We start from the raw sequence: 57671 nt of genomic DNA, 5'->3' as shown, positions 1-57671 counted from the left end.
TGAAGAACCAATACAAGAACAGCAGGCAGATCGGCGGCATCTACCGCATCCGCTGTGATGGGGCGGACGAGAGCTGGGTTCGCGCGAGCGCGGATTTACAGGGGGCCAAAAACCGTTTCGCGTTTCAGTGCGCTACCAATCTGTGCCCCGAAACGGCCATGTCGCCGGCCTGGAAGCGTTACGGAGCCGCCGGCTTCACTTTTGAAATACTGGAAGAAATCAAGAAGAAAGAAACGCAGACGCCGCGCGAATTTTCAGAGGATATATCGGCTCTGCTGGAGCTTTGGAACGAAAAGCAGGGCGAGGGGAGGGAAAGCGATGGAACAGAATAAAAAGATCGCCCCCTTTTTGAATCCCGAGGGAAAAATTACGCGGCTGCCCCAGAAAAGCAGTGTTCGGTTTGCGGTGCTGGAATATCTGGCACAGAAATTTGAGCCGGGGCGCCGCTATACCGAGCGGGAGATCAACGCCATCTGCGAAGCCTCGCATACGTTCGGGGACTATTTTCTGATCAGGAGAGAGCTGATCGACTGCGGCCTGTTGTGCCGTAAGGCGGACGGCTCCAGCTACTGGAGGGCAAAGTCCGAATAAAACACCGTCTTTCTGCTGCGGCTGCGGAAAGACGGTGTTTTAATATCCAGAAGAAGCCCTCCTTTTGCCGCCAATACGGCCTGCCTGCCGTTTGGCGGACAAAGGGAGGCGTTTTGCTTGTTACAGCGCACTGCGAAGGGGATCGTCCGCCGGAAGTCCCCTCCCCATAGCGGGGAATCCCTGTGTTTTTCGTTCGGCTTCCAGATAAGAAACCAGCTTGCGCCAGATTTCAATCGTCTGCCGGAACTGCCGGGCGTGAAGCTCTACGTTTTGGTGGTAGCGTTCCAGCTCGTCGGCAATGCTCAAAAATTCCTCGCGGCCCAGGTAGGCGGCCAGCTTCGGCAGGGTGGCCGCCAGCTGGCGGCGCATTTCTTCGATTCTGCTTTCGTAGTTCTCGCGCTGCGTGAGGTAGAGCAGCAGGGGCTTGTAGCGCACCCAGCCCACGCAGGCGCGGCAGAAGCGGTCCGTCACAAAGCTCAGGTCGGCGCAGACGGGCTTGAGCCGGATCGGCAGCACGCCGTCCATCAGGTGGTCGTACGCGGAAAAGCCGTCGTGGAAGGTATAGCAGGGGATGCGAAGCACTTTGCTGTCTTCCAGCAGGGTGCTCAAAAAGGTGTCTTCGCCTCTGGCCCCGGGCGGGTTGTAGAAAGGATGAACCCGGGCGCTGTCCGTTAAATTGATGCACAAATTCGAGCCGGAAATGAATTTGCAGTGATTGACTGACAAAACCTCCTGCGGCTCATCGCCGGTCAGTATGGCGGTATCCGCATAGGTGACGCCGCCCTGCCGCATCAGCGATTCCAGCGACTGCCAGTTGATGATGTCGTTGCTGATCGCCTCAATAAAGTTCCGAAAATCCTCTTTTGTCAGCGAACTGCTGAATTCGATGGACGGGATCGGTGAAATATAACCGCAGTGGTGCCCGTGGGTGATGTCGGCTCCCGTGTCCATCATCTGCCGCAGGTGAGAGAGCAGAACATGCTGCCCGCTCCAAATGGCCCAGTTGCGGGTATTGGTGACCGCCATGGGGTATTCGTCGTCGTCCAGGAACAGCAGGTAGTCCATTCGCTGCTTCATCGCCCAGTAAAGGACGGTGTTGCGCTGCCCGGCGTAGCCTGCGCAGAAGAAGAGGCGCGCCTCTTCCGGCGACAGAACGCCGCTGCGCACCAGGCTGCGGATTTCGCGGGCCTGCGCTGTTTTCCCCAGAAAAAAGGTTCCGTCAAGGTCCCCGAGCAGGTGCGGAGGAATGCCGGTGTAGTCCGTTACCTTGGTATTCGCATATTTCAGGTCATATGCCACAAACAGATTCAGGTTAAATTTCGGGTTCTGTGTCAGTCCGCATTCCCGCCAGCTCAGTATGTTGGTTTTCAAAACCTTCCGAAAGCTCCTTCGCCCCGTGGCGAATCCAATTCCTACGTTCACGGTATCTTGCTTCGACAATGTTCTCACTCCTTTTTCTGAAAGTAATCGTAAGCGTCTGCGAATGACCGGCGGAGAATTGGTCATTCCTGTCAAGTAACAACTTATATTATAAGCGTAAGTTGCCTATTTGTCAATTCCTTCTAAAATCAAAAACAAATTGCAGGCACATTTCCTTATTTCCGAAGAAAATCAATTCTTTAGGAAAAGAAACTTTACGCAAAATCAATCTCTTTTTCGTTTTTAACGACTTCTAAATCGCGTTTAACCTAAATTTAACAATTGTCCTTTAAGATAAGAATGCGCAAAAGAGAAATTAAAACAATCAGGAGGAAATAGGAATATGAAACAAAAAATGATGGCGTTGCTTGCAATGCTGTTGGTGGGAGCCACTGCGGCGACAGGTTGCTCTTCCACGGTTGAAGGAAAAAGTGATGCACCGTCCGCCGCACCCGCACAGTCTACCGCATCCGCAGCAGAGTCCACCGCGTCCCTGAGCGGCAAGCTGACACTGAACGGTTCCACTTCCATGGCGAAGGTATGCCAGGCGCTGGGCGAAGGATTTATGGAGAAATATCCCCAGGTAACGGTAGAAAAGGGCGGCACGGGCTCCGGCGACGCGGTAAAGGCAGTCAACAGCGGCACCGCACTGATCGGCGATCTTTCCCGCAACCTGAAGGATGAGGAAAAGCCTGCTGATTTTGAGATCGTACAGATCGCGATCGACGGTATTGCTGTTGCGGTCAATCCCCAGAACAAGGTTGACACCTTGACCAGCGAGCAGATCGCAAAGATTTACACCGGCGAGATCACCAACTGGAAGGATGTTGGCGGTGCGGATCAGAAGATCACCGTCATCGGCCGCGAGGCTACCTCCGGTACCCGCGACGGCTTCGAGTCCATCCTGAAAATCAAAGAGAAAACCAAGCTGGCTGCCGAGCTTTCCTCCACCGGCGAGGTGGTTTCCAAGGTAGGCAGTGACCCTGCGGCGATCGGCTACATTTCTCTGGATTCCGTGAACGAGTCCGTCAAGGCGGTTACTGTGGACAATGTAAAGCCTTCGGAGGATACGGTAAAAGACGGTACTTACAAGCTGCAGAGACCCTTTATTGAAATCTACAAAAAAGGCAGCGACAATGAGCTGGTAAAAGCATGGTTCGATTTCATCGCTTCGAGCGAAGGACAGAAGATCATCAAAGAAGCCGGTTTGGTAATCAAATAAATGACTGACCCTGATTGAAAACAAAAGCACCCGGTGTATCTAAAAGGATACCCCGGGCTGCTTTGGTATCGGGCGAAGGAGGGTGCAAATGGATCGTACGATGGACGGCCAGGAGGGCCGGGAGCGGGAAAAAAGGCGCAACGCGGCATACCGGTGGATCGCCGCCGGGCTGGGAGCGGTAATGATTTTATCGTTCTTTTTACCGTATATCACCTTTGTGTTCCGCGGATTAACCTATACCGTCAGCGGGATTCAGCTGGCGTTTGTAAAAGGCTTCTGGGTGGTGGGCCCGCAGCAGAGCGGCCTTGTTACCATTCCGCTGGCCGTGCGGGCCAGCATTGTGCTGGGGCTGCTCTGTGCGGTGGGCGGGTTTGTGCTGATCCTGCTGAAGAAGCCGGTCACAGCCGGCCTGCTGTTTTTGCTGTCCGGTATTTCTCCGCTGCTGGTCATGGCGGCTTCGGGGGCGATTCAGACTGCGGTGACGAGCCTGAATGTCAGCCAGATTGAATTGCAGTTTTTATGGCCGTTTTTCTGCACGCTGCTGGGCGGCCTTATATCGTCTGTTCTGGCGCTGCGCACGCAGGGCACGGAGCGGCTGGCGGAATCGGTGTTTCAGGTGTTCGCCTGCGTTTCCATCGGTTCCGTGATCTTGCTGACGGTGTACATTATTTCCGCCGGTCTGCCGGCGATTCTGCAAATCGGCTTGACACAGTTCCTGCTCGGGGAGAGCTGGCGGCCCGCGTCCGACATCTTCGGCATTCTGCCGATGATCCTCTCGTCGATCGTCGGTACGATCGGCGCGATCGTGCTCGGTGTGCCGGTCGGAATTCTGACGGCGGTGTTTTTGTCTGAAACGGCAAGCCCTCGGCTGGCCATGCTGGTGCGCCCCGCCGTGGAGCTGTTGGCGGGCATTCCGTCCGTCATCTACGGCTTTTTCGGAATGCTCGTGGTCGTGCCGGTGATTCGGAATATGTTCCCGGAGCATACGATCGGCGACAGCCTGCTCGCCGTGATTCTGATTCTGGCGATCATGATTCTGCCGACGATCGTCAGCGTGACGGAAACCTCTCTGCGGGCGGTGCCGGCCGCCTACCGCGAGGCGTCTCTGGCGCTGGGCGCCACGCAGACCGAAACCATCTTCAAGGTAACGCTGCCCGCGGCAAAGTCCGGAATTCTGGCGGGCGTGATTCTGGGCGTGGGACGCGCCATCGGCGAAACGATGGCGGTCATCATGGTGGCCGGCAACGTGGCCAACATGCCGACTTTGCTTGGCACGGTGCGCCTGCTCACCACCGGCATCGCGATGGAGATGTCCTATGCGTCGGGCCTGCACCGCGAGGCGCTGTTCGCCATCGGCTTGGTGCTGTTTGTGTTTATCATGATCGTCAACCTGCTGTTTAACTACATTTCAAAGAAAGGGGTGCAGATTCATGCCGAATAAATCCGGAGTATTGGAGCAAAACGCCCCGAACGCGAATTTTGTCATGGAAGGCAAATCCCTTTATAACCGCCGCGCCAAGCCCGTGGACGTTGTTTTAAAGCTGCTGATCAACGGCGCGGCCTTTCTGTGCGTGGTGGTGCTTGTCGGCATTTTGGGCTATATTCTCGTCAACGGCCTCGGGTATGTCAGCTGGAAGTTCCTTTCCACCCCGTACTCCGAAACCAAGGCGAATCTGAAGGGCATTCTGCCTATGATCATCAATACCATGTACATTGTCGTGATCACGCTGCTGATCGCGGCGCCGATCGGCATCTGCTCTGCGATTTACCTCACGCAGTACGCAAAGCAGGGCAGACTCGTAAAGGCGATTCGTTTTACCACCGAGATTCTTTCCGGCATTCCCTCGATTCTGTTCGGACTGTTCGGGTATACCGTATTCTGCATCCTGTTCCGGCTGCAGATTTCGATTCTGGCCGGCTGCCTGACCATGACGCTGTGCATTCTGCCCACGATCGTGCGCACCACGGAGGAATCCTTGATTTCGGTGCCGTCCTCTTATAAAGAGGGGGCGTTTGCGCTCGGCGCGGGCAAGCTGCGCGTGATTCTCGGCATTGTGCTGCCGTGCGCCATGCCGGGCGTATTGACGGCGATCATCCTCGCCATGGGCCGAATCGTCGGTGAATCCGCCGCTTTGCTGTTTACCTCCGGCCTTGCGTACCAAATGCCGAAGGGCTTCTTCCAGCAGATTTTCAGCAGCGGCCGCACGCTGACTTTGCACCTGTACCAGACGGCCCGCGAGGCAACCACTCCCGACGCCATGAACATTGCCTTTGCTACCGCGTCGGTTTTGCTGATTCTGGTATTTCTGCTCAATCGCTTGGCAGGAGCACTCTCGAGAAGCCTGCAGAAAGGAACCGAATAATTTATGGCAACCAAAATTTCGATTCAAAATCTGGATCTGTTTTATAACGAATTTCAGGCGCTGCACGGAATTTCCCTCGAGGTGCCGGAAAACCAGATCACGGCGTTTATCGGCCCGTCCGGCTGCGGAAAATCCACCTGCCTGAAAACGCTCAACCGCATGAACGATATGATCACCGGCTGCCGGATTGAGGGGAAGGTCACCATCGACGGAGAGGACATCTATGATCCGCGCACCGACGTCAATCTCCTGCGCCGGCGTGCCGGCATGGTGTTTCAAAAGCCGAATCCGTTCCCCATGAGCGTATACGACAATATCGCCTACGGCCCGCGCGTTCACGGGATCAAGAACAAGGGCCAGCTCGACCAAGTCGTTGAAAAGTCGCTTCGCAGCGCCGCTTTGTGGGATGAGGTGAAGGACCGCCTGAAAAAGTCGGCCCTCGGCCTTTCCGGCGGCCAGCAGCAGCGCCTTTGCATTGCCCGCGCGCTTGCGGTGGACCCCGACATTCTGCTGATGGATGAGCCCACCAGTGCGCTCGATCCGATCTCCACACAGAAGATCGAGGATTTGCTCGACGAACTCCGCGGCCAGTACACCGTGATCATTGTTACCCACAACATGCAGCAGGCCGCTCGTATTTCAGACCGAACAGCGTTTTTTCTGCTGGGTGAGGTGGTGGAGTTCACCGAAACCAAGTTGATGTTCGAGCAGCCGAAGGATGAGCGCACCGAGCGCTATATCACGGGCCGCTTCGGTTGATTTTTTCAGGCTGGTCTGATACTATGAAAAGAGACAAGCGCCGGCGGCCTGCGGCGGAAAGAGAGGAATAGATGGCGAGGAAAATGTTTGAGCGCGAGCTGCGGGAGCTTTCGCAGGAAATGATCTCTATGGGGAACGACGTGGACGGCCGCCTGCTGGAAACGATTGAGGCCCTGCGCACGCTGGATTTGGAAAAGGCCCATCAGGTGGCGCAGAGCGATGAACAGATCGATATTCAGGAGCATCAGATCGAAAAAATGTGCCTGAACCTGATCGCCCTGCAGCAGCCGATCGCGGGCGATCTGCGCATGATCGCGGCGTGCCTGAAAATCCTGACGGATATGGAGCGCGTGGCCGACCAGTGCGCCGATATCTGCGAGATTGTCGCGGGCGGCGATTTCAACGGCAACAGCCTGGCGCTGTCGCACGTGGTGCGCATGCTGGAAGAGGCGCGCGGCATGTTCCGCCGCTCGATCGATGTGTTTATTTCCCGCGATGTGGAAGAGGCCAAAGCGATCTGCCAGTACGACGACGTGGTGGATTCCATGTTTTCCAAAATCATTCTGGAGGTCTGCGACATCATCACGCAGAATCCCCGGAATGTGATGTGCGAGGTTGACCTGATTTTTATTACGAAATATATTGAGCGCACGGCGGATCACGCCACGAATATTGCCGAATGGGTCATCTACATCGAAAACGGCGTGCACCCCGAGCTCAACGAAAAAATATAACAGACAGAACTGCCCGCGGAACCGAAGCGGAGCTTCGGGCGGCTGAGAGAGCGTTCGATTCGGCCGCCCCGCTTCGGGGAACGAACGAAACCGTTATGAGTTTGTACCGCAATTTATCCTGACATTGAGAGGAGAACAAGGAATGGCGCTGGTTTATATCGCCGACGACGAACCGAATATCCGCAAGCTGGTGGCTTTTGGACTGAAAGACGCGGGGTACGAGAGCGCGGAATTTGCCGACGGAACCTCTCTTCTGGCTGCGGTGCGGCAAAAGAGGCCCGACGCCGTGATTCTGGACTGGATGATGCCGCCGCCGGACGGGCTGGCGGTGTGCCGCATTCTGCGCGAAAGCCCCGAGGGCAAGCATTTGCCGATTTTGATGCTGACCGCCAAGGGTGAGGAATTCGACCGTGTGCTGGGGCTGGAGATTGGCGCGGATGATTATGTGGTCAAGCCGTTCAGCATGAAAGAGCTGGCTGCCCGTGTGCGTGCCGTGCTGCGCCGCAGCGAGCGCGCTGCGCAGGACATGGAGGAAGAGGTGCTCACCGGCGGCGGGCTGACGGTGGATATCGCGCGCCATACGGTGACCAAAAGCGGCGAGCCGCGCGAGCTGACGGCCAAGGAATTTGACCTTCTCGTCATGCTGATGAAGCACCGGGGCCGGGTGATGACGCGTGACGCCCTGCTCGATAAGGTGTGGGGTGTGGAATATTACGGCGACACCCGAACGGTGGACGTTCATGTGCGCTATCTGCGGCAGAAAATTGAGGAAGACCCCGAGTCCCCCAGGCTGGTGCAGACGGTGCGCGGCGTCGGCTATAAATTCACGGAGCAGGAGTAATCCTTCGCCCAAATGAGAAACGCCCGGTAAATCCTTTGAAATCAGATTTACCGGGCGAGGTATTTTGTTTTGTCGATTTTGTGCTTTGAGATGTTGTGATCCTTACAGCGCCGCGCGCTTCTGAGAGGAGGCCATGGGGGCGCTCACGGGAATCTGAATTACTCGGCTTACGGGCTTCCACACAGCCAGCGCAATGCCGAAGTCGATCATGCTGTGTACGATCGTGCCCACGCCCACCATCAAAAGGACGGAGAACGCAAAGCCCTTGTTGTAAAAGCCGCTGTTCAGCATGCCGCCGAAATAGAACAGTGTGACGACCAGCGCTTCACAAATGGCGTGAACGACCGCCAGAACCGAGCTGAACAGTACGGTGGACGCGGGGCGCAGGAGGACGTCCGGGTGCTTTTTCAAAATCAGGCAGCCGACCGCTACAAAGCCAAGGTGGCTCAGCGCGCGCAGCGCGATTACCGGCGGCAGGCCTGCGAAAAAGAAGCCCGCGCTGGTGCCGAGTGTGACCGCCGCCGCTACCGGGGGCGAAATGAATATCGCAATAAAAATCGCCACGTGGCTGGCCAATGTAAAGGACATGGGCTCCAGTACGATTTTCGGCGCAAACATGGGGATCACAATGCCCACCGCGCAAAGCAGCGCCGCAATTACCATTGTCAGGACTTTTTGATTGGTTTGTTTCATTTTCATCACCTCAAGAATTTTTACAGAGCTGCCGTTTTTTAAAAGGCTATTGAATTTCTCCCGTATTGTCTACTTTAAGATATTGACTATACATATGTCTTGACAGCATTGTAGAACAAAAAAGCGAAGGTGTCAAGACACCTTCGCGAAAAATTTATTTTGGCACTCAGGAATCGGATTCCCTCTGCCCGAGCAAATACCCCTTTTCGGTCAGTGCTGCCAACGTGCGGTCGCGGTCCTGCCGGCTGGAAAACGCGACGGTGTGCAGGTGAATGCCCCCGGTCAAATCCGAGAGCGGGGCGGAGTTGCTGGCGCTCAGGCGGTTCAGAAAATCCTGTACGTCATGGCGCGAGCCAACGCGGAGCTGGCCGCTCAGCTGCCCGTAAACGGCGTGCTCCACCGTTACGTCCAGCACCCTGCCGCCGTTGTCCACAATCGTGGTCAGCTCGTCTTCCATCTCACTGCCGCTGTGGCGGCAGGCGATGATCACGCGGTATTCCCCGGCGGGAACGTCGGATTCCAATACATAGCCCCGAGGCGTGGCCGCGATTTTTTCGTTGGCGGCGCGCAGCAGGGCAATATCCCCGACAATGATCTGCCGGCTGACCTGAAACTGCCGGGCAATGGCCCCGGCGCTGACCGGCTGGCGGCTGTGCTGCAAAAGCTGGAGGATTTTTTCACGTCGTTCGGCTGAAGTCATCGGAGCACCCTTTCTCATTGTCATTCGCACATGGAACCATATCTGCTCTTTTGCCGCCTGCGGCAGGGAAAAGACAAATACGTTCGCCCTTTCTGCCGAATCAGAAGGACGGCGTATTCTCTGCAAGCGATATGCCGTTCCCAATGCATACAGGGCGGTATTTTCTCCGCCAAAGCGAAGAAAATACCACACGGGCTTTTCTTAATCATAGCATATTTTCGGGAAAAGTGATATGCTTTTCCCAATAGAAAAGGAGGGATTTGCGGGTGAAACAGAAAAACCGCATTCGTATCCATGTTTCAAACGGCTCTGTCAAGCAGCGGCTGATGCTGTCGAGCTCCATCATCCTGTGCGCGGGCTTTTGTCTGGCGTTTGCGCTCGTGGCGCTTCTGGTACAGAAGCAGTATCAGGAGGAGTTCACCAAGCGGCTCGACGCTTCCCTTGCGATTATGGAAACGCAGGGCAATAAAATCTGGGCGAATCCCCAAAAATATGCCAGGGAGGAAAGCGACCGTCTTTCCGCCGTGGGGCAGCAGGTTCGCATTACGGTGCTCGATTCCAACGGAGATGTGGTGGGGGACAGCGAGCAGCCGGGAGATGTGGACGACAATACCGTTAAGGGGAACCACCTGGGCCGTCCTGAAATCGTTCAGGCGGGCAAATCGGGGCGCGGGTACAACGTGCGTCTTTCTGAGAACGCCGGCGAGCGCTTTTATTATGCGGCGGTGCGCCTGCCGAATCAGGGGTATCTGCGCGCGGCGCTGTCGATTGCCGATTTGGACCGCGTGACGCGGAAATTCTGGGTCGGTTCCCTGATGAGCCTGCTGCTGGGCCTGATTTTGATCTGCACCGTCACCTGGTTTATGGCGGATCGCTTTACCCTGCCCATCCGCGATTTGACCAAGGTGGCGCGGCGAATTTCGGAGGGCGATCTTTCCGGACGTATGCAGGGGCAGTATACCGGCGAGATTGGCGATCTGACCCATTCGTTCAATATTATGGCGGAAAGCACCGAGCAGGCCGTGCTTCAGACACAGAAGAAGCAGGAGCAGCTGGAGGGGGTGCTTCAGGGAATGGACGACGGTGTGCTGTGCGTTGACCGCAATAACCGGATTGTATTCCTGAACCAGCGCGCGCGTGAGCTGCTCCATGCCCGCGACTTCAAGGAGGGCGGTATTCTTGATGGAAGCCTGCTCATCCGCCAGCTTGCCGACCGGATGCGCAGCGCCGGAGAAGCGGGAGAAGGGGAACCCGCGCGCCGCGAAACACTGACGACCGGAGGCCCCAAGGAGCGACAGTATAACGTGTACATCGCGCCGATCCCCGGCAAGCGGGAGGACGGCGAGGTGCTGGCCGTGATTGCCGATGTGACCCGTATGCGCCGCCTGGAGCAGCTGCGCAGCGAGTTTGTGGCCAATGTGACACACGAGCTCAAAACGCCGCTGACTTCGATTCGCGGGAGCATTGAGCTGCTGCGCAGCGGAGACCGAGATGAAGAAACCCGCCGGTATTTTTACGACGTGCTGGATATTGAGGCGGAGCGCCTGCACCATCTGATCGACGATATGCTTGTGCTTTCACAGATCGAAAACGCCAAGGAGGATCCCTCCGCCCGCCGCTGCAATTTGAAGGAGGAGCTGATGGCTACCATAGAACGGCTGCGTCCCGTTGCCGAAAAGGCTTCGGTTGCGCTGGAACTGGACGCAGACGCTTCGCTGTACTGCGACTGCTCCCCCACGCGCATTGGCCAGCTGTTCGGCAATTTAATCGAGAATGCGATCAAGTATAATGTTCCGCAGGGCAGAGTCACGGTGATTGCCCGGCAGCAGCGGCATATGGCGATTGTGCGCGTGCGCGATACGGGCATCGGTATCGCCCAGGAGCATCTGGATCGGCTGTTTGAGCGTTTCTACCGGGTCGATACCAGCCGCTCGCGCGAAATCGGCGGCACGGGCCTGGGGCTTTCGATTGTAAAACACCTGGCGGCGCTGTACCACGGCGAGGTGAGCGTAGAGAGCGAGGTTGGTAAGGGCAGCACATTTACGGTGCGCCTGCCGCTTTCCACGGAATAACAGGATTTTTTTCGCCGCCGCGTTTTGCGGTTTGCAGAGCTATTTTGCCTGCCGCTGTTGGTATCGTTTGTTTTTTGCAATTTGCCCGGCCAGGGATTGTGCAAATGATCGAAAAAATCAAAAACGAGTCCTGATTTTGTAAATTTTTGCAGGGAGCGGGTCAAGCTTCATGCAAAAAAATAACAGAAATCAAAATCGCTCCTGAACAGAAAATACAAGATGCAGTGCCTTTCCTTTGCGCGGGCGGCAGTGCGCGGGAAAATTTGGCGCAGGGCATGATAAAAAGGCTGAAACCGGTAAAAAGTTACCGGTTTCAGCCTTTTTGGGGAGGAGTTGTATTGAAAAAGGTACGGCATCCGCCGCGGTCTTATAAGCAAATTAGAATTGGAATATGCGAAAATCTTTTTTCTTTATCCCTAGTATAAACCACTAAATCCAGCAAAGTCAAGAAATTAACAAAAGGTTAATAATGAATCTGCTTTTTTCATAAATTGCATGGAGAAGCGATTTAATATTTATTATGATTGACACAATAGAGTGGAATATTCAAAAAGGAAGAAATTTTTACAGAATTTTCTTTTCTTGTATTCACACCGGGAAAATGCTAAACTCTTGAAAGAACAGATCCGTGATCGAAAGGGAAAAACGGCCCGCTCTTCCTGCTTTTGGCGGGCGGGATCATAAGAATGATCCGCTGTTTTTATGAGAGATCGGGATCAGAGCAAAAACGATCGGAGAGAAAACGATGCTTCTGAAAAAGAATGAGATAGTTGAAATAGAGATCACAGGCATGACCGCGGAGGGCAGCGGCGTGGGCCGGGCAGAGGGGATCGCCGTATTTGTTCCCGGTGCGGCGGCCGGCGACCGTTTGAGAGTCCGTATCCTGAAGACGGCCAAAACGTATGCCTTTGGGAGAATAGAAGAAATTCTGGAGCCGTCTCCCGAACGGATCGAGTCGGACTGTCCCTGTTCTGCACAGTGCGGCGGCTGCGCGTTCCGCCATATTACCTATGCCGGTGAGCTGCGGGCAAAGGAGAGCCGCGTGCGCGACGCCATCGAGCGGATCGGCGGGCTGCCGGATGCGGATATCCGCCCGATCTTGGGGGCGGAGCATGTCGACGGTTACCGCAATAAGGCGCAGATTCCCATCGGGCAGGACAAGCAGGGCAATCTGATCGCGGGGTTTTATGCGAGCCACAGCCACCGCATTGTTGGGTGTGACCGCTGCGCCCTGCAGCCAAAGCCGTTCGGACAGGCGCTGGACGCGTTTTTGGAGTGGGCGCGCCAGAGCGGCGAGAGCGCCTATGACGAGGCGACGCATAAGGGGAAGCTGCGCCATTTATACCTGCGCATGGCCGAGGGCACGGGCGAGGTGATGGTCTGTGCGGTCGTCAACGGGAACGGCCTGAAAGGGGAGGACTCGCTTGCAGCGCTGCTCCGCGAGAGAGTGGACGGCCTGACGAGCGTTCTGATCAACAGCAACCGGGAAGATACCAACGTCGTGCTGGGCAGGCATTTCCGCACGGTTTGGGGGCAGGATTTTCTGACTGATCGGATGTGCGGCCTGCGGTTCCAAATTTCTCCGCTGTCCTTTTATCAGGTGAATCATGCTCAGGCCGAGCGGTTGTATGCGCTGGCGGGCGAATACGCCGGGCTCACCGGCAGGGAAACGGTGCTCGACCTGTACTGCGGCACCGGTACGATCGGCCTTTCGATGGCAAATCGCGCCGGGCGGGTCATTGGGATTGAGGCGGTGGAGCAGGCGGTGGAAAACGCCCGCGAAAACGCGGCGCTCAACCATATTGAAAACGCGGAATTCCTTTGCATGGATGCTGTCGAGGCGGCGCAGCAGCTGGCGCAGCGCGGCGAACGCCCCGACGTTGTAGTGCTCGATCCCCCCAGAAAGGGCTGTGCGCCCGAGCTGATCCGCACGGTAGCCGACATGGCGCCTTCCCGCATTGTTTATGTTTCCTGCGATCCCGCCACCCTTGCACGCGACTTGAAGCTGTTCCGCACGTTCGGCTATTCCGCCGGGCCGATCACGCCCGTCGATCTGTTCCCGAGGACGAAGCATGTGGAGACTATTGTGTTGATACAACGAGCAGATACGTAGAAATCCTTTGTTTTAGGCACTTTTTCAAACATATAGTCTTCACAGGTGAGGGTGATAAAATTAGAAATAAGGTAATAAAAAACTATATTAATGTTTCTGTGGTAGTTGATATAGAGTGTGGGGATACAAGAAAATAAAGATAGATTAAAAGAGAGGGGTACCTGAAAAAGGTACTCCTTTTCTGATGATAAGAACTATTGAAAAATTGATTAATTATTAATAATGTTATGATAAGGTAGAATAAGTTGCGCAAATTGAAAAAGGATAAAAAGAGACACAGTTTGCAGTTTTTGATAGAATGAAGTTACCACACCACCATTCTGAAAGGAGACAGCAAACTATGTCCGAGAAAATTGTACAGTTAAATGTGGAAGTAATCAAGGGGCAAATCAAGGAATTAGTCCGTGGGAGCGTGGAGGAAACGCTGAACGGGCTGCTGGAGGCAGAGGCGCAGAAGCTGACCCAGGCCGCACGTTACGAACGCAGCGAAGAGCGGCAGGGGTATCGCAGCGGCCATTACCAGCACAATCTGACCACCAGTTCCGGAGATGTGACATTGAATGTACCCCGTCTGAAAGGCGTAACCTTAACAGCGGCGTAATCAATATCTATTGTCATTTTGACGCGGTACAGATACAATATGATTAAGAACACCACAAATTGAAATAAAATGCGGCATAAAGCGTCTAAAAGCAAGTAGGATTTTATCAAGAAAAAGGATATGAAATGCTGATACAGGGACGGCAAGAGATAATTATGGAAATGCTCCTGGATAAAGCAAGCGTAAAGGTCTCGGAACTGGCCCAAATCTTTGACGTCTCCATCGAAACCATACGGCGGGATTTGGACTTTCTGGGCAAGCAGGGGCGGCTGATCAAAGTGTATGGCGGAGCGATTTTGGAACATGTTGTTGCGCAGGAGGTCAATCAAATCCGGTCGGTTCAGAATGCCGAAAGCACCTTAATGGAATGGTGCGGCGGCAACTGGAACGACACCGCCGGCAACGGCACACTCTCTTTTCTGTGTGACGGCACGCAGCCAAACGGCCAGACGCTTTCCATGGCTCAGCCCGTATTTGCCCCAAATGCGGCGATTGACCTGAATTACGGCAAGGCTTCTGAAAACGACGTCATTGGTATTTTGAAAAGGACACTGTTCCTTCCGAAGACGATGAACCGATTTATTCCCAGTCCATGGAGGGAAAGCCGGAAAACGGGCTGTTTATGACGGGTGGCAGCAATTATCACGGAATCTATATGGCCGGTAAAATCCGAATCGGAGATTTCTTTACGAGCGAATACGCGAAAGAGCTGTTTGACTGAAGCCCCATTGCCGCGGCGATCAGCGGCCGACCTTGGTTTCGCCGCCGTGCCCTATGGGGGGCCTCGGCACAGCAAAAGAACCGATGCATCAAGGTTTTGATGCATCGGTTCTTTTGCTGTGCGATGAAATGGGTCAGTTCAGCAGCGCAATCCCCAGATTCAGATACCCGGCGAAGGTCACCCACAGAAGATACGGGAGCATCCAGTACGCGGCGGCCTTTGAAATGCGGAAAAACGACAGGATTGTGGAAAGGAGCAGGCCCCACAGGGCAATCAGCCAGAAAAACGCGAAAAAGTACAGTTGCAGGCGGAAAAACCAGAGAGGCCAGAAAAAGTTGAACAGCAGCTGCCAGCCATAGAGCCGGATCGCCTTGCCGATCTTCTCCTGCGGCGCCCCCGATGTGAGAATCAGGTAGGACGCAATGCCCATGCAAAGGTAGAGTATCGTCCACACCACGGGGAACAGCCATCCCGGCGGCGACAGGGGCGGCTGGTTCAGCGCCGCAAACGTGCCCATGCTGTCTCTCGAAATGAATCCCGCCAATCCGCCCGTAAGCAATGGAACGGCGATGCAGATCAGCAGTGTTTTTCCTCTGAATTTCAAGCGGTCATCCCCTTCCTCCCAATAGGATATTCAAAAATGCGGTTCGTTATGACATGGAACTATTTTCCTCTTCTGTTCAGACAGCGGTTTGAGAAAAGTAGGAGAACAGCCGTGAAAAAATGCCGGCATTTTACGGCGGGCCTCCGAAAAAGAGATTGAATGGTATATAAGTACAAAAACAATAAACTTTTTTAAAAAATAGTTGACATATTGATGTTTCTCGATTAATATATTAACAGAGTAAATCAATTAACGCCGTGTATTCATACGAGAGCGGGAAAAGGACGGCAAGCGAAAATGACAGGTGCGATTGGCAAAAATAACAGTGATTTAACAGAAATGAACCGCTCCGCTGTTGTGAGAATATTGCAGCAGCAGGAGGTGTGCTCCCGTGCGGACATTGCCAGGCAAACGGGCCTTACCCAGGCGGCCATTACCAAAATAGTGGCGTCCATGATGGAGATGGGCATTGTGTCCGAGGCCGGAATTATTATGAACGGCGACAACCGTCGTTCCATAGGGCTTCGGCTGAATGCCGACAGGCATCAAATCATCGGGGTAAAGTTTGCAAGGCAGATGTTTGCGGTGGGTGTGTTCGATATTTCCGGTAAAATTTACATACACACGGAAACAAAGTATCCGTTTGAGGAAGATCCCCGAAAGGTGTTGTCTGCGATGAAGGAGCAGATACACACAATGCTGAAGAAATATGAAAATGTCGTCTCCATCGGGCTTGCCGTTCCGGGGCCGTACCTGAGGGACGAGGGCCGCATCGCGGTCGTCACCCAAATGTCCGCCTGGCACACGATCAATTTTATTGAGGAATTCAAGGCGGAGTTCAATAAGCCGGTTTTTATAGAGCACGACGCAAACGCGGGCGCTTTGGCCGAATGGCTGTTTGGCGGGCATACCCAGCCGCTGCACACGCTGGCGTATTTTCTGGTGGGCGACGGCGTGGGCGCCGGTATCATTGAGCGCGGCCGCCTGTTTCTGGGGGTGCAGGGCACCGCCTGCGAAACCGGGCACATCAGCGTGGACGTGCACGGCCCGCGCTGTGAATGCGGGAACTACGGCTGCCTTGAAATGTACTGTTCGGCTCCGGCCATCTTGAAAAAAGTGAAGGAGCGCGTGCCGGAATGCCTGCCCTGCGAAAATCCGCAGAGCAGCGACGCCTGCATCGCTGTTTTTGAAGCGGCGCGCGCCGGCAATCCAAAGGCGATGGATGTGGTGCGGGAGACGGCGGAGTATATCGGTTACGGCTGCGTTACGCTGATTAACGCCTATAACCCGGACATCATTATCCTTGGCGACGTCGTGTCGCGGGGAGGGGATTTGCTGCTGCCGATTGTTCAGGAGGTGGTGAGGCAGCGCGTGATTCCCGAGCTGCACACCAAGGTGCGCATTAAAATATCCGCCCTCAAGGTGGACCCCACCCTTTACGGCGCTGCCGCTACGGCAACGGATAAGGTGCTGCAGCTGCCCAGTAAGTTTTCGGCGGCGGGCAAAAGGGGGTAGGGCAGATGATCGCTCCCGGGCCAACGCAATACCAAATGGTGTTTTGCGATATCGACGGAACGCTCCTGGACTCGACCAATCGCATTTCCCCGGGAACCGGACAAAAAGTGCGGGAGCTCGATCGCATCGGCGTTCCCTTCATCCTCGTTTCGGCGCGTATGCCCTCGGCAATTTTTCCCCTGCAGCGCGAGCTGGGAATCAAAGCCCCCGTTGTCTGCTACAGCGGCGCGCTGATTCTCGATGAGCACGGGGAGCCGGTCAAAACGGTCGGCATCGACCGCGAAAAAGCCGTTCGGATCGAAAAATTCGTAAACAGGGAATGGAAGGGTGTTTGCTGCAGCGCCTATTGCAACCGCGACTGGATTGCGGGCAATGTTCACGACAAATGGATCGTGCAGGAGCAAAGCATTACGGCCTCGGTACCGAAAGAGGGCGGGATTTCTGATTTTGTCCCGCAAGGGGGGCAGGTACATAAGCTTTTGTGCATGGGGGAGGCGGAGGCGATCGCAGACCTTGCCGACGCACTCGGAAAGCGCTTCTCCGGGCTTTCCGTTTACCGCTCGAAAGACACCTACCTTGAAATTATGGACGGAGCCGTCTCAAAATCCGGCGCGGTCAGGTATCTTTGCAAGTTATATGGCATTCCGCCGCAAGCGACCGTATCCTTCGGCGACAATTTCAACGATATCGATATGCTGCTCGCCACCGGCGCCTGCTTTGCGATGGGCAACGCGCCGCCGGAGGTGAAAAGGCAGGCGCAAAATGTGACGGCGGACAACGACCACGAGGGCGTCCTCGCGGGACTCAAACAGCTCAGCTTTGTAAAAAAGCGCATATAAATTTTGCTTGCGGCCACGCAAGCGCAGGGGGAGTGTAGTTATGGAACGTCCCTTGATCCTGCAGATGCAGGGCATTACCAAAGTCTTTCCGGGTGTGCGCGCACTCGACAACGTGACGCTGGAGGTGCGTGAAGGCGATATCCACGCAATTTGCGGCGAGAACGGCGCGGGAAAATCGACCCTGATGAAGGTTCTATCCGGCGTGTATCCCCACGGCTCCTATGAGGGCAGGATCATCTACAGGGGCAGTGAAATTGCTTTTAAGGACATTAAGGAATCGGAGAAGGCCGGCATCGCGATCATTCACCAGGAGCTGACGATGATTCCGGAGCTTTCCATTACCGAAAACATTTTTTTGGGAAACGAAACCGTCAATCGCGGGCTGATCGACTGGGACGCCCAGCGGCGCCGCACAGTCGAGCTGCTGGGGCGGGTAGGGCTGGCGATCGATCCGGACACCCCAATCAAACGCCTGGGTGTGGGCCAGCAGCAGCTGGTGGAAATCGCGAAGGCGCTTTCCAAAAACGTTCGGCTGCTGATTCTCGATGAGCCGACCTCCGCGCTCAACGAGACCGACTCCGCCAACCTGCTCGAGCTTATGCGGGGCCTGAAAAACCGGGACATCACCTGCATTATGATCTCGCACAAGCTCAACGAGATTGCGGCGATCGCCGACGCCGTCACCGTCATCCGCGACGGCCGCACGGTCGAAACATTCTATGTGGAGGCGGGACAGATCGACGAGGACCGCATCATCCGCGCCATGGTGGGGCGCTCCATTGAAAACCGGTTCCCCGCCCACGAGTCGCATCCCGGCGAGGTGATCTTCGAGGTGGACGGCTGGCGTGTGGAAGACCCCAATATTCCGGGCCGGCTGATTTGCAAGGACTCCAGCTTCTTTGTCAGAGCGGGGGAGATCGTCGGCTTTGCCGGCCTGATGGGCGCAGGCAGAACCGAGCTGATGCGCTCCATTTTTGGGCGGAACTACGGTGTTTATCTGGGCGGCTCCATCAAAATTCGGGGCAAAGAGATTCGCGTCACCTCGGTTGCCTCCGCCATCCGTCAGGGCATTGCCTATGTGCCGGAGGACCGCAAGAATCTGGGGCTCAATCTGCTGGACAGCATCCGCGCCACCATCGTGTCGGCAAACCTTGGCGGTATTCTGCGCGGCAGGCTCCTGGATTTGGATAAGGAATTTCAGGTCGCCGAACACTACCGCGACACCTTGAATATCAAGACGAACAGCGTGAACAGCGGCGTGTCCACCCTCTCCGGCGGGAACCAGCAAAAGGTGGTTTTGGGCAAGTGGATGTTCACGGAGCCCGATGTGCTGATCCTTGACGAACCCACCCGCGGAATCGACGTCGGCGCCAAGTATGAAATCTACCGCCTGATCCAGCAGCTTGCGGATCAGGGGAAAGCGGTCATCATCATTTCCTCCGAGCTGCCGGAGCTGCTTGGTATATCGGACAGAATCTACACGGTTTTTGAGGGGAGCATAACGGGCGTGCTGAATCGTCAGGATGCCGACCAGGAAAAGCTCATGCGAATGATGACGAACACCTCCAAATCGGAATCGAACGCGGAAAGGACGGAAATGCTTTATGGGGTATCTTAAAAAAGTGCTTGGCGGCGGCCTGCGGCAGTACAGTATGGTGATTGCTCTGGTGGCGCTTACCATCATCTTCAATATCGCTTCGGGAGGGAGAATGATCACCTCCTCCAACTTTCAAAATCTGATTTCCGGCAATGCGTATGTGCTGGTTCTGGCCCTTGGAATGCTGATGGTCATCGTGATCGGGCAGATCGACCTGTCCGTCGGCTCGGTGGCGGGATTTTCGGGCATGGTGATGGCCCTGACCGCGCGGGATCTGGGGTGGCCGTGGTGGCTCGCGGTGCTCCTCGCGCTCGCGATCGGCGCCGCCGCCGGAGCGTGGCAGGGCTTTTGGCTTGCCAAATTCGGCATTCCCGGCTTCATCACAACACTCGGCGGCATGATGATTTTCCGCGGCGGCGTCATCTGGATTTCAAGATCCATTTCGGTGCCGGCGCCTCCCGAGCTCAAGGTGTTCGGTTCGGGGTATCTGCCCGACTGGGGCCCCGACACGGGGATCAATAATTCGACGCTGCTGCTGGGCATCATCGCGATCGCCGCGTTTGCCTTCACACAGCTGCGCGGGCGCACCCGGGCTGCCGGACTGACCGGAAAAACAGAGGAGCTTTGGCCGGTGGTGGTTCGGATTGTTCTGGTGGGTGTGATCATCGGGTACTTAACATGGATTTTCGGCACCGGGCGCCCCGGCACATCGTTCCCCGTACCGGGCCTGATTCTCGTGATTCTGATCATCCTCTATCAAACCATCACCCAGCGCACCCGGTTCGGCCGGCATATCTACGCTGTGGGCGGCAATAAAACCTCGGCCGCGCTGTCCGGCGTCAATGTACAGAAAACCTATTTTCTCACCATGCTCAACATGTCGCTGCTCTCGGCGTTGGCCGGCATCATGTTTGTGGGCAGATCCACCGCGGCCGGCCCGTCGGACGGCACCGGGTGGGAAATGGACGCCATTGCCTCGGTCTTTATCGGCGGCGCGGCGGTTTCGGGCGGCGTCGGCACCGTTTTCGCCACAATGGTCGGTGGTCTGGTGATGGCCGTTCTCAACTCCGGCCTGATGCTCATGGGCGTCGGCGCCGACCGCACGCAGGTCATCAAGGGCCTGGTACTGCTTGCCGCGGTTGCTTTCGATGTGTTCAACAAGCAGCAGGGCCGCCCCTCCATTACGGGAAGGCTGTTTCCCTCAAGAGATGCTAAACCCCGGGAAGGCGAACCTCAGAAAGGCACCCCTGCCAGCAGCGATTCCTGACAGACTGATGGCCGGGTCTTGCATATTAGTCGACGGACTTAAAACAGGAGGTTAATATGAAAACGAAAAAGCGTCTATCTCTGTTACTCGCAGCGGCACTTATCATGACGACAGCCCTCACCGGCTGCGGCGGATCACAGCAAACTACTTCTTCCGCCGCGCCCGCGCCCGCCTCTTCCACCCCCGCCGCATCCGGCGCCGCCGGATTTTCGGCAGACGCGACCATCGGCGTTGCGCTGCCCTGGCTGGGCACCCAGAACTGGAAAGAAGCGGATGAGATGTTCCGGGCCCAGCTGGAGGCCGCGGGCTTCAAGGCGATTGTACAGCACGCCGACAACAAGGTTCCCCAACAGCAGCAACAAATCGAGTCCATGATTCAGAACGGCGCCAAGGTGATCGTCGTCGGCCCTGTGGACGGCTCTCAGCTCGGAGCGGTTCTGGAAGAGGCGAAGGCGGCCGGCATCAGCGTCATCGGCTATGACCGCCTGATTGAAAACACCACCGGCATCGACGGCGTGGTACAGTTTGGCAGCATCAAGACCGGCGAGCTGCAGGGGCAGGCCCTGCTTGACGGGCTGGCCGCTCAGAAGGGCAAGGGCCCTTATAACATTGAGCTGTTTGGCGGCGGGCCTGCCGACCCGAACGCCCCCAACTTCTTCAAGGGCGCTATGAAGGTGCTCCAGCCCAAGATCGACGACGGCACGCTGGTTGTCGTATCCGGCCAGACCGATTTCACCCAGTGCGCCACCATGGACTGGGATAACTCCAAGGCCCAGTCCCGCATGGATTCCCTCCTCTCCGGCTTCTACTCCAATAAGGAAATCGACGGCGTTCTCTCTCCCAACGACGGCATCGCCCGCGCGATCATCACCGCGTCGGAGCAGGCCGGGCAGAAGATCCCCGTTGTTTCGGGCCTCGACGCCGAGAACGAGTCAGTTGAGTGGATCTGGTCCGGAAAACAGTATTCTACCGTAGCCAAGCCGACCGATGTTCTGGTGGGCAAAACGATTGAGATCATCAAGTCTCTGCAGGCAGGCAAGGGAATGCCGGCACCCGACTCAACCGTGAACAATGGCAAGAAGGACGTCGGCGTTTATGAGCTGGCTCCGATCGTTGTCACTAAGGAAAATGCGAAAGAGGTATTTGCGAAGGATCCCGGCCGCCTGGCGCTCCTGAAATAAGAAATCCGAAGCGCCTGTATCAGCAGGTGAGCGATACCGCCGAAAAATTCTTTCAGGATGCAAGTACGGATTCCGAGCTCTTGCAGGGGGACGGCGGAGGAGATTCCTTTGCCGTCCGATTTTGCAAATGCGGGGATTCCTGCCGAACCGGGCATTCCCATGAAATTGCGGCTGACATGAAATGACGCTGCCCGGAACGCGGCAGCGAAGCCGCCGCAGAAAGCAGCGGGTACAGAATTGAAATCAACACTCCTTTTGTGCTAAAATAAGACAGGAATTTTCATTGGCGATTCGGATTCAGAGAGCTCGGCGGAAGATTCATCGCCCAAATGGTTGTTTCGTACTGTGAAAACTGGTTTCAGGATTGGTGTTTCTAACTGCAGGATTCATGGAAATCGTGACAAAGTCAGGGCAAACCAGCGACAAAATGTTCCCATGCCACGCAAATGTGGAGCAAAGACCGAGAGCCTCGTCAAACAACCGAAAAATGAACATTCATTTTCAAGCGGCGGGTTTTGCCCGGGGCACGCAGGGCCGTGCGTGTTGGCTTCCGTGTGAAACTGCTGCGGACTTCAAAAGAGACTGCCGTCAATTTTGAGGTTGCTCGACTACAAATTTTTTTGGGAGTGATGGGATGTTCGATATAGTCGCATTGGGTGAGCTGCTGATTGATTTTACATACCACGGCAGAAGCGAAAACGGGATGCGCCTGTTTGAGCAGAACCCCGGCGGAGCGCCCGCAAACGTGCTTTGTGCCGCCTCGAATTTGGGTTTAAGCACCGCGTTCATCGGCAAGGTGGGCAAGGATATGCACGGGGATTATCTGCGCAGGGTGCTGGAAGAAAAGGGTGTGGATACCGGCGGGCTGATCAGCGCGGAGGATGTGTTCACCACGCTCGCGTTTGTCGAGCTGTCTGAAACGGGCGAGCGCAAATTCTCGTTTGCGCGAAGGCCCGGTGCGGATACCTGTCTTTGCGCGCGCGAGGTGAAGCGCGAGCTGGTGGAGGGGTGCAGAATTTTCCACTTCGGTTCCCTCTCGCTGACCGACGAGCCTTCGCGTTCCGCCACAATCGAAGCGGTGAAAGCCGCTAAAAAAGCCGGAGCGATCGTCTCTTACGACCCGAATTACCGTGCGCCGCTCTGGAAAAGCGAGGAAGAGGCCACCAAGATCATGCAGAGTGTCCTCCCGTTTGCAGACATAGTCAAAATCAGCGACGAGGAGGTCGGGCTGATCACAGGCGAATCCTCCCCGGAGGCTGCCGCCGGGCGCCTCTTTCAAAGGGGTATCTCCTGCGCGGTGGTCACGCTTGGCAGAAACGGCGCCTATACCGCAGTGCGGGGCGCGTCGGCGCTCGTTTCCGTTCCCGATGTTCCGGTGGTCGACACCACGGGAGCCGGGGATGCTTTCTGGGGCGGGTTCCTCTATCGGCTGGCCATAAGCGGGCTTCGCCCCAACGAGCTTGGCGAAGCGCAGCTGCGGGATTTTACCGAATTTGCCAACGCGGTCGCCACGCTGTGCGTTCAAAAGCGCGGGGGAATACCGGCAATGCCCACAATCAACATGGTCAGGGAGTTCCTTGGCCGAAAAGAGGGATGACGATGAAACGCAGCGAAATAAACAAGGTGCTGATGGAAATGGAGGCGTTTGTAAGGGAATACCGCTTTGCCCTGCCGCCGTTCTGTCACTTTACGCCGGAGGACTGGAGGACAAAGGGCCGCGATTACGACGAAATCCGAGACAACTTGCTGGGCTGGGATATCACCGATTATGGCCTCGGCGACTTTGATCGGGTCGGCTTTTCGCTGATCACCCTCCGCAACGGCAACGTTGCCCAAAAGGATAAATATGCCAAAACCTACGCCGAAAAGCTGCTCTATCTGCGGGAGGGGCAATATTCTCCCATGCACTTCCACTGGAGCAAGATGGAGGATATTATCAACCGCGGCGGCGGCAATGTGCTGATTCGCGTCTACAACTCCACCCCCGGCGAGGGGCTGGACGAGACCGGGGAGGTGCGCGTGCATATGGACGGCCGGGAGCTTGTTGTTCCCGCGGGGACGCAGGTGCGCCTCACACCGGGCGAGAGCATTACCATACCGCCCTATTTATACCACGACTTTTCCGTGGAGGAAGGTACGGGGCCGGTTCTGTTGGGCGAGGTGAGCCAATGTAACGACGACAATACCGACAACCGCTTTCTTAAGCCTGTTGGCCGCTTCCCCATCATTGAGGAAGACGAGCCGCCCTACCGTTTGCTCTGCAACGAGTACCCAAAGGGTTAAACAGAGAAACTTTTGCCTGATACGCAGGAAAAAGATTGAAAAGAGGATTGGCGCTGCTTCCGAAAATGTCCGCTGGCTTCAGCGGACGCCGGCTGCGGCAAAACAGGTTTGGTGGCCCACAACAGATTTTTTGCGTTAATCGGGCCATGCCAGCACTCGTAAACGCCTCTGCAATTACAGTGCTTGTGTCTTTATAAAAAACACCCCAATCGTTATTCAGTATATCATACTGTTTAACAATTGGGGTGCACTTCATTTTGCCGGGAGATCCTGTTTTTCATAGAGAAATAAGCAGCGATATCATCCATTCGTTTGAAAAGCGGACGGTTTTCAAGCTTCGGTTCGCGTGGTGAGCCTTTTAAAATACTGGTTGACGATAAACAGCAGCAAACCGCCGGCGTCGCCGCGGTTCCCGTGTGCTTTGATGTGATCTCATTTCGGGTTCGTTCAGTATCCAGACAACGCGGCGTTCCGGTCGCGGAAAATTCCCTACGTGCTGGCCGCGAGGCGATCCAGAATCGCCTCGCACGAAAGCGAAAGCAGCCCCTGCAGGGCGGCGTCCTTTCCCAGAGAGGAGCCGACGACGGGGACGGGATCGAAAGCTTCCTGCAACAGGATTCCGCGCAGAATGTCCAGAATCTGCGTCTGAAAAACCAGATATTCCCCGCCGAATACGACCCGTTCGCTGTTCAGCACGGAGACCAGCGCGGCCGCCATTTTGCCCAGCGCGACCGCAATGTCGCGGATGCAGCCGCGGGTGAACGGGTCCCCGGCTCTCCAAAGCCGCACGACATCCTCAAAATTCAGCCGTTCGGCAGGTTTGCGGAGCGCGCGCCGGGTCTCCTCGGGCGCCTGGGTGCGTATTTTCTGCAAGAGGGCGTTCATTTCCACTCGGGTTCGCAGAGGATTGCTGATCCCCGGAATCGGCACCCGGGCGATTTCCCCCGCACTGCCGGAGGTTCCCGAATACAGCCGGCCGTTCAGAACGATTCCTGCGCCCACGCCGACCCCGCAGCTGAGATAAATAATGTTGCGGAATCCCTTCGCGGCTCCCTGGTGCAGCTCCCCCAGGGTTGCGGCCTTTACGTCGTTGATCATCATGACCTCGGTCTCAAAGCACCCGGCCAAATCCTCCCGCAGGTGCGAAAAATCCCAATCCTCAAATTCGGGGTTCAGAAGATACCCCCCCTCGTGCCTGCTGTAGGCGCCCGGCGAGGCCAGCGCGATCACCGCAAGCCGATCCCGGCCGATTCCGCCGCGCTGCAAAAGCTCGTCGATTTTTCCGCACACCGCCTTCAGGCGGTCGGCGTAAGAGGCGTGCTCTGAAACGGAGAGCGTCAGCCTGTGCAGAATACGCCCCTCCAGATCCGCCAGCGCAAAAAGCGGCGCGCGAAAGCCAAGCTCAATGGCGACAATGTAGCTGTACGCTCCGTTGAGCTTGAGCAGTACCGGTGGTCTGCCCCCCAATGACTGCGAAAGGCCCACCCCAACCTCCTGCACAATGCCCTCGCGGAGCAGAGGGGTAATGTTGTCTGTTACCGTCGATTTGCTCAGGTGCAGTTCCTGTGCAAGCTGCACCCGGGAGACCGGGCTTTCCTGCCGAATTCTTTCCAGCAGCGCCCGCCGGTTCGATTCGCGGATCCACTCATCAGCACCACAATTTTGCATTGTACCTCCTTGTGATTTCGCCGGGTATTTTTCACCTCTGCAGCCTGCTTGCAGAGGCTTGTTTATTTGATTTATCATAGCATGGTTGATGGATGAATTCAACAAAAAAATAGGGAAGCCGGGAATATCCGCTGAAAAATCGATTAAATTTTATTGACAACCCACAAACCGAATGCTATACTATATTCTAAATTTCAGACGTAGGTTCGGCGGCAGAACAAACCTGCCGCCAAAGCGGATTTGCCGCTGCCGACCTTGCTCTGATTATGTTTTCGGGTTTCAACATAAAGAAAAGGGAGGAATTCTTGTCGTATGAAAAAGAAAATCATCGCGTTGTTTCTTGCTGCGGCGATGTCCCTGTCGCTGGCGGCCTGCGGAGGCAACGCTCCCGCATCCTCTGCCGCGCCGAAGGGAAGCGCGGCATCCGGGCAGACAAAAACCGCGGCGCCGGATCAGGACCTTGTGGTCGGCTTTAATCTCGATATCCAGTCGCTGGACCCGCATCAGGTTTCCGACACGCTGTCCATGTCGGTGCTCGGCACCATGTATGAGCAGCTCGTGACCTTTGATGAAAATCAAAAGATCGTTCCCATGCTGGCGGAAAGCTGGAAAGTCGATCCCGATAACCTTACCTACACCTTTACCCTGCGCAAGGGAGTCAAATTCCACGACGGGAGCGAATTCAACGCGGCCGCCTTCAAAGCGAATTACGACCGCTGCATGAAGGACGAAAAGCTGCGCCAATACCGCACCGTTTCCAAATGGGAGTCGGTAAAAACGCCGGACGATTCCACCGTTGTCATCAAATTAAAAACCCCCAACGTCACCTTTATCAATAAGCTGGCTCTGTTTTCCATTGTAAGCCCGAAAGCGCTTGAGCAGGGTGCCGCCGCTCTGGCAAAGAATCCGGACGGTACGGGCGCTTACCAGTTTCAAGAGAGAGTGGAAGGCGACCACGTAACGGTTGTTCCCTTTGCCGATTACTGGAACGGTAAGCCCTCCGTCAACAGTATCACCTTTAAGGCGGTGCCGGAGGACGGCGCGCGTGTGGCGATGCTGCAGACCGGCGAAGCCGACTACATTTATCCCATGCCGGCCACACAGGCCCCCACCGTTGACGGAACAAAGGACATCAAGGTAGTTACCGCTCCTTCCGCCATCATGCGGTATGTGACCCTGAACACCAACCTGCCCCAGCTCAAAGACAAGCGGGTGCGCCAGGCCATGAACTACGCAATCGATAAAAAGGCTTATATCAAAACGATCTTTAACGGCTACGCGAGTGAGGTGCATTCCTGCTACCCGCCCACCGTGCAGTATTACAGCGAGCAGACCCCTTACGATTTCAATCTGGAAAAGGCGAAGTCCCTGATGAAGGAAGCCGGCTTTGAAAACGGCTTTGAGCTCACCCTTTGGGGCGACAACACCACCAACGAGATGAAGGGCATGCAGTTCATTCAGCAGCAGCTGGCGCAGATCGGCATCAAGGTTGAGGTTGTGCCCATGGAGCCCAACACGTTGAGCGGAATGATCTATGTGGAGCCCGACAAGGCGAAGATCAACATGTGGTATGTCAACTGGTCTCCTTCCTCCTTCGACGCGGACGGAGCAGTGCGCAATATTCTTTCTTACCCCATGATTCCGCCCACCTCCGCCAATACCGCGTACTACAACAACCCAGAGTTTGACAAGGCTTTGGACGAAGCGCTTGTCTCAACCGATACCGCCAAGCTGACCGAGCTCTACGCAAAAGCGCAGAAGCTGGTTTGGGAGGATTCCCCGTGGCTGTTCCTCGGCAGCGACCAGGTGATCGCCGGTGAAAAGACGTATGTCGGCGGCGTCTACCTTGGCCCGGACGGCAAGCTTGACCTGACGAAGGTAAAGCTGTCCTGACGCTTTGTCTTGCGCGGCCCGCAGAAAAAGGCGGGCCGCCGCACCCGAACGGAGCGGAATGAAAATAGTGCAGGCGGATCCGGCAACAGCCAGGCTGCTGCCGGATCCTGCTATGATAACCGGTTTTATCCCGGCTTTTTATCCGGATTCTGAACTTCACGTGGAAACTGTTTTGGCACAGGGAAATTGTTTCCTCGCGGCAAAGGAGGCTGAAATTTTGGGCCGTTATTTTGTAAAGCGGGTACTGGGCACCATCCCCATGATGTTTGTCGTTTCGATTCTGATTTTTTTGTTTCTGCACATGATTCCCGGCGACCCCGCGCGGCAGATGGCGGGAAAGGAAGCCACCGAGCAGGAGCTGGTGCAGATTCGGCAGGAGCTTGGCCTGAACGACCCGCTGCCCAATCAGTACATAAATTACATGGAGGATTTGTTCCATGGGGATCTCGGCACCTCTTACAAAACGGGCCTGCCGGTGTCGGAAATGCTGCTGGGGCGGCTCAAACCGACCATCCAGCTGATGTTCAGCGCGATGATATGGTCGGTGCTGCTCGGGATTGTTATCGGCGTTCTGTCCGCCGTGAGGAGGGGGAAAATCGCCGATTACGTGGGAATGTTCCTCGCCATATCAGGCATTTCGATCCCGGGGTTCTGGCTTGGGCTTGTGCTGATTCAGGTTTTTTCGGTAAATCTGGGGCTTGTGCCCACCGGCGGGCTGGACAGCTGGCAGAGCTATATTCTGCCGTCGCTGACGCTCGGGTGCAGCATCATGGCGGTGCTGGCGCGCTTTTCCCGCTCCTCCATGCTCGAAACCATGCGGGAGGATTATGTGCGGACGGCCCGCGCGAAGGGGCAGCGGGAATGGCTGGTGGTGCTGCGGCACGCGTTCCGCAACTCGCTCGTGCAGGTGGTGACGGTGGCGGGCCTGCAGATCGGCGGCCTGCTGGCGGGCTCCGTGCTGGTAGAGACTGTCTTTTCCATTCCGGGAATGGGTCGGCTGCTGGTGGATTCCATTGCGTTCCGCGATTACAAGGTGATTCAGGCGGAGCTGCTGTTTTTCTCTTTGGAATACATCGTCATCAATTTGATCGTCGATCTCCTTTACGGAGTGTTGAACCCCAAAATACGCTATCAGTGAGAGGAGTGGAGTTTACATATGCCGGAATGGAAAGAGACGGTGCGTGCGCCGGAGGAAGAGGCGAAAGGCCCCGTTGTTCAGGCGCAGAGCAAACCAAAGGCATTTTTTAAAAAATTTATGCAGCGAAGAACCGCGGTTGCGGCCGCCGTGTTTCTGCTGATTTTGCTGATCATCACAGCCGTCGGCCCACAGTTGGCGCCGTATGACCCGGCCGCGCCCGATTACGACAACCTGCTCAGCGGCCCAAGCCCGGCGCATGTGCTCGGCACCGACGAGTACGGCCGCGACGTGCTGAGCCGCCTGATGGCCGGCAGCCGCCTGACGCTCGGCGTTTCGCTCAGCTCGGTGATCATCGGCGCGGCGATCGGCACCGTTCTGGGCGTTCTGGCCGGCTACTACGGCGGCATACTCGAAACGCTCGTGATGCGCGGTTCCGATGTGCTGTTCGCTTTTCCGGATATTCTGCTCGCCATCGCCATTGTCGCGATGATCGGCCCCGGCATCATCAACGTTGTGATCGCGGTGGCTGTTTTCACGGTGCCCTCGTTCGCGCGCATCATGCGCAGCGCGACTTTGTCCGTAAAGGAATCGCTTTACGTGGAGGTCGCGCGGTCCATCGGGTGCAAAAACGGGCGGATTCTGAGCAGGTACATCTTTCCGGGAACGATGCAGTCCATGATCGTCAACTTTACCATGCGCGTCGGCACCGCTATTTTGGCGGCGGCTTCGCTGAGTTTTCTCGGCTTCGGCGCCAATGTAACCGAGCCGGACTGGGGCGCCATGCTCTCTTCCGGGCGCAACTATATCGGCGTCGCGTCCCACCTTGTGTACTTCCCGGGGCTTTTGATTTTCCTTACCGTGCTGGCCTTTAACCTTTTGGGCGACGGCCTGCGGGACACGCTCGACCCAAAAATCAAGTAGGGTTCGGCCTGTGTTTTGGTCTTTCATTTTCATACAACAGAATTCTCAAACGGAATTCGATCGAAAGGGAGGGTGTCAAAATGCCAGAGGAACTGCTCCTCGACGTGCGCCGCCTGCGCACGGAGTTTTCACAGGGGAAAAAGGGCTCGGTGGTGGCCGTGAACGACGTCTCGTTTCAAATCCATAAAGGAGAAATCCTGGGGCTGGTGGGGGAATCCGGGTGCGGAAAATCCGTGACGGCGCTTTCTATTATGAGCCTTCTGAAAGATACGCCCGGCAAAATCACGGGCGGCGAGGTTTACCTGGAGGGCAAGAATCTTCTGGAGTGCTCCGAAGAAGAAATGCGGAAAATCCGGGGAGAAAACGTCTCGATGATTTTTCAGGAGGCCATGTCGTCCCTGAATCCGGCAATGCGCGTCAGCGCCCAGCTGGTGGAGGCGATCCTCCTGCATACGGACAAAACCAGGCGCGAGGCGGAGGAGCACGCTCTGAAAATGCTGGCGCAGGTCGGCATTCCCGACCCAGCGCGCGTGGGCCGCAGTTACCCGCACCAGCTTTCGGGCGGCATGAGCCAGCGGGTGATGATCGCGATGGCGATGTCGTGCGACCCGCATCTGCTGATTGCGGATGAGCCGACGACCGCGCTGGATGTCACCATTCAGGCGCAGATTCTCGATTTGATGCGGAAAATCCAGCGGGAAATTCACACCGGGATTCTGCTGATTACGCACGACCTCGGCGTCGTGGCGGAAATGTGCTCCCGGGTAATTGTGATGTACGCCGGCCGGATTGTGGAGGAAGCACCGGTGCAGATGCTGTTTTATGAGCCGATGCACCCGTACACCAAAGGGCTGATCGCCTCTGTGCCGAAGCTCGGTTCGGGGGTGACGAGCCTTCCGTCCATCCCCGGCAGCGTGCCCGATCTTTCGATGATGCCGCCCGGGTGCAAATTCGCGCCGCGGTGCCGCTACGCGCAGGATCGCTGCCGCGAGGAGGAGCCGCCGCTTGCGGAGCTGGGCGGAGGGCGGAAATGCCGCTGCGTGCTGGTACAAGACAAGGAGGCGACTGTGCAATGAGCCCTTTGGTGCAGGTGAAAAATGTGACCAAAACCTTCTCCGCGGGGAAGAAGCTGCTCGGGAAAAAGAGCGTGGTGCATGCGGTCAACCGCATTTCGTTCGATATGGTGCAGGGCGAGACCTTTTCCATCGTGGGAGAATCCGGGTGCGGAAAATCCACCACGGCGCGTCTGGTCAACCACCTTCTCACGCCGGACAGCGGCGAAATCTGGTTCGACGGCAAACAGATTTCCGCGATGAATGAAAATCAGATGCGCCCGCTGCGGGCGGATATGCAGATGATCTTTCAGGACCCGAACGGCTCCCTAAACCCGAGAATGCGGGTGGAGGATTTGGTCGCCGAGCCTTTGCTGGTACACACCGGCCTTTCTGCGGACGAGCGGCTGCGGCAGGCCCGCGAGCTGCTGGAGATCGTCGGCCTGAGCGCGAAGCACGCGCGCCGCTACCCGCACGAGTTTTCCGGCGGGCAGCGCCAGCGCATCGGCATTGCGCGCGCGCTGACGGTGCGGCCGAAGCTGATCATTGCCGACGAGCCCGTTTCGTCGCTCGATGTATCCATTCAGGCACAGGTGCTGAACCTGATGCAGCGCCTTCAGGCGGAGTTTCAGCTCACCTATCTTTTTATTTCGCACGACCTGAGCGTTGTGGAAATGATCTCGGACCGTATCGCGGTGATGTACCTTGGCTGCATCGCGGAAATCGCGCCCAAAGCCGAGCTGTACCGCAATCCGCGGCACCCGTACACCCAGGCGCTGCTTTCCGCCGTCCCGGTTCCGGATCCCGCCGTCAAGCGGGAGCGCGTGCTGCTGCAGGGCGATATTCCAAGCGCCGTCCATTTGCCCGAAGGGTGTTTGTTCCACGCCCGCTGCCCCCTGTGTACGGACATCTGCCGCCGGCAGGTTCCGGAGCCGCAGGATCTTGGGGGTGGGCATGTGGTCGCCTGTCATCATATCTGATCCCGCGGGAATGCCGCCGGCTGTCTGCCGGGGCGTTCCCGTTTGTCTGAAAAGGAGGATGTTCTGATGAATATCTGTGTTTCAAATGGGGAAGCCGCTCAGTTCGAGCTTCGCTTTGTGTGGGAGGAGGTAGAGGAAGGCACTCCCTTTACGGGCGAATTCCTCACCAAATGGATTGCCTTTGACGGCGGAGCCCCGGTTTTGCTGATGGGACTTGGAAAGCGCGCCGAACTGGACCGCAAGCGCGCGCGCCGCGCCGCCGCAAAGGGGGTAAGCGCGCTTGCGGAGATGGGGGCTTCCTCCATTGAAATCAATGTGTCTCCCATTCTGAGCGCGTTGGGGGAAGGAAGCCTGTGTGCGGTTGCTGAAAGCGCGCTGCTGGCTCTGTACCGCCTGCCCGGCTGGCATCTTGAGGAAAAGGCCCGGCGGGAAACCGTGCTTTTCATCAAGGGGGCAGAAGAGACCGCGGGCACACAGAAACAGTTGGAAGAGGCCCGGCGGCTGGCAGAGCAGGTGTGCCGCGCGCGCGATCTGGTCAACGCGCCCTCCAACCTGCTGTACCCGCAGACCATGGCGGAGAAAATGGTGCGCCTTGGCCAAAAGGCCGGGCTTTCCATGGCGGTGCTGGATGAAAAGCAGGCGGCGGAGTTGGGCATGGAGGCTTTTCTGACCGTCGGGAAGGATGCCGCCCGGCCGCCGCGCCTGATCGTCGCCCGCTATGACGGCGACCCGCAGAGTTCGCGGCGCATCGCGCTGGTCGGCAAGGGGATCACCTGCGACACCGGCGGCTACTGCCTGAAGCCCGCCGCCTCAATGGGCGGGATCAAGGGAGATATGGCCGGTGCGGCGGCGGTGTTCTGCGCTTTGTGCGCGCTGGCCGAAAGCGGGGCCAGGGTAAACGCCACGGCGGTGATTCCCGCGGCGGAAAACCGCATCGCTCCCGGCAGCTTTCTGCCCGGGGACGTCATCAGCTCGATGTCCGGCAAAAAAATCGAGATCGGCAACACCGACGCGGAGGGCCGCCTTGTTCTGGCGGACGCTGTAACTTACGCGATTCGCCGGGAGCACGCCACCGCCGTACTCGACATCGCGACCCTGACCGGCGCCGTCGTCGGCATGTTCGGCTTTACCACCGCCGGCCTGCTCTGCGACGATGAGGAGCTGTGCGGCGATTTCCTGCAGGCGGCGGAGCTTTCGGACGAACAGTACTGGCGGCTGCCGATCTTCCCCGAATACGAAAGGATGATTGACGGCAAGCTCTCCGATGTCAGCAACGTCAGTGCGGACGGGTGCGGCACCATTACCGCGGGGCTCTTTATCCGCCGGTTTGCCGAGGGTCTGCCCTGGATACACCTGGATATCGCCGGAACCGCCTGGACCGATCCGCCGCGCTGGGAATACCAGTCCAAAGGGGCGACAGGCGCAGGCGTCACGACGATCTATCATTTTTGCAGGCGATGGGGTGAGACGCACAGAACCGGCGCAGAATAAGGCGCTGGGAATTGAAATTCTTCTCTCTCTGCAGTTCTGCCGTACCGGTTGTTTTCATTTTGCCCATTTCCCGCTTTGAACTATTTTACAAAATGGGGCATAAAAAACCGGAAGACACTGCCTTCCGGTTTTCTGATATGTTGTATGCGGCTGTCAACAATCCGCGATTTGAAGAAGCAGTCCCGCTGTGCCGACATTATAATTGGAAAAGGCGAATCTCGCGTGCATGCTCTTTTCCAGTACGGCGGCAAGCGGAAGCCTGCGGTCGCCGAGCTGCAAATCGGCGCAGAGCCGTTCTTCAAATCCCCGCTCGTCGCAGGCAAACAGCCGAATCGAAGGGATTGCCTCCAGGGCGTGAAGAAGCGTTGCGTTGTGTGCGCCGGGGGAAGGAACGATCAAAATTGTGTTTTTATCCCGATAGGAGCCGCGAAGCTCGATCATTTCGTTGAGCAGGTGCTCGGTCGGCTCGGCGCCGGGCTGCAGCACCGCGAGAATTGTTGAAGGAGCTTGTGCAACGAGAGCGCTGAGCGGAACGCGTCCGCCGTCCGGGGCCGTGAGCAGATACTCCCCGACCGGCATGTGCCGCAGGCGGGAGGCAATCTGGCTTTCGCGCAGGCGCAAGGTTTTTTTCGCAGTTTCGTTTGCCGAAAGCCGAACTGCTTCCGCTCGCAGCAGAACGGAGCCGTCGATCTGCCGGTTCGCGGTCAGAATGCGGTATTCCCCGGGCGGGAGCTCCACCCGCAGTGTTTTGCCGTTCCAGTTCGCGCCGCATTGGAGCGTTTGGTAGACGCCGCCGCACCGCCTTGCCACGGTGAAGTGCTCGCCGTAGCGCAGCGGCTCGCCGCCCGCGCTGCTCAGCAGCAGCACGGCAGTACCGCTGTTTTCGGCTTGGCCCCGGCGGGGATCGGCCCAAGCGGAGCCGGTGTGAAACTGGGGCTGACCAAAGACCGGATCAAGCCGCGCGGGAATGCCGAGTGTGCGGCAAATGGCGACAAACAGGATTCGCTTGGAGCGCTCGGAGCCAAAGCCCATTTGCAGCAGGCCGCGCGGGTCGGCGGAAAGCGCGCCGTAATCCCAATCGCAGTCGGCGATGTGCTCGTCGATCGCCTTTTGAATCAGCGCGGGGCTGCGGCGGAATTCCTCTTTCGCTTCGGCGCTGAAAAAGTCCGTGAGGAACGCCCGGTAGGGGACGATCCGTTCGTTTTCGATCCGCGGGCAGAGTACATAACGCCAAAAGAGCCCGGCGTCGATTTCCCGCTCAAACGGCTCCGCATAGCGCAGGTGTTCGTTCAGCACATCGGCGTTCAGGTCGGCCAAATCCTTTTCACTCAGCGTTTCGAGCATGCGGACTTTCCGTTCCAACGGCTCTCCGCCGAGCAGAAAGCGTTCCACCTCCTGCCGGTTGCCCCGCGCCTTTTGCAGAAATTTGAGGATTTCATTCTGAAACAGGGGATACCTCCGCGCTGTTTTTTCCGCCTCTTCGCAAATGAAATAGCCCGCGCATCTGCTTTCCCGCGCGGCTGTGGCCCGCTTCAGCTTTGCCTGATGAATCCTGCTTGCTTCTTCCGAAAGTGCGGGCTCGGGGCGGATCATCCCCTTCGGAGGGAAGAAATCGGCTTCCCATTCTCTCGGCAAATCTTCGGCGGGCCGCAGCGTGACCGTCACGCTGCCGCAGGAGCGCAAATCCGCCCGCTGCGCGCCAAACAGGCCGCCGCGGCTCGCGAACACCATCAGGCAGCCCATCCCGGTTGTGAAAAGCACCCGGCCGCTGTCGTCGGCGGAAAGGGACGCGATCGGGAAAAGCTCCGCGCCGTTCGGCACCTGAAACTGCACCTGTGCGCCCGCGGCGGGCTGACCGTTTTCGTCGAGTACCGTAACGGTCAAGGGCGCTGTTTCCGCATAGGAGGCAAGGTGATTGATCTCCGTCACGCAGCCGCTGCGCCCGGTGATTTCCCCGCTGGAAAGCAGGGGAGAAAACACCCGGGAGTGAACCAGCATCGCCCTGCCGGCCGCGTAGGTGAACCAGCCCTTGTCCAGCACGGGCTCCGGCTCGCACGCGCCAAGGTAGTGCCAGCGCCCGTCCACCCAGATTTCCACCCAGGCGTGGTTGTCGTCGCAGTGCGACCACCGCGGCACATAGCATTGCCGCGCGGGAATTCCGGCGCTGCGAAAGGCGGTGACGGCCAGGGTCGATTCCTCCCCACAGCGGCCAAAGCATCTGCGCGCTACGGTCAGCGGCGAGGCCGTGCGGTCGTCCGTCGGGCGGTAGGTCGCCTGTTCAAAGCACCAGCAGTTGATTTCCAGCGCGGCCTCGGCCATAGATTTCCCGGCGATTCTCTCCCGCAGCGCGCGGTAAAACTCCTCCCGACAGCATTCAATCGCCTCGTTATTGACGCGATAAGACAATATGTAATTTAAAAACAGATCGTCCGGAATCTGCCTTCCCCACGGGGTGTTTTCCCGCAGGAACAGTGCATGCCGCACGAATTTCAGCAGCAGTGCGCCGTCGTAGCTCGCCATGTCGCTGGCAGGCAGAGACGCGATCAGAAACTTCATGCAGAAGAGTTCGTCTCCGCTCAGGTGCTCCGTCGGCCCCAAAAAGGCGTCCGCTCTCTTTCCCATCCGTTCCACGGCGCGGTGGAACGCCTGCCCGATGCAGTCTTGCTCCGCTTGATTCAGCATACGTTTTTCCCCTTTTCCTTCCGATTCGGTTAGTCCGCGCAGGCAAGGCTGCGCATCTTTCTAAATTCCTCCGCGTCAAGAATTTGGCAGCGATCCTCCTGCGAGCCGGGCAGGCCGAAGTGGATTTCCGGGTTCCCCGAAGCGGAGGGATCAAGGAAAACCCGATGGGGAGAAATATGGATTTGCGTGCAGCCGGTTCTTGCGACGATCTCCCGTACGTTGTGCGTGCGAATCCCGCCCCCGGGCAGAATTTCGATTCTGCCGCGCGCGTAGCGGAGCATCTCGGCCACCGTGGCCGCTCCGTCGAAGACGGAGGCGCGCTGTCCGCTGGTCAGAATTCGGGTTACTCCGAGCTCGCAGAGCAGATCGACCGCCGCCCGCCAGTCGGGCACAACGTCGATGGCGCGGTGAAATACGGTTTGTTTTTCGCCCGCAAGGCGCAGCATCTCCCGACAGCGGCCCGCGTCGATTGTGCCGTCCGCGTTCAGAAAGCCGAACACGATCCCGTCCGCGCCGTTTGCGAGCAGCGCCTCCGCGTCCAGCAGCGCGGCGCGGAATTCGGCGGCGGTGTAGAGAAACCCGGACTCCCGCGGGCGAACCATCGCCATGATGGGAAGCTCCGTATTCTCCTTCGCAGCCTTCAGCGTGCCGAGGGAGGGGGTCAGCCCGCCCAAAGAGAGGTTGGAGTTGAGCTCCACGCGGTTCGCGCCCGCTTTCTGCGCCTCAATTACGTCGTCTGCGGAGCCGCAGCAGGCTTCTACGATCAGTTTTGGCATGGAATATCCATCCTTTCCGTCTTTTTACGAGTGGTACGGCGCCGTTTCCACTTTTTGGTTGACTTTACCGCCCATATCTGCTATAACGAAATTATTAACATAAGTATAGTAAATTGCAAGTAAATCATAATGTTTCTATCGAAAAAACGGAAATAAATTTCTAATAAAGGAATTTAATTTGCTGATTGCTTGTTTTGAATCACATGATGTTACTAATTGAAAGCGGAATCCTGTGCCTGCTTTGGGGGACGAACGGCCTGGTTTTCGATGCGGAGAAAGGCGAATCGATGGCAAACACGAACGGCAAGCTGGATAAATTCATCATGAAGCGGCTGAACCAACGGCTGGTTTTTTCCATTATTCTGCGCGGCGGCTCCGTTTCGCGGCAGCAGATTGCGGCGCAGAGCCGCATGAGCCAGATGTCGGTCGGGCGGATCATAGAGGAGCTGGAAAAGCTCGGGATTGTGGCGGAAGAAAACGGCGGGGAACCGGAGGCGGGGCCGGGCCGCAGGGCCAAGCGGCTTCGGATTTCTTCCAGTGCGTTCCTGTGCGTCGGGGTCGAAATGCACCGAGACGGCGTCAATGTCGGCATCATTAACCTCCACGGCCGGGTTCTGCGGCAGATTCAGCACCAAAAGGATTTGAGCGCCTGCCCGCCGGGGGATGCGATTGCCCTCATCGGCACCCTGGTCGGCCGCATTCTTGCTGAAAACGCAGATCTGCCCGTGGAGCCTTTTGTGGGCATCGCGTGCCCGGGGCTGATTGAGGACGGTGTGATCCGTTTTTCGTCGCAGCTGAAATGGAAAAACGTAGAGATTCTTCCGGCGCTGCAAAAGCAGACCGGAATCCGTAATATTTTTATTGAAAACGAGGTCAAAGCCCGCGCGGTGGCGGAGGATCTGTTCGGGGCCGGAAGGGATTATGAGCGCAGCATTGTGTTGAGCATCGGTTCCGGCGTCGGTTCGGCGGCCGTGTTCCGCCACGAGCTGTACCGCGGCAAGCTGAACATGGCCGGTGAGATCGGGCATATCTGCGTCAGCCCCGGGGGAAATATGTGCGAATGCGGGCGCAGAGGGTGCCTTCAAACCTACATTGCCGATTGGGCGATCCTGCGGGAGGCCCGAACGGTGCGCGAAGACATCACGATGCAGGGCCTGCTCGAGGCGAACGCGAACGGGGAGCCCTGGGTGATCAATCTGATGAACCGCGTTCTGGAATACGTTTCCATTGCCATCAGCATTTTGGCAAACACATACGCTCCGGATGTCATCATCCTGTGCGGAAGGCTCACTGAAGAGTACGGCATGCTGAGGGACCTGATTCTGAAAAACTACAAAAGGGAGATCAGCGATTACGTGCTGAGTTCCTTCGATTTAAAAGCCTCTGATTTCGATTCGGACGGCACTCTGGTAGGCGCGGGCACGCTTGCCGCCTACCGGCTGCTCGACGAGATTTTATAGGCGTTATCCCCGGCGGGGCCGGGAGCGGGGCGCGACGCCCCTAAATAAATAAACAGCGGGGGCCAATGGCGGCGACCGAAAAAGCGTTTTCCGGGAGAAAAGCGCCGTTTGCCCCGTGGAAAAGGTGGATGCGATGTATTATCTTGGAATCGATCTTGGGGGCACAAACATCGCGGCGGGCGTTGTGGACGGCGACGCCCGGCTGATTGCGAAGGCCAGCCGGAAAACGCAGGTTTTGCCCGGCCCGGAAGGGATTTGCCGGCAAATGGCCGAGGCCGCCGGCGAAGCGATGAAAAAGGCGGGCGTTTCGGAGCGGGATATCTGCGGGATCGGCGTGGGGACGCCCGGCACGGTAGAGCGAGATACCGGAATCGTGCGGTTTTCGAGCAATCTGAATTTTAAGGACGTGAATCTGCGGGAGCTGATGGAGCGGCAGACGGGCAAGCCCGTCCGCGTTGAGAACGACGCGAACGCGGCGGCGTATGGGGAATACCGTGCCGGCGTGCTCAAAGGGGCGAAAAACGCCATCGCTATCACGCTGGGAACGGGAATCGGCAGCGGCATTCTCATCGGCGGCAAAATCTATGCGGCAAGCAACTCGGCCGGCGGGGAGTTCGGGCATACGGTCATCGCGTTCGGCGGCCGCCCTTGCCCCTGCGGCCGGTGCGGCTGCTGGGAAGCCTATGCGTCCGCAACCGGGCTGATCCACACCACAAAGGAGATGATGCGCGCGGGCAGCCGGGATTCCCTATTGTGGCAGCTTGCGGATGGGAATCCGGAGAAGGTAACCAGCCGGATGGCCTTTGCCGCAATGCGCGCGGGGGATTCCCTGGGAAAAGCGGTTGTGGACCGGTATATCGCGCATTTGGGGTGCGGGCTTGTCAACTGCATCAATATTTTTCAGCCGGATATCCTGTGCATCGGCGGTGGAGTCAGCGGCGAGGGAGAAGCCCTACTGCGCCCCCTGACGGAATATGTGGAAAAAGAAGCAAATCCGATGAATGTGGGGAATAAAACACGACTCTGTCTCGCTAAGCTTGGCAACGACGCTGGAATCATCGGCGCGGCGCTGACGGGGGAGCAGGAGCCGTAACAAAAACAGTTGCAAACGGAGGGACAGTAGCCTTGAAAATTCTGCAAACATCCGATTACGAGGAGATGAGCCGAAAGGCGGGAAACATTCTGGCGGCGCAGGTAACTCTGTTCCCGCAGAGCGTGCTGGGGCTTGCGACGGGCGCCACGCCGCTCGGCATCTACCGGGAGCTTCTTCGCCGGTACCAAACGGGGGAACTCGATTTTTCCGGAATCCGCAGCGTCAATCTGGATGAATACTGCGGCCTTTCCGCCGAGGACCCGAACAGCTACCGGGAGTACATGAGAAAAAATCTGTTCAGCCACATCAATATTCTGCCGGAAAACGTACATATTCCCAACGGAATGGCCGCGGACGCGCAGGAGGAATGCCGCCGCTACGACGAGCTGATCCGCGCGCTGGGCGGAATTGATCTGCAGCTTCTCGGCCTTGGGCTGACGGGGCACATCGGCTTTAACGAGCCGAACGAGTCGTTTGACCGGCGAACGCACAAGGTGCGCCTGAGCGAGAGGACAATCGCGGCGAACGCCCACCAGTTCCGCAGCATTGACGAGGTGCCGCGCACGGCGTTCACAATGGGGATTGGAGCGATTATGCAGGCGAAAAGAATTCTGCTGGTGGTCAGCGGCAGGCACAAGGCTGCCGTTCTGAAGGAGGCGCTGTTTGGTCCGGTCACGCCGCGGGTGCCGGCGTCGATTCTGCAGTTCCATCCGGACGTCACCGTCGTGGCGGATGAGGAAGCGCTGAGTCTTTCGGCCGGGCTGTGGAGCGGGCCGAAGGGGAAAGCGCTGTGACGGCGCCGGACCGGCTGGCGGGGTTTTTAAACGACCGCTTTGGCCTGTTTCTCCATTTTGGGCTGTACGCAATCCCCGCGCGCGGCGAGTGGGTGCAGAGCAGCGAGCGGATCACCGCCGGGGAGTACCGCCGGTATTTCGAGCAGTTCAACCCCGGAGAATGCCGCCCGCGGGAATGGGCAAGGCTTGCAAGAGAATGCGGGATGCGGTACGCGGTGATGACCGCGAAGCACCACGACGGGTTCTGCCTGTTCGATTCCAAACTGACCGATTTTAAATCCACAAATACCCCCGCCGGGCGCGATTTCATCCGCGAATATGTGGAGGCGTTCCGCGCGGAGGGCCTGCGGGTGGGGCTGTATTACTCCCTGCTCGACTGGCATCATCCGGATTACCCCGCCTACGGCGACAAGCAGCACCCGATGCGGGACGAGGAAGCGTACCGCGGCATCCCGCAGGATTTTTCAAATTATCTGCGGTATTTTCACGGGCAGGTGCGCGAGCTGCTGACGAATTATGGGAAGATCGATTTGCTGTGGTTCGATTTCTCCTATCAGGATTCCGTCAACGACATGACGGGCGAGAAGTGGGGCGCGACGGAATTGATCCGGATGATTCGCTCGCTCCAGCCTGACATTGTGCTCAACGACCGCATGGGCGGGCACACCGGCTCGATTCACCCCACCCTGCAGTACGGCGACTTCGTTTCGCCGGAGCAGTACCTGCCCCCGAAGGGGATGACGGATGAAAACGGCATCCCGATTCCGTGGGAGGCGTGCGTCACCCTGAACGATCACTGGGGATACTGCGCGGCGGATCAAAGTTACAAGCAGCCGAAGGAAATCATTCGCGCGCTCGTGGAATGCGTCAGCAAAAACGGGAACCTGATTGTGAACGTAGGCCCAAATGCGCGGGGCGTGATCCCTGCGCCCGCCGCAGAGATTCTCCGCAGGGTCGGAGCGTGGATGCACAAAAACGGCGAGAGCATTACCGGGTGCCATGCGGCGGAGTGCGAAAAGCCGGAGTGGGGCAGGTTTACCGAGGGCCGGGGCCGGCTGTATGCGCATCTTTACGACAGGGGTATCGGCCCGGTAATCCTGCCGGGTATGGCGGGCAGGATCCGCTCGGCGCGCCTTCTGTGCGACGGGTCGGAGGTGGGCGTCGCCAGGCCGTGGAACCAGCCGGACAATGACTCGGACGCGTTTCTGAATCTTCCCGGCGGCCCTCTGCCGGACGAATGCGACACCGTTGTTGTGCTGGAGCTGGAATGAATTGTTTTGCGCAGGAGGGAACGAATGTGATTTTAAAAAATGCGAAGCTCTTTAACGACCGCTTTGAGGTCATACGGGCCGATGTGGAGACAGCCGGGGAGAAAATCGCGCGGATTGGCCCCGAGCTGACCGGAGCGGAGCACAGCATCGACCTGAGCGGGTGCCTGATTCTGCCGGGTCTTGTGGACATTCACATCCACGGCTGCGCGGGGGCGGATACTTTTGACGGTACGCGGGATTCCATCGCGCGCATGGCCGCGCATCTGGTGCAAAAGGGAGTGACCTCCTTCTGCCCGACCACCATGACAGGCAGCTATGAGCAGATTGCCGCCGCGCTTTTTGCCGTTCGGGACTGCATGGAGCATCCGCCGCAGGGGGCGGCTGTTTTAGGCGCGCACATGGAGGGGCCGTATCTTTCGGAAGGAAAGAAGGGCGCGCAGCGGGGCGACGCGCTTCGCTCGCCGGATTTTGCGGAATTTCTGCGGCTTTATCATGGCTGCGGCGGTGCCATTCGCCTGGTGGACGTTGCCCCGGAATGCGAAAACGCCAGGGAATTCATCACCCGGGCCTCCGAGTTCTGCACGGTATCCGCCGCCCATTCCGAAGCGGACTACGACACGGCGATGCAGAGCTTTCGGTGGGGGATCACCCATGCGACGCATCTGTTCAACGCGATGACGGGTCTTCACCACCGGCAGCCGGGGATGGTCGGGGCTGTGTTCGATGCTCCGGATGTCCGCGCGGAGCTGATCTGCGACGGGCTGCATGTCCATCCGGCGGTGCTGCGCACGGCCTTCCGTCTGCTGGGGGAGGAGCGGAGCGTCGTCGTCAGCGATTCCATGCGGGCGGCGGGCCTGCCGGACGGGGAATCGGAGCTGGGAGGGCAAACGGTTTTTCTCAAAAACGGAGCGGCCCGCCTGGCGGATGGGACGCTTGCGGGCTCCACGACAAATCTGCTGGACGAAATCAGAAATTTGGTGCGGTTCGGCGTTCCGCTGCGGCAGGCGGTGCGGTCGGCCACGATCAACCCCGCCGCCGCAATCGGAAGGGACGGCGAGATCGGCTCGATCCGGGAGGGGAAACGCGCGGACTTTACCGTTCTGGACGAAGAGCTTCGTCTGCGGTTGGTCATGACCCGCGGAGCGATCGCCTATGAGGCGCCGCCCTCCGGCGCCGTTTCGGCGGGCGGCGCGGTAACGCCGCAGACGCAGTAACCTGCCCGGCCGGTTGCTCGAAAACTGCAAGACCGTTTAGAAAGTCGTCGCCGACGCAAAGCAGTCGCCCCGTATGAACGGACGGCGGAGCCGGGATTGATGGATAAAAGCTGGGGCGGCGCGCGCCACTCAGGCGCCGTGCTCATCACCGAAACCGGCTATGAAATTCTGACGCGTCTGAACGCGGGATACCTTCCATATAGAAAACGACTGCGTCAATCTCAGCCGCCCGATCGGGCGGCTGTTTTTTTACGGCTTTGGCGAGAACAATGACGCGAAGGGCCGGTGGTCAACAACCGGTTTTTATGGATTTCCTTTCGGGCGGTATGATTTTCGGCAAAACCCCGGCTGAAATTCGCCAGGCTGTGCGCGGTGTGAACAGCAAAGCAGAGGGCTACACCATTTGGCCTGAGAATACATATGATAACAAGAATACACCATTTTAAGGAGAATGATAGAGAATGTCCACTCAATCGGAATCTTCAGCGGGGAATGACTTTAACGGGATCGATCAGACTTGCTCGCCGGCCATGCCGAACCAAATCGATATGGAATTGAAAAGTCTGATGGAGTTTTTGGAAGGAAAAGATGTTTTGGAAATGACGGAGGCGATCAAGCAGAATTTGAGGTATTTCAGCACGACAAACAACCGGCTGTACGATAATACGATCCGCTTTATCAATGAGCATAAACTTTGGGGTACTTATTACCCGGAGCGCGAAGATTATGAGCTTGCGGAAAACCGGGCCCATGCCTTTGTGGAGCATAAGGCGGATTTTGAATGGCTCTACCGGGTTCTGCAGGACAATCGCTCAAAAAGAATACTGGTCAACATCCTTTATTACTGGCTTATGTCGGACCCCGCAAGAGTCGATCAGATATGTGACAAGACCTTTTCCCAGTATTTTGATCTCGATATTGTAAAATGCGGCAAGGACGAGGTGTTTGTGGATGTTGGGGGATTTATCGGAGATACTCTTGTCAGCTATGTAAAAACGTTTGGAAACAACTGCCATCAAAAGCTGTATTGCTACGAAATCGCTCCCGCAAATATAGAATATATCAAAAAGAACATCGAGCTGTTCCATATTGACAATGTGGAGATCAGAGAAAAGGGCGCGAGTGACAGAGACGGTACGATGTACCTTTCTTCCGACAAGCTGTCTTCCGTCAACCAGCTTTCTGAAAGCGGAGCGATTGCCGTCCCTATTGTAAAAATAGACGACGATATCGAGGAAGACGTAACCTTCATCAAAATGGACATCGAGGGTGCGGAAGAGAAAGCCCTTTCAGGCTGCTTGGAAACAATAAAGAAAAATCACCCGAAGCTTGCGCTGAGCGTGTACCATAACCACAAAGACCTCTGGAAGCTGGCCCGCATGATTGACGAAGCCGATCCCTCCTACCGCTTTTATCTGCGCTATTATGGGTCGCCGGTTTTTCCCACCGAATATATTCTGTACGCGGTTTAAGAAAAAGCGTTCCCGTTGAACCGACAGGAAAACGGGTGCTTCGGGATCGGAGGACTCTGCCGCTTCCCTATAGCCATTCAAATGAACGGCGGCAAAGCGGGTTGATTGCGAATGGCGCCGGGAAAGCCACAGCATTGCGAGCGCGAAAATAATTTCATCCCGCCCATTGACCGAATCGGTTGATAGTGCTATGTTTAGCAATATATTGCAGGGAGGAATCGATCCCCGGGAGGGCGGCCCGAAATTTCCACTTTGCAGGATCGCCTTCGCATTGTCGATGCCGGAGCAGGCCCAACGCCCGAAGAAAATTCATGAGTTCAGGAGAAAAAAGATGGAGCAAAAAGACAGGAAAAGCGAGCTGGTTCGTTTGCAGGATCAAATCCTGCGGTGCCGCTCGTGTCGGGAGATATTCGGGTTTGAGCCGCATCCCATCGTGCAGGGGAGCTGCAACGCCAAAATCATGCAGATCAGCCAGGCTCCGTCCAAAACGGTGCACGAAACGGGCAGGCCGTTTAACGACGCCAGCGGAAGAAGGCTGCGCGGGGAATGGTACCGCATATCGGACGAGGATTTTTATAATCCGGATCATTTTTACATTGTTTCGATGGCGCATTGCTATCCCGGCAAGGCTCCGGGCGGGGGAGACCGCCGCCCGCCCGGAATTTGCTCGGAGCGGTGGCTGCTGCGGGAGATGGAGCTCGTCGACAACGAGATCTATATCATCATCGGCGGAGTTGCGGCAGCATTTTTCTTCCCGCGAGAGAAAATGACCTCTTTGGCGTTTGAGAACAGACAAATCAACGGAAAGCCCGCCTATGTACTGCCGCACCCGTCCCCGCTGAATATAAAGTGGTTTCGAGACTACCCCGAGTTTACGGAGAAGAGAATTTTCGAGGTGCAGAAAGAAGTGCACCGGGTACTGGGAATTTCGCCATGAAGGGCCCGACTCCTCAGCGGCGCGATGCCGCGGTATGAAAATGGAGATATTGCAAAGCCGTTGGGGGTGCTTCAAAAGGAGCACCCCCAACCGGCTTTTTCGGGAACAGGCAGCGCGAAAGCTGTGCGGAGTGTAGGCCGGCACGCGCCGGTGCTCTCACATCCCGCCTGATTGATTTTTATTTTAAAGATTGATGAAAGAAAGGGCAAACCTTGATTTGCTGTTGAAAGTCTGGAAAATAATGGGTATAATAAAGTCGATTCTATTTCCCTTAGCAAAGGAAGAATTTGCATTTTTTGCCGCTGCACAACGCAGGGCGGGCTTTGAATCTGGCTTTGCACCGGTGAGGGCAATTCACGCAGGAAAGACAGTGTGCACAGCTCCGTCGGGCGGCAGCCGAATCTGAAAATAGCCTTCCAAAAACGCAGCACGGGCTGCTGAATCGCATGTTTCGATGAGAGCGTGCGGTTTCAGGGCTTGGCCGGGAGGGAACAAAGTGGGAACACGTTTTCTGCCGTATGGGCAGGAAGAAAAGCAGGAAAGACAGAATCTGGAGGAAATCAAAAAAGAATACGCAAAGGTGGATCACGACTGGCTTTTGCTGCACTACCAGATTTCTTTGGCCCTTGTGGTGGCTGCAATGCTCTGTGAATGTGCGGCGGGCGCTCTGCTGTACCATTACGATCTGATTTCGATTTCCGTGCAGCGCTATGTCTGCAAGTATGTGGTGGCGCCCAGTGCGGCAAACCTCGCTTTCATTCTGCTGGAGACAGCGGTGGTGAGGTCGGCAAACATCTCGCAGCTCAAGAAGATCTATGTGGTGTCGCTGACGCATGTCGCGATTTCGTTTGTTCTGTATACGGCGCACAGCGTTTTCCCGGCTATGTACTACACTTTTGCCGGCGCCGTGATGCTTACCATTATTTATGCCCGCTACCGCGTCACGACGGTCACGGCGGTTGCGGGAGTATTTTGCTTTTTATTTTCCGAATTTTTTACGCAATGGGATCCGGATAAGGTCAACGCCCTTTCAGATTCCTCGCGGATGTGTAATATTTTAACCGCCCTTTTTGTTCTGCTGGCGTTTTCGGCCGTGTGTATGGTGACGATTCGTTTTGAAAAGAAGCGCAATCAGATCAGCATTCAAAATTCGGTGGAGCGCTACCAGCTTTGGGAGAGCGTGCGCACCGATGATATGACGGGTATTTTTAACCGCAAAGCGCTGTACAACGCGTTTAAGGATATGGAGGACAGCACGGGGGATAAGGACTATATTCTGGCCGTGGTGGACATTGATCATTTTAAGCAGATCAACGACTGCTGGGGGCACCGTGTGGGCGACAATGTTCTGATCAGCTTTGCGGAGGTGCTTCGCGAAAACTGCGGGCCCTCCACGCCGTTTCGCTACGGCGGGGATGAATTCTGCCTGCTGTTCTGCGGCGTCAGTATGGCGGAAGCGGCGAACACCTGCAAAAAGATTCAGGCGGAGCTCGATGAAATGCTGTTCCCCGGCCACCCGGAATTCAAGCTGACGGCCAGCTTTGGTCTGGCGTCCTATTCTTTTCCTATGGATGCGGTGCGTCTTTTCCTCAATGCGGACGATGCGCTGTACGAGGCGAAAAAGAAGCGGGATTCCATTCATGTGTACGAGCAGAGCAGCGACCATTTCGGCCGTTTTTCCGAATAGCCGGTGAAATGGGAAATCGAAGGGGAATCCTGTATTATTAAGACTTTTGCCGCGGCGGCGCACCGTGTTGGCCGCTGCGATTCCAGGTTAGGCGGTGCACCTTGAGCCGCCGGATGGGAAGATTTTTATGAATACCAAACTGATTTTTCTGTTCCCGATTTTGCTGGCTGCCGCTGCGGGAACGGCATGGTTTGTGCGGCAGTACCGAAAGGAGAAGAGAAGCCTTTGGCTCGGAGTTTCCTTTCTGGCGGCGCTGCTGCCGGTATTGGGGCTGTGCGCCGTCATTTTGCTGATCTGGGAGAACCCGTTGGCGCAAGGCGTGCTTGTAGTGGGCGTGGTTGCGTTTTTTGCGGCGGTTTTGCTGTTCCCGTTCGCGCTGATTACCACTTTGCTGATTTCCGGCATTCAGCTGATTCGCAGGGAGGGCTTTTCTCTTTCGCATCTGCTTTCGCTCGGGTTTGGGGTGTGCTATATTGCATATCTGGTGGGTTGGCCCATGCTGAGCGATATGAAAAAGAATGATCTGTGGAATTTTCTGTACGCGTATCTTTCGTTCGTATTTTTCATTACTCTTTCGATTTTCGCGCTGTATACGGTCAGCAGCTTTTTGAATTTGCTCCGAAACCGCCGGAAAAGATACCGGTATATCATTGTGCTGGGCTGCGGGCTGATGAACGGCGCCGAGGTAACGCCGCTTCTGGCGGGCCGGATTCAGAAGGGGATGGAGGCGTACCGCCAGAATCCCGGAGCACGGCTGGTGTTTTCCGGAGGAAAGGGGAGCGGCGAGGCACTCCCGGAGGGAGAGGCGATGAAGCGCTACGCCGTTGAGAAAGGCGTTCCGGAGGAGGATATTCTGGTGGAGGCTCAGTCGGTAAACACCAGAGAAAACCTGCAGCTTTCTTACCGGTTGATTCAGCGGGACGCACAGGGCGATACCGGCAACCTGCTGGTGGTCACAAACCGCTACCATGTGTTCCGCGCGCTGCTTTTGGCCAAGCATTTGGGAATCCCCTGCGATGGGCGCGGTTCGCGCACAAAGCTGTATTTTGCGCTCAATGCCTTTATTCGGGAATGGATCGCCTATCTGGTGCTCTGGCGCAAAACATATGTCACGGTTCTGGTCGTTTCCTTTTTTGTGCTCGCTGCGGGCTGCCTGCTGAGCTGGTATCTGCGGCACCTGTAAAACGACGATTCCAATCCCAAAAATAAAGCGCAGGGCTCTTTGAGAAGAAAGAGGCCCTGCGTTTTTTATTCGTGTTTATCCTTTATTCCAGCTCAAACGCGCCGGTGTAAAGCTGATAATACTTGCCGCGCTCGGCGATCAGCTGGTCGTGGCTGCCACGCTCAATGATGCGGCCGTGCTCCAGAACCATGATCACGTCGGCGTTCTGAACGGTGGAGAGACGGTGGGCGATCACGAACACCGTGCGGCCCTTCATCAGAGCGTCCATGCCCTTCTGCACAATGGCCTCGGTTCGGGTGTCGATGGAGGAGGTCGCTTCGTCCAGAATCATCACGGGCGGGTCGGCCACCGCGGCGCGCGCAATCGAGATCAGCTGCCGTTGCCCCTGCGAAAGGCCGCTGCCGTCGCTTTCCAGCACGGTTTGGTAGCCCTTCGGCAGCATCCGGATAAAGCCGTCTGCGTTCGCGAGCTTCGCGGCTGCGATGCATTCCTCATCCGTCGCATCGAGCTTGCCGTAACGGATATTCTCCATCACGGTTCCGGTAAACAGGTTGACGTCCTGCAGAACAATGCCGAGAGAGCGGCGCAGATCCGCCTTTTTAATCTTGTTGATGTTGATGCCGTCATACCGGATTTTTCCGTCGGCAATATCGTAAAAGCGGTTGATGAGGTTCGTGATCGTCGTTTTCCCGGCGCCGGTCGCTCCAACAAACGCCACCTTCTGGCCGGGCTCCGCGTACAGGGTGATGTTGTGCAGCACCGGCTTGCCCTCTTCGTATTCAAAATCCACATCATAAAAGCGGATATCGCCGTGCAGAGGTGTGTAGGTGATGCTGCCGTCGCTGTGCGGATATTTCCAGGCCCACATTTCGGTGCGCTCGCTGCATTCGGTCACCTCTCCGTCGGTGACGCAGGCATTCACAAGCGTAACATACCCGTCGTCCTGCTCGCTTTCCTCGTCCATCAGCTCAAAAATGCGGGAGGCGCCGGCCAGCGCCATAATGACCATGTTGAACTGCATCGAGATCTGGCCGATGGGGTTGATAAAGCTGCGGGAAAGGGTCAGAAACGATACGATGGTGCCGATTGTGAGCACGTTCATCCCGGTCAGGCTCAGGTTCGGCAGGCCTGCGATTCCCGCCGCGCCGCCGATTACCGCCAGCAGCACATAGAGCATGTAGCCCATGTTGCCCACCACGGGCATGGTGATATTGCCGTATTTGTTCGCTTCGGTTGCACAGTAGCGCAGCTCGTCGTTTTTCAGGTCGAATTCCTCTTTCGCCTTGTCCTCGTGGCAGAATACCTTGACGACCTTCTGTCCGTTGATCATTTCTTCAATGTAGCCGTTCACGTTGCCCAGCGCCTGTTGCTGCTTGACAAAGAACGTACCGCTGCGCCCGACCAGAGTTTTGATCACCTTGAGCAGAACAACGGCGAACGCGGCGACAAACGCGGTGAGGCCCACGCTGAGGTACAGCATGGAGAAAAACGCTGCGGCGACCGAAACGACGGAAGAAAGCATCTGCGGAAAGCTCTGCGAAATCGCCTGGCGCAGCGTGTCGGTGTCGTTTGTGTAGCGGCTCATCACATCGCCGAAGGAGTGAGTGTCGAAATAGCGGATTGGCAGGCTCTGCATGTGGGTAAACATGCTGTCGCGGATTTTTTTCAGCGTGCCCTGCTCCACAACGACCATCACCCAGTTATAGAACAGGGTGGAACAGATGCCGATCAGATACACGCAGCCAATGGAGAGCACCGCGCGGAACAGGCCGGAAAAGTCCGGGTTGGCCTGCCCCAGCAGCGGAACAATATATTGGTCGATCAAAGTCTGCAAAAACAGCGCGGAGGCCGCACTGGCGGCGGCGCTGATCAGAATGCAGATGCCGACGAGAATCAGCCGAAACCGGTATTCCGACATATAAGAGAGCAGGCGCTTGATGGTGCCGGGCTTAAAGCGCTGCATCGGCGGGTGCCCGGCCGGCCTTCTGCCTGCTTTGGCGGCGGATTGGTTATTCATGAAGGGTTCCCCCCTTGTTCTGAGATTCATAAACCTCGCGGTAAATCGCGCAGGTTTCGAGCAGCTGTTCGTGCGTGCCGATCGCGTTGATGCGGCCGTCGTCCAACACGATGATCTTATCCGCGTCCTGCACGGAGGAAACGCGCTGCGCGATGATGATTTTGGTGGTGTTCGGGATATTCTCCCGGAACGCCTGGCGGATCAGGCTGTCGGTTTTGGTGTCGACGGCGCTGGTGGAGTCGTCCAGAATCAGAATTTTAGGCCGCCCCAGCAATGCGCGCGCAATACACAGGCGCTGGCGCTGACCGCCGGAAACGTTCGAGCCGCCCTGCTCAATATGCGTGTCGTATCCGTCCGGGAACTCGCGGATAAAGCCGTCGGCCTGCGCGAGCTGACAGGCGCGGATGATTTCCTCGTCCGTGGCGTTTTCGTTGCCCCAGCGCAGGTTTTCTTTGATCGTGCCGGAGAACAGCACGTTCTTTTGCAGCACCATGGCCACCTCTTTGCGCAGTGCTTCCAGGTCGTACTCTTTTACGTCGGTTCCGCCGACGGTTACGATGCCGCTTACCGGGTCGTACAGGCGGGGAATCAGCTGCACCAGGCTCGATTTGGACGAACCCGTTCCGCCGATGATGCCGACGGTTTGGCCGGACGCGATGGAAAACGTGATGTCGTCGAGTACCGGCTTATCGGTCTGCCGCGCATAAGAGAAGGTGACGTTCTCAAAGGTAACGGAGCCGTTCGGCACCGAGGTGACAGGGTTTTCCGGATTTTTCAGATCGCTTTCCTCCGTTATGACTTCCACGATGCGCTCTGCGGACGCGCGGGAAATGATGATCATGACGAATACCATCGAGAGCATCATCAGGCTCATCAAAATCTGCATGGCGTAGGTAATCAGGCTGGTCAGCTCGCCGGTGGAAAGGCCGATCACCGCGTTGTTTCCGCTGGCGATGATTTCCCTTGCGCCGAACCACGAAAGCAGCAGCATGCTGCCGTAAAGACACAACTGCATCAGCGGCATGGTAAAGGCCAGCCGCTTTTCCGCGACGGTAAAGTCGTTAAAAATCGTTTGCGAAACGTCTGCGAACTTCTTCTCTTCAAAATCCTCGCGGATATAGGACTTGACCACGCGGATGCCGTGCAGGTTTTCCTGCACGATGTTGTTGAGCTTGTCATAGGTGCGGAACACCCGCACAAAAATCGGATGAACGCGCGACATGATCAGGTACGTGCCCAAACCGAGCACCGGGATGGTCGCAAGGAAGATCAGCGACAGCCGCGCATCGATCCGGAAGGAGAACACGAGCGCGAACACGATCATCATGGGTGCGCGCACGGCCAGGCGCACCAGCATCTGGAACGCGTTCTGCACGTTGTTCACATCGGTGGTCAGGCGGGTGATGATGCTCGCGGTAGAAAACTTGTCGATGTTGGAAAACGAAAAGTTCTGCACATTGTAAAACATATCATGGCGCAGGTTTCTGGCAAAGCCCGCCGAGGCCACGGCCGCGCTGCGCCCGGCCAGAATGCCCGTAATCAGCGAAACCGCCGCGGCCAAAACCAGAACAAGGCCCATTATGATCACATAGGACATATCCCTTTTGTTGATTCCGTTGTCGATCAAAAACGCCATGATGGTCGGAATCACGATTTCGAGGATGGATTCCAAGGTAACGTATATCGGTGCGAGAATTGATTCCTTTTTATATTCCCGCACGCTGGACAGAAGTGTTTTGATCATGGATTGTTATTGCTCCTCCTGCAGATTGGTTATGTTGGTTTTCATTCGTTCCAGATATGAGAGCAGCGTTTCGATTTCCTCCTCCGTAAAGCCCTGGATGAGGGTAGCCTCCATTTTTTTGGCATCCTCCAGCATCAGTCCCCGAATTTCCAGCGCCTTTGGGGTCAGCACAATTTTTTTCAGGCGTGCGTCCTGCGCAACGGCCTGCCGCTCAATCAGCCCCTTTTGCTCCATCAGGCTCAGCACCCGGGAAGCGGTGGAACGGGTAATGGTGAAATAGTCCTCAATGTCTTTCTGGTAGATGTCTCGGCCGGCCCGTTCTGCGACAAAGCTGATGATCCAGCCGTTATTGCCGGTAATGGTTTCAATTTCCTTCCGGTGAGATGAAAATTCAAAATAACGCCGGATCATGTTGTTCAGGGAACGAAGCTCCCTGCCGACCTTCATTTGATTCATCGGGCATATCCTTTCCAAAGTGAATTGTTTGACATAAAACTGTTGTGTCTACAACATTATATTCAAAATCGAATCCTGCGTCAAGAGAAAAAGTGATAGAACCTACGCCCCAAAACGAATTCTAATTTGTCGAAATAATACGGAAAGAGGAGGGGGTTCCGCGGGTCGATACAGGCAGGGCCGGGGCTGCGGGGCGGTACTGCTTTCGCACCGGGCAAGCGGGCTTGTGCTTAGGATTACCGGATTGTTCCAATCAAAAAACGGCAGGCCAATTCAATTTGGCCCGCCGTTTTTGATTGAACGATAAAGACAACGCTTAGAACTGAATCACTTTCGGCTCCTCGGTAAAGGAGCAAATGGTGGCTGTGGCGTTTTCCAGGTAGAAAACCACTGTATTGCCGTCGTCGGCACTGTACATTTTTTTCAGGGAGGGGTATGCATCCAGCATGTGCTGCCTTGCCTGTGCGCGGTCGTCCTCAACCGCGGTCGCTGCAAGGCGAATCCATTTTCCGCCCGCCATGCCGCTGATTTCAATTTTTGGGTTTTCTTTCATCTGGCGGTACACATTCTTTACCTTGCCGGTCTGAATGTACAGCTTGCCCTCAAAAATCTCCGCCGTGCCAAAAGGCCGCACGCGCGGCTGGTCGCCCTCGGTGGTAGCCAGATAATACGTGCCGCATTGTTTCAAAAATTCGCATACTTCCTGCATGAGTCATGCCTCCGTTTTCTTTATGATTGACTTATGATTTCTTTCCTGCTACTATTGAAGCATAGTACAAAACAAAATTCAAGTACGATTATTTTGTATTGTAAGTATCTTTCTGGATACTGAAAGGGGGCCTTGATAAAATGGACGAGGATTTATTTGGCATCTGTCCTTATGTGACGGCGCAAAAGCTGCTTACGGGGAAATGGACGCTGCTGATTTTATACCATCTGAGCATGAAAACGATGCGCTTTAACGAGCTGCAGCGCTCGCTGCCGCGCCTGACGCAGGCCACGCTGACCAAGCAGCTTCGCATGATGCTGGAAAACGGCCTGATCGAGCGCACGGTGTACGACCAGATTCCGCCGAAGGTAGAGTACTCGCTCAGCCAGCTCGGCCGGGATTTTGAGCCGGTTCTGGACGCCGTGGGCGTATGGGGAAAAGAATATATCGCCTGCATCAAAGAAAAGGAGCTGCGGCAGCAGGCTGCGCAAAATTTTTAGCTTTTTCATGCGCCGCATTTGGTGTTTTTCCGTTTTTCGTTTTCTTTGTGAAAGTTGCAGGGAATCGATCGCAGATTCTGTCGCGGATTGGTCAATGCGTTGGCGAAACACCGCCCGCGGAGCAAAAAGCGGGGTTTTGCATATTGTGTTCCAAAGAGAAATCTTTATTCTTCTGTAAAACGGACTATTGACAGGGCCGAATTTTTGTGGTAAGTTAAGTGAAAATTTGATAACCAAACCGTTGATGCGGAGATAACGGTGATCATGCTCTTACAGAGAGCCCGCGATGCTGAGAGTCGGGTAGAAAACAAGTCATCAAATGGACCGCAGAGGGCGCAGTCAAAGGGGGAACCCGAGTATTCTGCGACGAGAAGGCATGCGTTAGTTGCCGGGGATATGTTGGTATCCCGCTAAGCGCACGGTCGTTGTACCGTGAATCAGGGTGGCACCGCGAGCCTTTCAGCTCGTCCTTGACAAAGTAATTGTCAGGGGCGGGCTTTTTTGTCGTCTCTGGCGGAAAATTCTGACAGAAAGGCATGATGAAACATGGCAAATCCCGCGTTTTCAGAGGCGAAACGGCTGTCGCAGACGGGCGATTTCAAAGTCATCCCGATCAGCTGCGAGCTGTATGCCGACCGGATCACCCCGATCGAAGCGCTGCGAAAGCTGAAAAACGTCAGCAGCCACTGCTACCTGCTCGAATCGGCGGAGAGCAGCCGCGTTTGGGGCCGGTACACGTTCCTGGGGTTCGACCCCGCGCTGGAGCTGACCTGCACAGACGGCGTGCTCACCCTGCGGGCCGGTTCCTCCATCACAATGGAGACAAAGCACCCCAAAGAGATCATCCGGCAGGTACTCACGGATAACCGCAGCCCGCGCATGGAAAACCTGCCGCCCTTCACCGGCGGGCTCGTCGGGTATTTCTCCTACGATTACATCAAGTATGCTGAACCGTCACTGGTTCTGAATGCGGATGACCAAGAGGGCTTTCAGGATGTGGATTTGATGCTGTTCGACAAGGTGATCGCGTTCGACCACTTCCAGCAGAAGATCATTTTAATCGTGAACGCGCGGTGCGACCATATGGAAACGGAGTACCGCCGGGCAGAGATGGAACTGAAAAATCTTCGCGAGCTTCTTTTAACCGGCGCGCCAAAGCAGGAGGCCCCCGGGCGCATGACCTCGCCGGTGCGCGCGCTGTTCGACGAGCCCGCCTACTGCGCCATGGTCGAGCGGGCGAAGGAGTACATCCGCGAAGGGGACATTTTTCAGGTGGTGCTCTCAAACCGGCTCGAAGCGGACTTTGAGGGCAGCCTGCTCGACACCTACCGCGTTCTGCGCACGGTGAACCCCTCGCCGTATATGTTCTATTTTTCGAGCGACGATATCGAGTTCGCCGGCGCCTCTCCCGAAACGCTGGTGCGCCTGCAAAACGGCGTGCTGCACACCTTCCCGCTGGCCGGCACCCGCCCGCGCGGCAAAACGGAGGAGGAGGACAAACGGCTGGAGCGGGAGCTTCTCGCGGATGAAAAGGAATGCGCCGAGCACAACATGCTGGTCGATCTGGGGCGCAACGACATCGGCAGAATCAGCGAGTTTGGCAGCGTGCAGGTGGAGCAGTACATGGGGATCGAACGCTTTTCCCACGTGATGCACATCGGCTCCACCGTGCGCGGAACGCTCCGAAAAGACCGCGACGCGGCGGACGCGATCGATTCGATCCTGCCCGCGGGCACACTGTCCGGCGCGCCCAAAATCCGCGCCTGCGAGATCATCAACGAGCTGGAGAACAACAAGCGCGGCATTTACGGCGGGGCCATCGGTTACCTCGATTTTACCGGGAATCTCGACACCTGCATTGCAATCCGCATCGCCTACAAAAAGAAGGGCAAGGTGTTCGTCCGCTCCGGTGCCGGAATCGTAGCCGACAGCGTGCCGGAGAACGAGTACCGGGAATGCATTCAAAAGGCCCGGGCCGTCGTCGGCGCGCTGGAGGCCGCACAGGGAGGGCTGGAGCATGATTCTGCTGATTGATAACTACGACAGCTTTTCGTATAACCTATACCAGTTTGTCGGTACGAATAACCCCGACATCCGCGTTGTGCGCAACGACGAGCTTTCGGTGGCGGAGGTGAGGGAGCTTGCCCCCTCGCACATCATCCTCTCGCCGGGGCCGGGCTACCCGGGGGACGCCGGCATCTGCGTCGCCGCCGCGAAGGAGCTCGGGCAAAGCACCCCGCTGCTCGGCGTGTGCCTGGGGCATCAGGCGATCTGCGAGGCGTACGGGGCCACGGTCTCCCACGCAAAGCAGCTGATGCACGGCAAGCAGTCAGTGGTGACGCTCGCTGAAAATTGCCCGCTGTTTTCGGGGCTTCCCAAACAGATCAAAGCGGCGCGCTACCACTCGCTTGCCGCACTGCACGATACCATGCCCGAGTGCCTCGCCGTTACCGCCGAAACCGACGACGGCGAAATAATGGCCGTGATGCACCGTGAGTTCCCGATTTACGGAGTACAGTTTCACCCGGAATCCATTCTGACTGAAAATGGCATGCAGATCATCCGGAATTTTCTTGCGCTGTGAAAGGAGCGTTTGTCATGATTAAAGAAGCAACCTCGAAGCTGATCGACCGAAAAGACCTGACCTATGGCGAGGCTTTGGCCGTCATGGATGAAATCATGAGCGGCGGCACGTCGCCGGTGCAGACCGCGGCGTTCCTCGCGGCGCTCTCCGCCAAGGGTGAAACCATTGAGGAAATCACCGCCTGCGCCGCCGGGATGCGCGCGCGCGCTTTGCCCGTGGAGTACGCGGATGACCTGCTCGAGATCGTCGGCACCGGCGGGGACGGCTCGAATTCCTTCAACATTTCCACCACCTCCTCCCTCGTCATCGCGGCGGGCGGGGTTCGGGTGGCAAAGCACGGCAACCGCGCGGCGTCCTCCCGCAGCGGCGCGGCGGACTGCCTGGAGGCGCTGGGGGTTAACATCAGCCTTTCGCCCGAGCGGTGCGTTTCACTGCTGCAAAGCGTCGGCATTTGCTTTTTATTCGCGCAGGCGTACCATTCTTCCATGAAATACGTCGGCCCCGTCCGCAAGGAGCTGGGCATCCGCACCATTTTCAACATCCTCGGCCCGCTGACAAACCCGGCCCACGCGAATTTGCAGGTGCTGGGCGTGTACGCCGAAGAAATGGTGGAGCCGCTGGCTCATGTGCTGCACAATCTGGGCGTGCGGCGCGGCATGGTGGTCTACGGGCAGGATAAGCTCGATGAAATTTCGCTGTCCTCGCCGACCACTGTCTGCGAATTCAACGGAGATCAATTCACCACCTATGTGATTCACCCGCAGGATTTCGGCCTGACCCCGTGCGAGAAATCTGAGCTGGTGGGCGGTACGCCGCAGGAGAACGCGCAGATCACGCTCGATATACTGAACGGCGTAAAGGGCGCAAAACGCGACGCAGTTCTGCTCAACGCGGGCGCGGGGCTGTATGTTGCGGGCAGGGCCGCCTCGCTCGCGCAGGGCGTTCGCTTGGCGGCGGAGCTAATCGACAGCGGCAGGGCGATGGAAAAGCTGCGGGAGTTCGTTCTGGAATCGAACCGGAAGGAAGAGGCCGCGTCATGATTCTGGAGGAAATCGCGGCCTTTGCCGCCCGGCGCGTGGCGCGTGCCAAAGAGCTTGTTTCACCCGGGAAATTGCGCGAGGCGGCGCTGAGTCTGCCCAAGGGCGATTTGAGATTTGCAAAGGCCCTGCGGGCGGACGGAACGTCCCTGATCTGCGAGGTGAAAAAGGCCTCCCCCTCCAAGGGAATCATTTCAGAGGAATTCCCGTACCTCGCCATCGCAAGGGATTACGAGGCCGCCGGGGCGGACTGCATCTCCTGCCTGACGGAGCCGAAGTGGTTTTTGGGGTCGGATGAAATTTTTCGCGAGATCCGGGGCGCGGTTTCGACCCCCATGCTGCGCAAGGATTTTACCGTGGACGAATACCAGCTTTACGAAGCCAAGGTGCTGGGGGCGGACGCAGTGCTGCTCATCTGCGCGCTGCTCGATACGAAAACGATCGCGCGGTATCTCGAAATCTGCGATGCGTTGGGTCTTTCCGCTCTGGCGGAGGCGCACGACGAAACGGAAATCGAGTCGGCGCTGCAGGCCGGGGCGAAGCTTATCGGCGTAAATAACCGCAACCTGAAAAATTTCACCGTCGATTTTGAAAACGCCGCCCGCCTGCGCGGGAAAATTCCGTCAAGCGCCCTGTTCGTCGCGGAATCCGGCGTTGCGGGAGCACAGGATATCGCCCGGCTGAAAGCGGCTGGTGCCGACGCGGTGCTGGTGGGCGAGGCGCTGATGAGAGCGCCGAACCGCCGCGCGGCGCTTTTGGAATTCCGGAGGGCCGCGCAATGACGAGAATTAAAATCT

Annotated in this window: 52 protein-coding genes and 1 pseudogene (2 of these 53 running past the window's edge); 42 read left to right on the top strand and 11 right to left on the bottom strand. The window is 56.9% G+C overall.

All coding sequences use genetic code 11. The features are described 5' to 3' along the window. Together G340_RS0110755 and G340_RS0110750 are read left to right on the top strand one after the other, a co-directional pair. Positions 1–332 carry the 3' portion of a GIY-YIG nuclease family protein gene (locus tag G340_RS0110755; protein WP_020073664.1) on the top strand. Its footprint begins 25 nt before the window's first position, so 332 of the gene's 357 nt are visible here — the last part of the coding sequence; its start codon lies off the left edge, out of view; it ends in the stop codon at positions 330–332. Then, a complete protein-coding gene (locus tag G340_RS0110750) occupies positions 319–591 on the top strand; it encodes a DUF2087 domain-containing protein (protein ID WP_020073663.1) in 273 nt (90 codons plus the stop codon). Before G340_RS0110755 ends, G340_RS0110750 begins: the two co-directional genes overlap by 14 nt. 120 nt (positions 592–711) lie before the next feature. Here the strand turns inward: G340_RS0110750 and G340_RS0110745 are convergent, their stop codons facing one another. Continuing rightward, on the bottom strand, positions 712–2040 hold the full coding sequence (locus G340_RS0110745; RefSeq protein ID WP_407635364.1) for a hypothetical protein: 1329 nt from the start codon (positions 2038–2040) through the stop codon (positions 712–714). Between the two features lie 313 nt (positions 2041–2353). On the opposite strand from G340_RS0110745, the gene G340_RS0110740 reads away from it, so the two are divergent. The 6 genes from G340_RS0110740 (at position 2354) to G340_RS0110715 (ending at position 7929) form a co-directional block, all read left to right on the top strand. Beyond that, positions 2354–3232 (top strand): phosphate ABC transporter substrate-binding protein, encoded by an 879-nt coding sequence (locus G340_RS0110740; protein ID WP_020073661.1) that lies wholly within the window; start codon positions 2354–2356, stop codon positions 3230–3232. 88 nt (positions 3233–3320) lie between these two features. Further along, a complete protein-coding gene (pstC, locus tag G340_RS0110735; protein WP_020073660.1) occupies positions 3321–4673 on the top strand; it encodes a phosphate ABC transporter permease subunit PstC in 1353 nt (450 codons plus the stop codon). Beyond that, positions 4663–5595, top strand: coding sequence for a phosphate ABC transporter permease PstA (gene pstA / locus G340_RS0110730; RefSeq protein WP_020073659.1), 933 nt, complete (start codon positions 4663–4665; stop codon positions 5593–5595). Before pstC ends, pstA begins: the two co-directional genes overlap by 11 nt. A 3-nt stretch (positions 5596–5598) precedes the next feature. Beyond that, a complete protein-coding gene (gene pstB / locus G340_RS0110725; RefSeq protein WP_020073658.1) occupies positions 5599–6354 on the top strand; it encodes a phosphate ABC transporter ATP-binding protein PstB in 756 nt (251 codons plus the stop codon). Positions 6355–6425: 71 nt separating this feature from the next. Next, complete coding sequence (phoU, locus tag G340_RS0110720; RefSeq protein ID WP_020073657.1) at positions 6426–7088, top strand: phosphate signaling complex protein PhoU; 663 nt, start codon at positions 6426–6428, stop codon at positions 7086–7088. A gap of 142 nt (positions 7089–7230) precedes the next feature. After that, the gene (locus G340_RS0110715; protein WP_020073656.1) at positions 7231–7929 is read left to right on the top strand and encodes a winged helix-turn-helix domain-containing protein; all 699 of its coding nucleotides are present in this window, start codon (positions 7231–7233) and stop codon (positions 7927–7929) included. A gap of 102 nt (positions 7930–8031) precedes the next feature. Here the strand turns inward: G340_RS0110715 and G340_RS0110710 are convergent, their stop codons facing one another. Together G340_RS0110710 and G340_RS0110705 are read right to left on the bottom strand one after the other, a co-directional pair. Continuing rightward, positions 8032–8622, bottom strand: coding sequence for a hypothetical protein (locus tag G340_RS0110710; RefSeq protein WP_020073655.1), 591 nt, complete (start codon positions 8620–8622; stop codon positions 8032–8034). Positions 8623–8788: 166 nt separating this feature from the next. After that, the gene (locus G340_RS0110705) at positions 8789–9340 is read right to left on the bottom strand and encodes a transcription repressor NadR (RefSeq protein WP_326522380.1); all 552 of its coding nucleotides are present in this window, start codon (positions 9338–9340) and stop codon (positions 8789–8791) included. A gap of 248 nt (positions 9341–9588) precedes the next feature. Between G340_RS0110705 and G340_RS0110700 the strand changes: the two genes are divergently transcribed. The 5 genes and pseudogenes from G340_RS0110700 to G340_RS0110680 all read left to right on the top strand — a co-directional run bounded on the left by G340_RS0110700 (position 9589) and on the right by G340_RS0110680 (position 14734). Then, positions 9589–11394: a HAMP domain-containing sensor histidine kinase gene (locus G340_RS0110700; RefSeq protein WP_020073653.1), complete on the top strand. Its 1806-nt coding sequence runs from the start codon at positions 9589–9591 to the stop codon at positions 11392–11394. Between the two features lie 146 nt (positions 11395–11540). Continuing rightward, entirely contained in the window at positions 11541–11819 is a 279-nt protein-coding gene (locus G340_RS17945) for a hypothetical protein (protein ID WP_154653175.1), read from the top strand. A 320-nt stretch (positions 11820–12139) separates the two neighbouring features. Continuing rightward, positions 12140–13507, top strand: a complete 1368-nt coding sequence (gene rlmD, locus G340_RS0110690) for a 23S rRNA (uracil(1939)-C(5))-methyltransferase RlmD (RefSeq protein WP_020073651.1) — start codon at positions 12140–12142, stop codon at positions 13505–13507. 340 nt (positions 13508–13847) lie between these two features. Further along, positions 13848–14105: pseudogene (locus G340_RS0110685) on the top strand (transposase); the annotation flags it as partial. Positions 14106–14233: 128 nt separating this feature from the next. After that, positions 14234–14734, top strand: a complete 501-nt coding sequence (locus G340_RS0110680) for a DeoR family transcriptional regulator (protein ID WP_081626947.1) — start codon at positions 14234–14236, stop codon at positions 14732–14734. Between the two features lie 228 nt (positions 14735–14962). Here G340_RS0110680 and G340_RS0110670 read toward each other — a convergent pair whose 3' ends face one another. Further along, positions 14963–15433: a TspO/MBR family protein gene (locus G340_RS0110670; protein WP_020073647.1), complete on the bottom strand. Its 471-nt coding sequence runs from the start codon at positions 15431–15433 to the stop codon at positions 14963–14965. Positions 15434–15730: 297 nt separating this feature from the next. Between G340_RS0110670 and G340_RS0110665 the strand changes: the two genes are divergently transcribed. From G340_RS0110665 to G340_RS0110630, 7 genes are all read left to right on the top strand, one after another. Beyond that, positions 15731–16948, top strand: a complete 1218-nt coding sequence (locus tag G340_RS0110665; protein ID WP_020073646.1) for an ROK family transcriptional regulator — start codon at positions 15731–15733, stop codon at positions 16946–16948. A 5-nt stretch (positions 16949–16953) separates the two neighbouring features. Continuing rightward, complete coding sequence (locus G340_RS0110660; RefSeq protein WP_020073645.1) at positions 16954–17787, top strand: Cof-type HAD-IIB family hydrolase; 834 nt, start codon at positions 16954–16956, stop codon at positions 17785–17787. Between the two features lie 40 nt (positions 17788–17827). Beyond that, a complete protein-coding gene (locus tag G340_RS0110655; protein WP_020073644.1) occupies positions 17828–19405 on the top strand; it encodes an ATP-binding cassette domain-containing protein in 1578 nt (525 codons plus the stop codon). Next, entirely contained in the window at positions 19392–20651 is a 1260-nt protein-coding gene (locus G340_RS0110650; protein ID WP_020073643.1) for a sugar ABC transporter permease, read from the top strand. Before G340_RS0110655 ends, G340_RS0110650 begins: the two co-directional genes overlap by 14 nt. 56 nt (positions 20652–20707) lie before the next feature. Then, positions 20708–21832, top strand: coding sequence for a substrate-binding domain-containing protein (locus tag G340_RS0110645; RefSeq protein ID WP_020073642.1), 1125 nt, complete (start codon positions 20708–20710; stop codon positions 21830–21832). A gap of 634 nt (positions 21833–22466) precedes the next feature. Continuing rightward, positions 22467–23429 carry a carbohydrate kinase family protein gene (locus G340_RS0110635; RefSeq protein WP_020073640.1) on the top strand — a complete coding sequence of 321 codons (963 nt, stop codon included), beginning with the start codon at positions 22467–22469 and terminating at the stop codon, positions 23427–23429. 2 nt (positions 23430–23431) lie between these two features. Continuing rightward, positions 23432–24115, top strand: coding sequence for a D-lyxose/D-mannose family sugar isomerase (locus G340_RS0110630; protein ID WP_020073639.1), 684 nt, complete (start codon positions 23432–23434; stop codon positions 24113–24115). A gap of 489 nt (positions 24116–24604) precedes the next feature. Here the strand turns inward: G340_RS0110630 and G340_RS0110625 are convergent, their stop codons facing one another. Next, complete coding sequence (locus tag G340_RS0110625) at positions 24605–25783, bottom strand: ROK family transcriptional regulator (protein WP_020073638.1); 1179 nt, start codon at positions 25781–25783, stop codon at positions 24605–24607. 312 nt (positions 25784–26095) lie between these two features. Between G340_RS0110625 and G340_RS0110620 the strand changes: the two genes are divergently transcribed. From G340_RS0110620 to G340_RS0110595, 6 genes are all read left to right on the top strand, one after another. Next, positions 26096–27676, top strand: a complete 1581-nt coding sequence (locus tag G340_RS0110620; RefSeq protein ID WP_020073637.1) for a glutathione ABC transporter substrate-binding protein — start codon at positions 26096–26098, stop codon at positions 27674–27676. A 217-nt stretch (positions 27677–27893) separates the two neighbouring features. Continuing rightward, complete coding sequence (locus G340_RS0110615; RefSeq protein WP_027103967.1) at positions 27894–28814, top strand: ABC transporter permease; 921 nt, start codon at positions 27894–27896, stop codon at positions 28812–28814. Between the two features lie 18 nt (positions 28815–28832). Continuing rightward, a complete protein-coding gene (locus tag G340_RS0110610; protein WP_020073635.1) occupies positions 28833–29735 on the top strand; it encodes an ABC transporter permease in 903 nt (300 codons plus the stop codon). 80 nt (positions 29736–29815) lie between these two features. Beyond that, positions 29816–30811, top strand: coding sequence for an ABC transporter ATP-binding protein (locus G340_RS0110605; protein ID WP_020073634.1), 996 nt, complete (start codon positions 29816–29818; stop codon positions 30809–30811). Next, complete coding sequence (locus G340_RS0110600; RefSeq protein WP_020073633.1) at positions 30808–31767, top strand: ABC transporter ATP-binding protein; 960 nt, start codon at positions 30808–30810, stop codon at positions 31765–31767. The genes G340_RS0110605 and G340_RS0110600 overlap by 4 nt, the downstream gene beginning before the upstream one ends. A 66-nt stretch (positions 31768–31833) precedes the next feature. Next, a complete protein-coding gene (locus tag G340_RS0110595) occupies positions 31834–33258 on the top strand; it encodes a leucyl aminopeptidase family protein (protein ID WP_020073632.1) in 1425 nt (474 codons plus the stop codon). Between the two features lie 153 nt (positions 33259–33411). Here the strand turns inward: G340_RS0110595 and G340_RS0110590 are convergent, their stop codons facing one another. Further along, positions 33412–35940 carry a transglutaminase domain-containing protein gene (locus tag G340_RS0110590; RefSeq protein ID WP_020073631.1) on the bottom strand — a complete coding sequence of 843 codons (2529 nt, stop codon included), beginning with the start codon at positions 35938–35940 and terminating at the stop codon, positions 33412–33414. A 29-nt stretch (positions 35941–35969) separates the two neighbouring features. Continuing rightward, entirely contained in the window at positions 35970–36716 is a 747-nt protein-coding gene (locus G340_RS0110585) for a copper homeostasis protein CutC (protein WP_020073630.1), read from the bottom strand. 203 nt (positions 36717–36919) lie between these two features. On the opposite strand from G340_RS0110585, the gene G340_RS0110580 reads away from it, so the two are divergent. From G340_RS0110580 to G340_RS0110535, 10 genes are all read left to right on the top strand, one after another. Next, a complete protein-coding gene (locus tag G340_RS0110580; RefSeq protein ID WP_326522379.1) occupies positions 36920–38176 on the top strand; it encodes an ROK family transcriptional regulator in 1257 nt (418 codons plus the stop codon). 133 nt (positions 38177–38309) lie between these two features. Next, positions 38310–39269 (top strand): ROK family protein, encoded by a 960-nt coding sequence (locus tag G340_RS0110575; protein WP_027103965.1) that lies wholly within the window; start codon positions 38310–38312, stop codon positions 39267–39269. A 32-nt stretch (positions 39270–39301) separates the two neighbouring features. Then, positions 39302–40063, top strand: coding sequence for a glucosamine-6-phosphate deaminase (nagB, locus tag G340_RS0110570; protein WP_020073627.1), 762 nt, complete (start codon positions 39302–39304; stop codon positions 40061–40063). Next, positions 40060–41334: an alpha-L-fucosidase gene (locus G340_RS0110565; RefSeq protein WP_020073626.1), complete on the top strand. Its 1275-nt coding sequence runs from the start codon at positions 40060–40062 to the stop codon at positions 41332–41334. Before nagB ends, G340_RS0110565 begins: the two co-directional genes overlap by 4 nt. Positions 41335–41360: 26 nt before the next feature. Beyond that, positions 41361–42548, top strand: a complete 1188-nt coding sequence (nagA, locus tag G340_RS0110560) for an N-acetylglucosamine-6-phosphate deacetylase (protein ID WP_033402267.1) — start codon at positions 41361–41363, stop codon at positions 42546–42548. 99 nt (positions 42549–42647) lie between these two features. After that, positions 42648–42821: a hypothetical protein gene (locus G340_RS17940; RefSeq protein ID WP_154653174.1), complete on the top strand. Its 174-nt coding sequence runs from the start codon at positions 42648–42650 to the stop codon at positions 42819–42821. A gap of 188 nt (positions 42822–43009) precedes the next feature. Beyond that, a complete protein-coding gene (locus G340_RS0110550) occupies positions 43010–44020 on the top strand; it encodes an FkbM family methyltransferase (RefSeq protein WP_020073623.1) in 1011 nt (336 codons plus the stop codon). A gap of 331 nt (positions 44021–44351) precedes the next feature. Continuing rightward, positions 44352–44957, top strand: a complete 606-nt coding sequence (locus G340_RS0110545) for a uracil-DNA glycosylase family protein (RefSeq protein WP_020073622.1) — start codon at positions 44352–44354, stop codon at positions 44955–44957. Positions 44958–45453: 496 nt separating this feature from the next. Next, a complete protein-coding gene (locus G340_RS0110540) occupies positions 45454–46644 on the top strand; it encodes a GGDEF domain-containing protein (protein WP_020073621.1) in 1191 nt (396 codons plus the stop codon). 127 nt (positions 46645–46771) lie between these two features. After that, entirely contained in the window at positions 46772–47827 is a 1056-nt protein-coding gene (locus tag G340_RS0110535) for a YdcF family protein (RefSeq protein ID WP_020073620.1), read from the top strand. 82 nt (positions 47828–47909) lie between these two features. On the opposite strand, the gene G340_RS0110530 is transcribed toward G340_RS0110535, so the two are convergent. The 4 genes from G340_RS0110530 to G340_RS0110515 all read right to left on the bottom strand — a co-directional run bounded on the left by G340_RS0110530 (position 47910) and on the right by G340_RS0110515 (position 52753). Beyond that, complete coding sequence (locus tag G340_RS0110530; RefSeq protein ID WP_020073619.1) at positions 47910–49844, bottom strand: ABC transporter ATP-binding protein; 1935 nt, start codon at positions 49842–49844, stop codon at positions 47910–47912. After that, positions 49837–51588, bottom strand: a complete 1752-nt coding sequence (locus G340_RS0110525) for an ABC transporter ATP-binding protein (RefSeq protein WP_020073618.1) — start codon at positions 51586–51588, stop codon at positions 49837–49839. The genes G340_RS0110530 and G340_RS0110525 overlap by 8 nt, the downstream gene beginning before the upstream one ends. A gap of 6 nt (positions 51589–51594) precedes the next feature. Next, on the bottom strand, positions 51595–52044 hold the full coding sequence (locus tag G340_RS0110520; protein ID WP_020073617.1) for a MarR family winged helix-turn-helix transcriptional regulator: 450 nt from the start codon (positions 52042–52044) through the stop codon (positions 51595–51597). 316 nt (positions 52045–52360) lie between these two features. Continuing rightward, entirely contained in the window at positions 52361–52753 is a 393-nt protein-coding gene (locus G340_RS0110515; protein ID WP_020073616.1) for a pyridoxamine 5'-phosphate oxidase family protein, read from the bottom strand. A gap of 140 nt (positions 52754–52893) precedes the next feature. Between G340_RS0110515 and G340_RS0110510 the strand changes: the two genes are divergently transcribed. The 6 genes from G340_RS0110510 to G340_RS0110485 all read left to right on the top strand — a co-directional run. Further along, entirely contained in the window at positions 52894–53253 is a 360-nt protein-coding gene (locus tag G340_RS0110510) for a winged helix-turn-helix transcriptional regulator (protein WP_020073615.1), read from the top strand. Between the two features lie 546 nt (positions 53254–53799). Then, entirely contained in the window at positions 53800–55287 is a 1488-nt protein-coding gene (trpE, locus tag G340_RS0110505; RefSeq protein WP_020073614.1) for an anthranilate synthase component I, read from the top strand. Then, entirely contained in the window at positions 55271–55837 is a 567-nt protein-coding gene (locus G340_RS0110500) for an anthranilate synthase component II (RefSeq protein WP_020073613.1), read from the top strand. The genes trpE and G340_RS0110500 overlap by 17 nt, the downstream gene beginning before the upstream one ends. A 14-nt stretch (positions 55838–55851) precedes the next feature. Continuing rightward, a complete protein-coding gene (trpD, locus tag G340_RS0110495) occupies positions 55852–56877 on the top strand; it encodes an anthranilate phosphoribosyltransferase (RefSeq protein ID WP_020073612.1) in 1026 nt (341 codons plus the stop codon). Beyond that, positions 56874–57656, top strand: coding sequence for an indole-3-glycerol phosphate synthase TrpC (gene trpC, locus G340_RS0110490; protein WP_020073611.1), 783 nt, complete (start codon positions 56874–56876; stop codon positions 57654–57656). The genes trpD and trpC overlap by 4 nt, the downstream gene beginning before the upstream one ends. Then, positions 57653–57671, top strand: the 5' end (the start) of a protein-coding gene (locus G340_RS0110485) for a phosphoribosylanthranilate isomerase (protein ID WP_020073610.1). Its footprint extends 641 nt past the window's final position; the window shows 19 of its 660 coding nt (coding positions 1–19); the start codon lies at positions 57653–57655; the stop codon falls past the right edge of the window. The genes trpC and G340_RS0110485 overlap by 4 nt, the downstream gene beginning before the upstream one ends.

This window comes from Faecalispora sporosphaeroides DSM 1294, assembly GCA_000383295.1.
GTDB lineage: Bacteria > Bacillota > Clostridia > Oscillospirales > Acutalibacteraceae > Faecalispora > Faecalispora sporosphaeroides.
This window is presented reverse-complemented; position numbering and strand designations above follow the sequence as displayed.

Coding starts and splice junctions, on each gene's coding strand:
- pstA (WP_020073659.1), top strand. CDS start 4,663: ATGCCGAATAAATCCGGAGTATTGGAGCAAAACGCCCCGAACGCGAAT.
- trpD (WP_020073612.1), top strand. CDS start 55,852: ATGATTAAAGAAGCAACCTCGAAGCTGATCGACCGAAAAGACCTGACC.
- G340_RS0110580 (WP_326522379.1), top strand. CDS start 36,920: ATGATGTTACTAATTGAAAGCGGAATCCTGTGCCTGCTTTGGGGGACG.
- G340_RS0110515 (WP_020073616.1), bottom strand. CDS start 52,753: ATGCAGGAAGTATGCGAATTTTTGAAACAATGCGGCACGTATTATCTG.
- G340_RS0110525 (WP_020073618.1), bottom strand. CDS start 51,588: ATGATCAAAACACTTCTGTCCAGCGTGCGGGAATATAAAAAGGAATCA.
- G340_RS0110500 (WP_020073613.1), top strand. CDS start 55,271: ATGATTCTGCTGATTGATAACTACGACAGCTTTTCGTATAACCTATAC.
- G340_RS0110595 (WP_020073632.1), top strand. CDS start 31,834: ATGAATATCTGTGTTTCAAATGGGGAAGCCGCTCAGTTCGAGCTTCGC.
- G340_RS0110545 (WP_020073622.1), top strand. CDS start 44,352: ATGGAGCAAAAAGACAGGAAAAGCGAGCTGGTTCGTTTGCAGGATCAA.
- G340_RS0110630 (WP_020073639.1), top strand. CDS start 23,432: ATGAAACGCAGCGAAATAAACAAGGTGCTGATGGAAATGGAGGCGTTT.
- pstC (WP_020073660.1), top strand. CDS start 3,321: ATGGATCGTACGATGGACGGCCAGGAGGGCCGGGAGCGGGAAAAAAGG.
- G340_RS0110550 (WP_020073623.1), top strand. CDS start 43,010: ATGTCCACTCAATCGGAATCTTCAGCGGGGAATGACTTTAACGGGATC.
- G340_RS0110600 (WP_020073633.1), top strand. CDS start 30,808: ATGAGCCCTTTGGTGCAGGTGAAAAATGTGACCAAAACCTTCTCCGCG.
- G340_RS0110635 (WP_020073640.1), top strand. CDS start 22,467: ATGTTCGATATAGTCGCATTGGGTGAGCTGCTGATTGATTTTACATAC.
- G340_RS0110530 (WP_020073619.1), bottom strand. CDS start 49,844: ATGAATAACCAATCCGCCGCCAAAGCAGGCAGAAGGCCGGCCGGGCAC.
- G340_RS0110750 (WP_020073663.1), top strand. CDS start 319: ATGGAACAGAATAAAAAGATCGCCCCCTTTTTGAATCCCGAGGGAAAA.
- G340_RS0110590 (WP_020073631.1), bottom strand. CDS start 35,940: ATGCTGAATCAAGCGGAGCAAGACTGCATCGGGCAGGCGTTCCACCGC.
- G340_RS0110605 (WP_020073634.1), top strand. CDS start 29,816: ATGCCAGAGGAACTGCTCCTCGACGTGCGCCGCCTGCGCACGGAGTTT.
- G340_RS0110510 (WP_020073615.1), top strand. CDS start 52,894: ATGGACGAGGATTTATTTGGCATCTGTCCTTATGTGACGGCGCAAAAG.
- pstB (WP_020073658.1), top strand. CDS start 5,599: ATGGCAACCAAAATTTCGATTCAAAATCTGGATCTGTTTTATAACGAA.
- G340_RS0110610 (WP_020073635.1), top strand. CDS start 28,833: ATGCCGGAATGGAAAGAGACGGTGCGTGCGCCGGAGGAAGAGGCGAAA.
- rlmD (WP_020073651.1), top strand. CDS start 12,140: ATGCTTCTGAAAAAGAATGAGATAGTTGAAATAGAGATCACAGGCATG.
- G340_RS0110710 (WP_020073655.1), bottom strand. CDS start 8,622: ATGAAACAAACCAATCAAAAAGTCCTGACAATGGTAATTGCGGCGCTG.
- trpE (WP_020073614.1), top strand. CDS start 53,800: ATGGCAAATCCCGCGTTTTCAGAGGCGAAACGGCTGTCGCAGACGGGC.
- G340_RS0110655 (WP_020073644.1), top strand. CDS start 17,828: ATGGAACGTCCCTTGATCCTGCAGATGCAGGGCATTACCAAAGTCTTT.
- trpC (WP_020073611.1), top strand. CDS start 56,874: ATGATTCTGGAGGAAATCGCGGCCTTTGCCGCCCGGCGCGTGGCGCGT.
- G340_RS0110620 (WP_020073637.1), top strand. CDS start 26,096: ATGAAAAAGAAAATCATCGCGTTGTTTCTTGCTGCGGCGATGTCCCTG.
- G340_RS0110740 (WP_020073661.1), top strand. CDS start 2,354: ATGAAACAAAAAATGATGGCGTTGCTTGCAATGCTGTTGGTGGGAGCC.
- G340_RS0110715 (WP_020073656.1), top strand. CDS start 7,231: ATGGCGCTGGTTTATATCGCCGACGACGAACCGAATATCCGCAAGCTG.
- G340_RS0110645 (WP_020073642.1), top strand. CDS start 20,708: ATGAAAACGAAAAAGCGTCTATCTCTGTTACTCGCAGCGGCACTTATC.
- G340_RS0110575 (WP_027103965.1), top strand. CDS start 38,310: ATGTATTATCTTGGAATCGATCTTGGGGGCACAAACATCGCGGCGGGC.
- G340_RS0110520 (WP_020073617.1), bottom strand. CDS start 52,044: ATGAATCAAATGAAGGTCGGCAGGGAGCTTCGTTCCCTGAACAACATG.
- G340_RS0110535 (WP_020073620.1), top strand. CDS start 46,772: ATGAATACCAAACTGATTTTTCTGTTCCCGATTTTGCTGGCTGCCGCT.
- G340_RS17940 (WP_154653174.1), top strand. CDS start 42,648: ATGGATAAAAGCTGGGGCGGCGCGCGCCACTCAGGCGCCGTGCTCATC.
- G340_RS0110680 (WP_081626947.1), top strand. CDS start 14,234: ATGCTGATACAGGGACGGCAAGAGATAATTATGGAAATGCTCCTGGAT.
- G340_RS0110665 (WP_020073646.1), top strand. CDS start 15,731: ATGACAGGTGCGATTGGCAAAAATAACAGTGATTTAACAGAAATGAAC.
- G340_RS0110705 (WP_326522380.1), bottom strand. CDS start 9,340: ATGAGAAAGGGTGCTCCGATGACTTCAGCCGAACGACGTGAAAAAATC.
- G340_RS0110585 (WP_020073630.1), bottom strand. CDS start 36,716: ATGCCAAAACTGATCGTAGAAGCCTGCTGCGGCTCCGCAGACGACGTA.
- G340_RS0110650 (WP_020073643.1), top strand. CDS start 19,392: ATGGGGTATCTTAAAAAAGTGCTTGGCGGCGGCCTGCGGCAGTACAGT.
- phoU (WP_020073657.1), top strand. CDS start 6,426: ATGGCGAGGAAAATGTTTGAGCGCGAGCTGCGGGAGCTTTCGCAGGAA.
- G340_RS0110625 (WP_020073638.1), bottom strand. CDS start 25,783: ATGCAAAATTGTGGTGCTGATGAGTGGATCCGCGAATCGAACCGGCGG.
- G340_RS0110660 (WP_020073645.1), top strand. CDS start 16,954: ATGATCGCTCCCGGGCCAACGCAATACCAAATGGTGTTTTGCGATATC.